This window comes from Peristeroidobacter agariperforans (assembly GCF_004138335.1).
GTDB lineage: Bacteria > Pseudomonadota > Gammaproteobacteria > Steroidobacterales > Steroidobacteraceae > Steroidobacter > Steroidobacter agariperforans.
In genome coordinates, this window is sequence record NZ_RYFW01000004.1 from 225,272 (window position 1) to 282,042 (window position 56,771).

The 56,771-nt window shown below is 62.1% G+C and carries 55 protein-coding genes and 1 tRNA gene (1 of these 56 cut by a window edge); 19 read left to right on the top strand and 37 right to left on the bottom strand.

What is annotated here, in order from left to right; all coding sequences use genetic code 11:
* Together EK373_RS26815 and EK373_RS26820 are read right to left on the bottom strand one after the other, a co-directional pair.
* On the bottom strand, window positions 1–905 hold the 5' portion of the coding sequence (locus EK373_RS26815) for a hypothetical protein (protein ID WP_129647570.1). It extends 91 nt beyond the left edge of the window; 905 of the gene's 996 nt are visible here — the first part of the coding sequence; the start codon lies at window positions 903–905; its stop codon lies beyond the left edge, outside the window.
* A 35-nt stretch (window positions 906–940) separates the two neighbouring features.
* Window positions 941–1,531, bottom strand: coding sequence for a TonB family protein (locus EK373_RS26820; protein WP_129647571.1), 591 nt, complete (start codon window positions 1,529–1,531; stop codon window positions 941–943).
* 171 nt (window positions 1,532–1,702) lie between these two features.
* Between EK373_RS26820 and EK373_RS26825 the strand changes: the two genes are divergently transcribed.
* Together EK373_RS26825 and EK373_RS26830 are read left to right on the top strand one after the other, a co-directional pair.
* Entirely contained in the window at window positions 1,703–2,458 is a 756-nt protein-coding gene (locus tag EK373_RS26825) for a class I SAM-dependent methyltransferase (protein ID WP_198683680.1), read from the top strand.
* A 64-nt stretch (window positions 2,459–2,522) separates the two neighbouring features.
* Window positions 2,523–3,038: a hypothetical protein gene (locus tag EK373_RS26830; RefSeq protein ID WP_129647572.1), complete on the top strand. Its 516-nt coding sequence runs from the start codon at window positions 2,523–2,525 to the stop codon at window positions 3,036–3,038.
* 23 nt (window positions 3,039–3,061) lie between these two features.
* Here the strand turns inward: EK373_RS26830 and EK373_RS26835 are convergent, their stop codons facing one another.
* From EK373_RS26835 to EK373_RS26855, 5 genes are read right to left on the bottom strand one after another with little or no spacing between them, the layout of a single operon-like run.
* On the bottom strand, window positions 3,062–4,327 hold the full coding sequence (locus EK373_RS26835) for an outer membrane beta-barrel protein (RefSeq protein ID WP_129647573.1): 1,266 nt from the start codon (window positions 4,325–4,327) through the stop codon (window positions 3,062–3,064).
* Between the two features lie 11 nt (window positions 4,328–4,338).
* Complete coding sequence (locus EK373_RS26840) at window positions 4,339–5,769, bottom strand: lipopolysaccharide biosynthesis protein (protein WP_129647574.1); 1,431 nt, start codon at window positions 5,767–5,769, stop codon at window positions 4,339–4,341.
* On the bottom strand, window positions 5,769–6,974 hold the full coding sequence (locus tag EK373_RS26845) for an acyltransferase family protein (RefSeq protein ID WP_129647575.1): 1,206 nt from the start codon (window positions 6,972–6,974) through the stop codon (window positions 5,769–5,771). The genes EK373_RS26840 and EK373_RS26845 overlap by 1 nt, the downstream gene beginning before the upstream one ends.
* Window positions 6,971–7,882, bottom strand: a complete 912-nt coding sequence (locus EK373_RS26850; RefSeq protein WP_157994556.1) for a glycosyltransferase family 2 protein — start codon at window positions 7,880–7,882, stop codon at window positions 6,971–6,973. The genes EK373_RS26845 and EK373_RS26850 overlap by 4 nt, the downstream gene beginning before the upstream one ends.
* A gap of 2 nt (window positions 7,883–7,884) precedes the next feature.
* Window positions 7,885–8,748, bottom strand: a complete 864-nt coding sequence (locus tag EK373_RS26855; RefSeq protein ID WP_129647577.1) for a glycosyltransferase family protein — start codon at window positions 8,746–8,748, stop codon at window positions 7,885–7,887.
* A 68-nt stretch (window positions 8,749–8,816) separates the two neighbouring features.
* On the opposite strand from EK373_RS26855, the gene EK373_RS26860 reads away from it, so the two are divergent.
* On the top strand, window positions 8,817–9,728 hold the full coding sequence (locus EK373_RS26860) for a glycoside hydrolase family 16 protein (protein WP_129647578.1): 912 nt from the start codon (window positions 8,817–8,819) through the stop codon (window positions 9,726–9,728).
* Between the two features lie 26 nt (window positions 9,729–9,754).
* Here EK373_RS26860 and EK373_RS26865 read toward each other — a convergent pair whose 3' ends face one another.
* The 15 genes from EK373_RS26865 to EK373_RS26935 form a co-directional block, all read right to left on the bottom strand.
* Window positions 9,755–10,735: a phosphoribosyltransferase family protein gene (locus EK373_RS26865; protein ID WP_129647579.1), complete on the bottom strand. Its 981-nt coding sequence runs from the start codon at window positions 10,733–10,735 to the stop codon at window positions 9,755–9,757.
* 13 nt (window positions 10,736–10,748) lie between these two features.
* Window positions 10,749–11,951, bottom strand: coding sequence for a glycosyltransferase (locus tag EK373_RS26870; protein ID WP_232831265.1), 1,203 nt, complete (start codon window positions 11,949–11,951; stop codon window positions 10,749–10,751).
* A 35-nt stretch (window positions 11,952–11,986) separates the two neighbouring features.
* Entirely contained in the window at window positions 11,987–13,150 is a 1,164-nt protein-coding gene (locus EK373_RS26875; RefSeq protein WP_157994557.1) for a glycosyltransferase, read from the bottom strand.
* Between the two features lie 2 nt (window positions 13,151–13,152).
* Window positions 13,153–14,421, bottom strand: coding sequence for a hypothetical protein (locus EK373_RS26880; protein ID WP_129647582.1), 1,269 nt, complete (start codon window positions 14,419–14,421; stop codon window positions 13,153–13,155).
* Window positions 14,414–15,289 carry a polysaccharide biosynthesis tyrosine autokinase gene (locus EK373_RS26885; protein ID WP_129647583.1) on the bottom strand — a complete coding sequence of 292 codons (876 nt, stop codon included), beginning with the start codon at window positions 15,287–15,289 and terminating at the stop codon, window positions 14,414–14,416. The genes EK373_RS26880 and EK373_RS26885 overlap by 8 nt, the downstream gene beginning before the upstream one ends.
* A gap of 37 nt (window positions 15,290–15,326) precedes the next feature.
* Window positions 15,327–16,757: a chain length determinant protein EpsF gene (gene epsF / locus EK373_RS26890; RefSeq protein WP_129647584.1), complete on the bottom strand. Its 1,431-nt coding sequence runs from the start codon at window positions 16,755–16,757 to the stop codon at window positions 15,327–15,329.
* A 35-nt stretch (window positions 16,758–16,792) separates the two neighbouring features.
* Window positions 16,793–17,605 (bottom strand): polysaccharide export protein EpsE, encoded by an 813-nt coding sequence (gene epsE, locus EK373_RS26895; RefSeq protein WP_198683681.1) that lies wholly within the window; start codon window positions 17,603–17,605, stop codon window positions 16,793–16,795.
* A complete protein-coding gene (locus EK373_RS26900) occupies window positions 17,595–19,028 on the bottom strand; it encodes an undecaprenyl-phosphate glucose phosphotransferase (RefSeq protein ID WP_129647585.1) in 1,434 nt (477 codons plus the stop codon). Before EK373_RS26900 ends, epsE begins: the two co-directional genes overlap by 11 nt.
* Window positions 19,029–19,064: 36 nt before the next feature.
* Window positions 19,065–19,412, bottom strand: coding sequence for a hypothetical protein (locus tag EK373_RS26905; protein WP_129647586.1), 348 nt, complete (start codon window positions 19,410–19,412; stop codon window positions 19,065–19,067).
* 506 nt (window positions 19,413–19,918) lie between these two features.
* The gene (gene gpmA, locus EK373_RS26910; protein ID WP_129647587.1) at window positions 19,919–20,674 is read right to left on the bottom strand and encodes a 2,3-diphosphoglycerate-dependent phosphoglycerate mutase; all 756 of its coding nucleotides are present in this window, start codon (window positions 20,672–20,674) and stop codon (window positions 19,919–19,921) included.
* A 173-nt stretch (window positions 20,675–20,847) separates the two neighbouring features.
* Complete coding sequence (locus EK373_RS26915) at window positions 20,848–25,680, bottom strand: NAD-glutamate dehydrogenase (RefSeq protein WP_129647588.1); 4,833 nt, start codon at window positions 25,678–25,680, stop codon at window positions 20,848–20,850.
* A 185-nt stretch (window positions 25,681–25,865) separates the two neighbouring features.
* The gene (locus EK373_RS26920; protein WP_129647589.1) at window positions 25,866–27,047 is read right to left on the bottom strand and encodes a dihydrolipoamide acetyltransferase family protein; all 1,182 of its coding nucleotides are present in this window, start codon (window positions 27,045–27,047) and stop codon (window positions 25,866–25,868) included.
* A 10-nt stretch (window positions 27,048–27,057) separates the two neighbouring features.
* Complete coding sequence (locus EK373_RS26925; RefSeq protein WP_129647590.1) at window positions 27,058–28,035, bottom strand: alpha-ketoacid dehydrogenase subunit beta; 978 nt, start codon at window positions 28,033–28,035, stop codon at window positions 27,058–27,060.
* 9 nt (window positions 28,036–28,044) lie between these two features.
* Complete coding sequence (pdhA, locus tag EK373_RS26930; protein WP_129647591.1) at window positions 28,045–29,130, bottom strand: pyruvate dehydrogenase (acetyl-transferring) E1 component subunit alpha; 1,086 nt, start codon at window positions 29,128–29,130, stop codon at window positions 28,045–28,047.
* Between the two features lie 310 nt (window positions 29,131–29,440).
* Window positions 29,441–29,929, bottom strand: coding sequence for a MarR family winged helix-turn-helix transcriptional regulator (locus tag EK373_RS26935; RefSeq protein WP_129647592.1), 489 nt, complete (start codon window positions 29,927–29,929; stop codon window positions 29,441–29,443).
* 74 nt (window positions 29,930–30,003) lie between these two features.
* Between EK373_RS26935 and hppD the strand changes: the two genes are divergently transcribed.
* The 3 genes from hppD to EK373_RS26950 are packed head-to-tail and all read left to right on the top strand — an operon-like array spanning window position 30,004 to window position 33,194.
* Window positions 30,004–31,071: a 4-hydroxyphenylpyruvate dioxygenase gene (gene hppD, locus EK373_RS26940; RefSeq protein WP_129647593.1), complete on the top strand. Its 1,068-nt coding sequence runs from the start codon at window positions 30,004–30,006 to the stop codon at window positions 31,069–31,071.
* 15 nt (window positions 31,072–31,086) lie between these two features.
* Window positions 31,087–32,214: a homogentisate 1,2-dioxygenase gene (locus EK373_RS26945; protein ID WP_129647594.1), complete on the top strand. Its 1,128-nt coding sequence runs from the start codon at window positions 31,087–31,089 to the stop codon at window positions 32,212–32,214.
* A complete protein-coding gene (locus tag EK373_RS26950) occupies window positions 32,211–33,194 on the top strand; it encodes a fumarylacetoacetate hydrolase family protein (RefSeq protein WP_129647595.1) in 984 nt (327 codons plus the stop codon). The genes EK373_RS26945 and EK373_RS26950 overlap by 4 nt, the downstream gene beginning before the upstream one ends.
* Here EK373_RS26950 and mtgA read toward each other — a convergent pair.
* From mtgA to prmC, 3 genes are all read right to left on the bottom strand, one after another.
* Window positions 33,191–33,907, bottom strand: coding sequence for a monofunctional biosynthetic peptidoglycan transglycosylase (gene mtgA / locus EK373_RS26955; protein ID WP_129647596.1), 717 nt, complete (start codon window positions 33,905–33,907; stop codon window positions 33,191–33,193). The two genes, EK373_RS26950 and mtgA, sit on opposite strands and share 4 nt — an antisense overlap.
* A 54-nt stretch (window positions 33,908–33,961) precedes the next feature.
* Window positions 33,962–34,462 carry a peptidylprolyl isomerase gene (locus tag EK373_RS26960; protein WP_129647597.1) on the bottom strand — a complete coding sequence of 167 codons (501 nt, stop codon included), beginning with the start codon at window positions 34,460–34,462 and terminating at the stop codon, window positions 33,962–33,964.
* An 88-nt stretch (window positions 34,463–34,550) separates the two neighbouring features.
* Entirely contained in the window at window positions 34,551–35,414 is an 864-nt protein-coding gene (gene prmC / locus EK373_RS26965) for a peptide chain release factor N(5)-glutamine methyltransferase (RefSeq protein WP_129647598.1), read from the bottom strand.
* 44 nt (window positions 35,415–35,458) lie between these two features.
* Here prmC and EK373_RS26970 point away from each other — a divergent pair, with 44 nt between their 5' ends.
* Both EK373_RS26970 and EK373_RS26975 read left to right on the top strand, forming a co-directional pair.
* Window positions 35,459–36,823, top strand: a complete 1,365-nt coding sequence (locus tag EK373_RS26970; RefSeq protein ID WP_129647599.1) for a pyridoxal-phosphate dependent enzyme — start codon at window positions 35,459–35,461, stop codon at window positions 36,821–36,823.
* A gap of 19 nt (window positions 36,824–36,842) precedes the next feature.
* Entirely contained in the window at window positions 36,843–38,006 is a 1,164-nt protein-coding gene (locus EK373_RS26975) for a trans-sulfuration enzyme family protein (protein ID WP_129647600.1), read from the top strand.
* Here EK373_RS26975 and EK373_RS26980 read toward each other — a convergent pair.
* A complete protein-coding gene (locus tag EK373_RS26980) occupies window positions 38,003–38,203 on the bottom strand; it encodes an Arc family DNA-binding protein (RefSeq protein WP_129647601.1) in 201 nt (66 codons plus the stop codon). The two genes, EK373_RS26975 and EK373_RS26980, sit on opposite strands and share 4 nt — an antisense overlap.
* Before the next feature lie 4 nt (window positions 38,204–38,207).
* On the bottom strand, window positions 38,208–39,071 hold the full coding sequence (locus tag EK373_RS26985; RefSeq protein ID WP_129647602.1) for an SPFH domain-containing protein: 864 nt from the start codon (window positions 39,069–39,071) through the stop codon (window positions 38,208–38,210).
* Window positions 39,072–39,287: 216 nt separating this feature from the next.
* Between EK373_RS26985 and EK373_RS26990 the strand changes: the two genes are divergently transcribed.
* Genes EK373_RS26990 through EK373_RS27015 form a run of 6 tightly spaced genes read left to right on the top strand, consistent with a single transcriptional unit; the run spans window position 39,288 to window position 44,583 of the window.
* Window positions 39,288–40,094 carry a hypothetical protein gene (locus EK373_RS26990; protein WP_129647603.1) on the top strand — a complete coding sequence of 269 codons (807 nt, stop codon included), beginning with the start codon at window positions 39,288–39,290 and terminating at the stop codon, window positions 40,092–40,094.
* A 3-nt stretch (window positions 40,095–40,097) separates the two neighbouring features.
* On the top strand, window positions 40,098–41,018 hold the full coding sequence (locus EK373_RS26995) for a hypothetical protein (protein ID WP_129647604.1): 921 nt from the start codon (window positions 40,098–40,100) through the stop codon (window positions 41,016–41,018).
* Window positions 41,015–42,316: a DUF4350 domain-containing protein gene (locus EK373_RS27000; protein ID WP_129647605.1), complete on the top strand. Its 1,302-nt coding sequence runs from the start codon at window positions 41,015–41,017 to the stop codon at window positions 42,314–42,316. Before EK373_RS26995 ends, EK373_RS27000 begins: the two co-directional genes overlap by 4 nt.
* 24 nt (window positions 42,317–42,340) lie before the next feature.
* Window positions 42,341–43,282: an AAA family ATPase gene (locus EK373_RS27005; protein ID WP_129647606.1), complete on the top strand. Its 942-nt coding sequence runs from the start codon at window positions 42,341–42,343 to the stop codon at window positions 43,280–43,282.
* A 3-nt stretch (window positions 43,283–43,285) separates the two neighbouring features.
* A complete protein-coding gene (locus EK373_RS27010; protein WP_129647607.1) occupies window positions 43,286–43,831 on the top strand; it encodes a hypothetical protein in 546 nt (181 codons plus the stop codon).
* A complete protein-coding gene (locus tag EK373_RS27015) occupies window positions 43,816–44,583 on the top strand; it encodes a DUF58 domain-containing protein (RefSeq protein WP_129647608.1) in 768 nt (255 codons plus the stop codon). Before EK373_RS27010 ends, EK373_RS27015 begins: the two co-directional genes overlap by 16 nt.
* On the opposite strand, the gene EK373_RS27020 is transcribed toward EK373_RS27015, so the two are convergent.
* Genes EK373_RS27020 through hemA form a run of 4 tightly spaced genes read right to left on the bottom strand, consistent with a single transcriptional unit; the run spans window position 44,561 to window position 48,707 of the window.
* Window positions 44,561–45,553 (bottom strand): stage II sporulation protein M, encoded by a 993-nt coding sequence (locus EK373_RS27020; RefSeq protein WP_129647609.1) that lies wholly within the window; start codon window positions 45,551–45,553, stop codon window positions 44,561–44,563. The genes EK373_RS27015 and EK373_RS27020 overlap by 23 nt on opposite strands.
* On the bottom strand, window positions 45,550–46,287 hold the full coding sequence (locus tag EK373_RS27025; protein ID WP_129647610.1) for an RDD family protein: 738 nt from the start codon (window positions 46,285–46,287) through the stop codon (window positions 45,550–45,552). The genes EK373_RS27020 and EK373_RS27025 overlap by 4 nt, the downstream gene beginning before the upstream one ends.
* Window positions 46,288–46,305: 18 nt before the next feature.
* On the bottom strand, window positions 46,306–47,388 hold the full coding sequence (gene prfA, locus EK373_RS27030; protein WP_129647611.1) for a peptide chain release factor 1: 1,083 nt from the start codon (window positions 47,386–47,388) through the stop codon (window positions 46,306–46,308).
* On the bottom strand, window positions 47,388–48,707 hold the full coding sequence (gene hemA / locus EK373_RS27035; RefSeq protein WP_129647612.1) for a glutamyl-tRNA reductase: 1,320 nt from the start codon (window positions 48,705–48,707) through the stop codon (window positions 47,388–47,390). The genes prfA and hemA overlap by 1 nt, the downstream gene beginning before the upstream one ends.
* Window positions 48,708–48,823: 116 nt before the next feature.
* Here hemA and EK373_RS27040 point away from each other — a divergent pair, with 116 nt between their 5' ends.
* The 4 genes from EK373_RS27040 (at window position 48,824) to EK373_RS27055 (ending at window position 52,101) form a co-directional block, all read left to right on the top strand.
* The gene (locus tag EK373_RS27040; RefSeq protein WP_129647613.1) at window positions 48,824–50,515 is read left to right on the top strand and encodes a tetratricopeptide repeat protein; all 1,692 of its coding nucleotides are present in this window, start codon (window positions 48,824–48,826) and stop codon (window positions 50,513–50,515) included.
* A 38-nt stretch (window positions 50,516–50,553) separates the two neighbouring features.
* Entirely contained in the window at window positions 50,554–51,117 is a 564-nt protein-coding gene (gene lolB / locus EK373_RS27045; RefSeq protein WP_157994558.1) for a lipoprotein insertase outer membrane protein LolB, read from the top strand.
* Window positions 51,114–51,986 (top strand): 4-(cytidine 5'-diphospho)-2-C-methyl-D-erythritol kinase, encoded by an 873-nt coding sequence (gene ispE, locus EK373_RS27050; protein ID WP_129647615.1) that lies wholly within the window; start codon window positions 51,114–51,116, stop codon window positions 51,984–51,986. Before lolB ends, ispE begins: the two co-directional genes overlap by 4 nt.
* A 40-nt stretch (window positions 51,987–52,026) precedes the next feature.
* Window positions 52,027–52,101, top strand: a tRNA-Gln gene (locus EK373_RS27055).
* Window positions 52,102–52,678: 577 nt separating this feature from the next.
* Here EK373_RS27055 and EK373_RS27060 read toward each other — a convergent pair.
* Window positions 52,679–52,984, bottom strand: a complete 306-nt coding sequence (locus EK373_RS27060; RefSeq protein ID WP_129647616.1) for a cyclic-phosphate processing receiver domain-containing protein — start codon at window positions 52,982–52,984, stop codon at window positions 52,679–52,681.
* 75 nt (window positions 52,985–53,059) lie between these two features.
* Window positions 53,060–53,572: a hypothetical protein gene (locus tag EK373_RS27065; protein WP_129647617.1), complete on the bottom strand. Its 513-nt coding sequence runs from the start codon at window positions 53,570–53,572 to the stop codon at window positions 53,060–53,062.
* Window positions 53,573–53,913: 341 nt separating this feature from the next.
* Between EK373_RS27065 and EK373_RS27070 the strand changes: the two genes are divergently transcribed.
* A complete protein-coding gene (locus EK373_RS27070; RefSeq protein WP_129647618.1) occupies window positions 53,914–54,114 on the top strand; it encodes a SymE family type I addiction module toxin in 201 nt (66 codons plus the stop codon).
* A 79-nt stretch (window positions 54,115–54,193) separates the two neighbouring features.
* Here EK373_RS27070 and EK373_RS27075 read toward each other — a convergent pair whose 3' ends face one another.
* The 4 genes from EK373_RS27075 to EK373_RS27090 form a co-directional block, all read right to left on the bottom strand.
* A complete protein-coding gene (locus EK373_RS27075) occupies window positions 54,194–54,478 on the bottom strand; it encodes a hypothetical protein (protein WP_129647619.1) in 285 nt (94 codons plus the stop codon).
* A gap of 105 nt (window positions 54,479–54,583) precedes the next feature.
* On the bottom strand, window positions 54,584–55,054 hold the full coding sequence (locus tag EK373_RS27080; protein ID WP_129647620.1) for a group II truncated hemoglobin: 471 nt from the start codon (window positions 55,052–55,054) through the stop codon (window positions 54,584–54,586).
* A gap of 571 nt (window positions 55,055–55,625) precedes the next feature.
* The gene (locus tag EK373_RS27085; RefSeq protein ID WP_129647622.1) at window positions 55,626–56,087 is read right to left on the bottom strand and encodes a hypothetical protein; all 462 of its coding nucleotides are present in this window, start codon (window positions 56,085–56,087) and stop codon (window positions 55,626–55,628) included.
* A gap of 18 nt (window positions 56,088–56,105) precedes the next feature.
* A complete protein-coding gene (locus EK373_RS27090; protein ID WP_129647624.1) occupies window positions 56,106–56,621 on the bottom strand; it encodes a hypothetical protein in 516 nt (171 codons plus the stop codon).
* Between the last annotated feature and the right edge of the window lie 150 nt (window positions 56,622–56,771).

The window sequence follows — 56,771 nt, forward strand, 5'->3', positions numbered from 1 at the left end:
TCGTCGCCCTCGTAGCTGGGCGGCCCGAGCATGGAGCTCAATGCTGATCGGAGCATCATCAGATGGCTTGCCCCGAAGACGACCAGCACGTCTTGGTTCGCATTCAAGTGCCGCGCGATGATCTCGAGCAGGAATCCGTCACGTACGCGTCCAATCGCCTCGGCGATTTTGTTGGTGGCGTAGCGCCCGTTGGCTAGCGGTCCACCTTCCTCTAGCGTGAACGATGCGTCGAAGGGTTTGCCGTTGGTTCGTTCATACCATTGCGCCCAACTCGCGTGGCTCGGTAGAACATCGGCCGGCGCTCGAAGTCGCGAGCGGCTGCGCTCCAGTTCGGCTTCGATGAGTTGTTTCGTTCGGCTGTCGTCCGGACCTGTGATCTTTTGCTCGCGCATCCATTGGGGCACGGACCTCATGGTGTAAAAGCCGACGAGATCTTGCAGCGTGAAGCCTCGGGCCAGGATGCGATCGCGGACCTCGGTGTCATCCGGTTCGCCGCCCCAAACGACTGCCCGGTGATCTCGCGCGCCGCGGACCGTGGGAACGATCTCACCACTTTCAACGAATCCGTCGATGTCTCGCTGCCTCTCGACCCAGCTGAACAAGCGCTCGGCATTTGCGCCGTGCGAATAGGGAGGGCCTTCCACGATCACAGTATCGATATCGAATGAGCAGTAGGCCTGCTCGATCAAGCGAAAGGTCGGGCTGTCGGTGCGTGTTGCATGCTTGGCGCCGACGAAGACTAGCCGCCGCCCGTGCCACGAATACACGACGGCGAACGCATCGTCAGGCTGAGCGGCTCTCAGGTGGGTCGTCCAGGGCGTGATCTTTTCGGGCGCAGGCTTGACCAACGACTCGCAGGCCGAGAGGAATAGAGCCAAGGCGAGGATGACGAGACAGTTTTGCATGCAGCCCTCCGTGGTTCCGCTCGTTCAACCTCGACTCACTTCGCTTCGAGGCTCGCGTTCGCTGTCGCTCCGTCGCGCCTGAAGTAGAACCGGACAAACATCACCCGCTGATCTGCCAGCTTGGCGGGCGTGAAGGTCCATTGCTTTGCTGCCCCGATGGAGAGACGTTCGAAGTAGCGGCTCGGGCCCGAATCGTCCGCGGTGGCGGCGACAACTGTGCCCTGTTTGTCGAGGGTCACGCGAACGATCACCCTGATCGTGCCGCGGATCGTATCCAACGCGCTTTGCGGAACGTCCGGAACGACTTCGGTGATGGCTGAAGGCGGTGCATCTGGCTGTTGAGGCGCTTCTGCCTCGATCGGCTTCGCAGGCGTTGGCGCAGGCTCGGCGGCGACTGGCGCTTTGGCGAGGGTGGCGGGCGGAGGAGGCGGATCGGATTCGAGGCTGCCGATGCCAAACCAGCCCACCAACACGGCGACAACGGTCCCAGCAATCGCCAGCTGCGCGCCTCTGCCGAACCGCCGGGCCGGAGGCGGAGCCGGCTCTTGCGAAACCAGCTTGATGCGGATCACCAGCCGGTCGGCTGAGGGCGTGTCTATCTGAGCTTCGGCCGCCGGCTCAGACATTGTCGAGGCCGCCCGTTGCCGAACGGGCAGAAAAGTAACAGTCTGCGAAAATCGTCGCCGGCATCTGGAGTCGATCGATAGCGTCAGAGAAGGCGCTATTTATCGTTGATCTGGCCGGCGCGCGCAATCGGATAGTCACTGACCTTCGCTCGCAAGTGAGATTGGGTACCGATGTTGAATCACGTCGATGAGATGACCGAGCGCATGCTCGATGACGCAGCTATCGGACCGGGCATGCGAGTGCTCGATATCGGCTGCGGCCCGGGGGCGGTCTCTCTGATGATTGCTCGCCGTGTCGGTAGCGCGGGCCATGTCTTCGGAGTCGATCAAAACCCGCAGATGCTCGAGCTGGCCCGACGGGCGGCGCGCGATGCCGGGCTTTCGAACCTTACCTTCATCGAAGGCGGTTTCGATGCTGCATTTTCAGAGCGGGGCACGCTCGACGCCGTCGTGGGCCGGCGCGTCCTCATGTATCAGCCCGATGCGGCGCAAGCCGTGGAGCAACTCGTCGATGCGATCCGCCCGGGTGGGGTGATCGCATTCCATGAGCACGACATGGTTGCAATCAGCGACAGCTCCACTGCGTTGCCGCTGCACGACCGCGTTCGCTCCTGGCTCCGCGAGATGCTTCGCCTGGAAGGCGCCAATCTGCACATGGGCTTCGGACTGCATTCGGCCCTCTCAGTCGAGGGGCTGGCCGTTCAACGGGTGCGCGCCGAGGCGAATGTGTTGACGCCGACGTCCAGCTTCCCGGTGGGTGCGATCATCCGCTCAGTGCTGCCGCGTCTGCAGCACCTCGGCATCGCGACCGAGGCCGACGTCGATGTGGCAACCCTGGACGATCGGCTGGCTGCGGAACGAAGGGAGCGGAATGCAACCTGTCTCTGGGAGATGGTGTTCTGTGCCTGGGCGCGCAAGCCGGACTGACCGTTTTGCCGCCGCCGGACTATGCGCTACGATGAGCCGCGCACCCTCATTGACCGGAGGCAAAATGCTCAAACGTACATTTTGCATTGTTCTCGTAGGCTGCATTGCCGCGCTCGGGGCGGGGGCGGACGAGGTGTCCGGCCTGTCGGGAACATATAAATCGGTATCCGAGCGCAGCAACGACATCGCGCAGGCGATCGACAAGGCCGTCGAGAAGATGAACTTCATCAAGCGGCCGATCGCGCGTGGCCGTCTGAGCCGGACCAACTTTGCCTACAAAGATATTCGTATCGAGCTCGGCGCGAGCGAGGCCGTGATCACCTACGACACGCAGGCGCCGATTCGCATGCCGCTCAGCGGGGAGTCGATCGAATGGAAGCGCGCCGACGGTGAGGTTTTCGACGTTTCCGCGCGGCTCGAGGGCGGCAAGCTGATCCAGACCTACAAGGCTGAGGACGGCGTGCGCGTGAACTCGTTTTCGAAAGACCCGAACGGCACGCTGCTTCTCAACGTTGAAGTGTCGAGCGAGCAGCTGCCGCAGCCGGTGAAGTACACACTCGAATATCGGCCGGCGTCGTAACTACGTTACTGCGCCGCCTCCCATCAGAACACGCTCCAGCGCAACGCGATGCCGGCGACCTGCGCGTCGTAACGACGGTTGACGCGGTTGCTGTCGCGGTCGCTGCCGCGATAGCTCAGCTCGATGGCGAGCTGATCCCGCGGCTTGTAGGTGAACGTGAACAAGCCGGTCAGCACATCGTCATTGCGCTGGCCGCCGACCACGTCGAGGTCGCGCGTGTTCAGATACTCCTGATCTTCGTATGAGGCGGTGAGCGAGAAGTTCAGCTTCTCGGTCGGGCTCCAGCTCGGGGCGAGGCTGTAGCCGTCGGAGATGAAGTAATCCGATTCGACGTCGGTATAAGCCTTCAGCTCGCTCCAGGCGGAGAACAGCATCTGGAATTTCTCCCGCGGCTTCCAATCGATCTCGGTGCGCCAGGTATCGCCCGAGTAGCGGCCTTCGGGATTGCCGGGCCGTTCGCGTTCGACGTAGCCGGCGCTCACACGAAACTGCGTGCGAACGGTGGCGGTATAGGTCAAGCGGGCGAGGGCGGCATTTTCCTCATAGTCGCTGGCCGATGCGTCGAAGCCGGGGGCGACGATGGCGTTCGGAAACTTCGCGTCCATGTAACGGTACTCGACGCCGAAGGAATGAAACGACGGTGTGGCGTAGTCGATGCTGACACGGCCAATGTCGGCTTCCAGATTTTCGCTCTCGCGCACGCTCAGACCGTGCTCGGTCTCGATGCGGCCGCCACTGGCGCTGATCGACCAGCGCGGGCCGAGTGCCCAGCGCACCAGTGCCGAGTAGTTGGTGCTCTCGATGATGTCGCGTTGTGTGCCGAGCGTGTTGGCGAAGTCGGCCAGCGTGCGGTTGTATGAGCCGGACAACCGGCCCGACAGTGCGGTGAGCGCGCGAAAGTCCAGCGCCGCCGACGCGTCTCCACCCGTGTAGTCGAGATAATCGTTGTCCTGATAGCGAGCATCGTAGACCCGACCCTTGAGGCGCAGCGTCTGCTGGCCCATGTGGAAGTCGTTGCCGACGCCGAGCGTGATGCGATTCACGTAGTCCTCACGCGATACCTCGCGCGGAGTCGCGGTCGGATCGGTCGGATCGCCCGGGATTACGTCGGTGTCGTTGGTCTCGGCATCGCGGAACAGATTGTCGTCGTACAGGAACTGTTCGGAGAGATAGAGGTGCTCCTCTTTCTTTTCCCCGTCAGGCTGTGCCGCCACGGCGGCATTGCAGAGCACGGTGCTAACCGCGGCCAGGCACAAAGTGTTGCGACGAAGAGTTCCCTTCGAAGTCATTTGTTCCCCTCCTAAGCTTTCTTCATAAACAAACGGAGCACGTCACGATCCGCGGGCATCAGATGGATGCGCGTGAGTGCCAGGAATATGACGCCGCCGCCGGCGCTCAGCGCCAGCAGGCGAGCCAGCGGCGGAAACTCCACGGCCCGCAGCTCGATGTCGGCGAAATAAAGTAGCGTCGCCATGACCAAGGCCTTCGCCATCGAAGGCAGGATTGCGCCGAGCAGCCGAGGCAGTGTCTGCTGCATCAGATGCAGCAGTACGCCCAGCGAAATCGCCGCATTGATCAAAGTGACGAAGAAATAGGCGGCCGCGAGACCCAGCAGCCCCCACTGCACGCCGGTGATGAAGCCCGTGACGTGCAGGATGCTGCTGACCACGCCGAGACGCAGCAGCAGATCGGTGCGCCCCAGCGCCTGGAATACGACACCGCCGGCGCTCACCAGCGACTGAATGAAACCGATCGGCGCGAGCCACATGATCAGCGCCGCGACCATGCCCCAAGAATCGCCCAGCGCGACGTCGACGAACGGCTCGCGCAGTACGAACAGCCCAGCCATCATCGGCGCGGTGAAGAATGAGATCACCGACAGCAGGCGCAAGTGCATGGCGCCCAGCTCCTGCGGCGAATGCTGGTGCCGGCTCATCATCGGAAACAGTGCTCGCGTCGCGACGAATGTGAGGTTCTGCAACGGAAACAACATCACTCGATACGCGAGCGAATAGGGGCCCAGCGCGGCCGGCCCGAGCATGCGGCCGATGATCATCGTGTCGGCGTTGCGTGAGAAGTAGTTCACCAGGTTGAATCCAAACAAGCTGCCGCTGTAACTCCACAAGACTCTGGCGTGTTCGGAGCTCCAGCCCCATTTCATCTTCGCGTCCGACACGATCCAGAACTGAATCGCCGAAAGCACCGCGACCGTCAGTGTTTGCAGCACCAGGGCGTATGGCCCCGCGCCGAGATACGCGGACACCACGGCGACTGTGAATCCCGTCAAAAGAGCGACGATCTCGATGCGAGCGACGGTCGAGAACTTCGACGCGCGCTCGAGCAATGCCTGGTGCACGGTCGTGGCGCTGAGAAACGGAAACGACAGCGCACTCAGCTGCACCAGCGGCGCGAGCCCTGCTGCCTGGAAAACGCGTTCGGCGAAGAACGAAAAGCCGAACAGGCACACCGCGAGCCCGAGACCGATGAAGGTATTGGTCCAGTGCGCCGTCAGCACGGTCAATTCATCGAGCGTGTCCCGCTGAATGATCGCGGACGCCATGCCCATGTCCCGCAGCAACAGCGCGAAATTCGTGATAGCGAACACGATCGCGACCAGGCCAAAGTCGGCTGGCGTCAGCAGCCGGGACAGAACCAACAGGCCGAGCAGCTGCACGCAAATTCGCGTGACCTGGATCATGCCGACCCAGCGCACATTACGAACGGCGGACATCAGCGCTCCTGCTGGCTGGCGACAGTTGCGCTGCCGGCAACGAGGTCAGCCGCGACTGGAACAGTCGCTTCGCTGGCCCGCCGTGCGAGCACACGCTCGAACTTCGGGCGCAGCCAGCGGCCGACGATTCGATAGTGACGCTCGAACGCCAGGTACAACAGATAGGCGCAGCCATGCGCTGCGACGACGGCGATGACCACGCTCACCCAGGTGCGCTCGCCCTGAGCAATGAAATTGACGTGTTCCAGGACCAGGATTAGGACGGTGTTGTGGATCAAATACAAACTGTAGCTATATGACGCCAGGAATTTCACTGACCCGCGCAGCAGGGATGGCGCGCGCTGCACGCTCATCAGCAGCGCCAGCAATCCGAACATGATCATGGCCATCAAGATCGCTGTCTGCAGATCGAAGGGCTGGAAGCCGACCTTGCCGGCGCGTCCCACCAGCGCGACTAGGCCGAATGCAGTCACTGCCGTGGCGACGCTGCGAATGTTTGCATACCCATTGGCCCGCCACAGGTGAAACAAATAGCCGGTCATGGCGCCCACCAGCCAGATCAAGGTCAGCGATTTGCCGCCGCCTGCTGCTGCGTTCCAGATGAAAACGGGCACTGCGACGGCTGCCAACGCCGCGCCCAGCCAGCGATCGATGCGCTCGCGCTTGAGCAGACAGAAAAAGAACAAGCCCATGGACACGTAGATCCACATCTCGATCGCGACTGTCCAGAACGGCTCGGCGGAGTTATACGAGCGGATGCGCCACGGGAAGTCGATGCCTGCGAATTCCAGCCCCTGAAACGCGGCATGATCCTGCAGCATCAGCAGATTGCCCACGAAGGTGAGCACGCCGGTGTTCGTGCCGCCCTGGCTGTGATTGGTGTGGATGAGCGTCAGGTTGAAGATCGTGATCAGGATCAGTGCCGGCAGATACGGCGTCATGATGCGGGCGACACGATCGGCGAGGAAGCCGGGCAGGCGCGGCTCTGGCTTGTTCAGCCAGTTCAGCATCGACTGCATGATCAGAAAGCCAGACAACAAGAAGAACACTGCAACGCCCAGGTTGCCCAGGCTGTAAGGATCGCGGATGCCGAAGTACAACGCCATGACGTGCGCCGCAATGACCAGATTGGCGCCGGCCGCGCGCAGGGCGTCGAGGTAGGTCGACGCCAATTCGCTCATGGCATGGCCATCAGCGGGCTTCACGACCTGGCTCCCAGGCGTGCACGCAGCGCGCCGTAGTTGCGCATGCCGAGGCTGTGTTTAAGCAGCAGGCTCAGCGCATTCGGCGGTGGCAAAGCGCCGGAGAACACAGACAACGCCAGTCGCCATGACCAGCGCAAGGTGCCGGCCGCGCCCGGTGTCGGGCTCACGCTGCGAATCTCCAACCCCAGCTTTTGCGCACGGGTGAGTCGCGGATGTGCATTTAGAAACATCTGCATGACCGTCGGGTCCGGGTTCGAGCTGACGCGCCTGGGATTGCCGACGTTGCGCCACTCCACCAGCGGCTGCGGACAGAACGCGGCGGGGATGCCGGCTTCGTCCAAGGTGAGCACGAAGTCCAGATCCTGAAAACGTCGCAGCCGTTCGTTGAAGCGGCACTTCGTCAGCAGATGGCGGGGCACCATGAGGGTGCTCGTTTGCATGATGTTGCCGGACTTGAGCATGTAATCCGCCAGGCTCTCGCCGGGGAACGGCTCACGCTTGGGCAGGATGTGCTTCTCGCCGTATTCGTTGACCTGCTCGACGGCGCTGAAACAAAACGAGTCGAGCGTCTGCGTACGTAACAGCACCATTTGATTGGCGAGCTTGTTCGGCGCCCACAAGTCGTCGGCGTCGAGAAATGCGACGACATCGCCGGTCGAATGATCGATGCCGCGATTGCGGGCAGCGCCGCCGCCGCCGTTTTTTGGGCTGCGGACGACCAGCAGATCGGGGCCCGCGACGGCTTCGGCCTTTTGAATCGTGTCGTCCTTGGAGCAGTCGTCGACGACGACGATCTGCGTCGGACGCAGCGTCTGGGCTCGCGCCGTGGCGATGGCTTGTTGAATCGTGTTGCTCGCGTTGTACGCGGGAATCACGACCGACACAGTTTTGAGTGAGTTGTAGTTCATGATCATGTTGCCAGGTGCTGTTGCATCGCTGGGTAAGTCAGCGAGGTCGCGAACGATCCTCCGCTCAGGTGCGCCACTTCGTAGGGCCGGTCTTTACGAGGGCCCGCGAGGTGAATGACGGAAAGCGGCCGATGCGGCGCCGTGGGCTCGCACAGCAGTTTGCGTTCGGCATTCCAGACCGGACAGCTCAAATGCGGCAACCAGTTGAAGCGCGCCGGCAGGAACGCGGTCGGAAGGCTTTCGAGATGGATCGCCGCGAACAGCGCGTGCTGATCCATATTCACCTTGCCAGTGCGCTCCAGTGCTTTGGTGTAGTAGCGCTGCCACTGTTGCCAATGCGGCGCCGTGTCTTTGAGACACAGCACGCCGATGTTGATGCTGGTCGCGAACGAGCAGCGCAGGCCGTCGAGCACGCCGAACGAGGCGACCATGTTCCCGGCCCACCACTTCCAGTCGGTAAAGGTTTTGCGATAGCCCGGACCGTTTTCAGTGACGACGGCAGCACCGCGCGCACGCGCTCCCTCGGCATATGCAGCGACGAACTCCGGGGTTTGCATCCAAGCGTCGGCGTCGAACCACAAGTAGATTTCGTAGCCGGGAAAGTAATCGCGCAATGCTGTGCGAGCCACGAGGCCGATGTTTCGCAACGTGCGTGCCTCGTGCGGCACGGGCAGCGTCCATTGCGGTTCGACGATCTTGCAGCCGAACTCACTCAGTTGTGTACGTTGAGCCTCGGTGAGTCCTTGATCGATGATGCCCATGTCCAGCGCTCGGGTTTCCGCGTGCGCGCGCAGAGAGCTGATCGCAGCAATGATCCAGGGAAAGAAATGAGCGTCCCCGCCCGTGATGATGATTTCCCTGCTCAAGCGCATGCTCCTATTGCCAGTCGGCGGCCAGATCGTGAAGATGGCCGGGAATAATTCGAGAGGTGACGATGAGCATCATTGCTCTTGCAGCGGCGGCGGCCACGGCGTGTACCGCATTGTTGGGACCGCCCATCGATCCGGCGCGGCCCTACAAACAAACAGGCGAGTTCGAGCTGGTCAAGGATTACACCTTCGGCCGCCAGCGCCGGGACGCGACCATCGATACGCGCGCCAAGCTCGATCGGGAATTTTTCTATCGTTACATCTATGAGAACGGCAAGCTCGACGGGCTGAAGACGTACTGGTCGTACCATCGTGACTATCCCGACGGCGACCCGCGCTCGCTGCACGTGTTCGATGACTGCACGCTCACATTGAAAGGTCGCATTCCGCCGGGCGGCGGCTTGAAACCGCGCGGCCTGGAATCGGGCATGTTGCGTGGCAAGCTGCCCGTCACCGACGGCATGTACATCGAGATGCGAGCCAGGCTGCCGACGGGCGTTGGCGCATGGCCAGCGTTCTGGTTGAACCCGGGCGTGCAATATCCGGACGGCAAATTCTCCGAGCTGCCTTGGCCGCCGGAAATCGACATCTTCGAATTCTTCAACTGGCAGGGCCGACCGGAAACGCGCGTGATGACCGGTTACGTCCAGACGCACAAGAATCCCGAACGCTACGGCCCGCCGAAGGATCTGTGGACCAAGTTCAAGAAGAACGAATACGTCCCCGGCTTCGATTTCTCGGCTGACTTCCACGTGTTCTCGCTCGACTGGGTCAAGGACCAGCCGATCTGGCTGCTGGACGGCGAGCCGATCAAGCAGACGTACTACGTCTGGAGCAAGCCGGTGCCCGCGCACATCCTCGTGACGAATCAGCTGGGAATGATCCTGAAGGGCGTCGACGTGTCGACGATGAAAGCCGACGAGTCGCAGTGGAACTATGCGATCGATTACATCCGTGTGTGGCGACGGAAGCAGTGAGGGGTTGAGCGGCGGCACGTTTGCACTCACGACCCGCGAACCGGAGTTCTCGACCAGCGTATTTGCTGTTTGACCCAGCCCTTGGCGCGCCCCAGTGGAGTGCGCAGCCGCCAGAGCGCGACCTTGGCGCTCGCCGTGATGTGAGATGCCCCCGGCATCACCATGGTCATCGCATCGATGCACAGCACGGGCTTGCCGGCGCCGGTGGCGATTTCGTGCGCCTGGCCGATCTCGCTCTCATAGAACATCGTCGCGCCCGTTTCGCGATATACACGAATCTTGTGCGAGCAGTGGGCGCCTTGCCGGATGCGCTCGGCGCGGCTCGGCAGATCCACCAAGTGCAACTGGCCGTAGGAAATATTGTTGGCAGCCAGCCAGTCCTCGGTGAGGCTGCGATATTTCTCGAGCCGGGCCGTGACGATATGGCCGATCTTCAACGTCGGGCGGAACAGCGGGCGTGCGCTCGAGAGGAATTTCTCGTAACGCGGGCCGTCGTCGTTCTCGTAGGCCGTCGGATCAACGCACAGCACGCCGTCCATGTCGAAGCACGCGGTCTCGACGCACGCGTGATGAAACGCGTTCCACTCGAATAGCCGGGGCAGTGGCATCGTGATGAATGAAACATCCACGCTGCTCTTGTGCGACGGCGCGACGACGGCGGCGCAAGTCGAGACGCGGCCCGAGTAGCCCGACTGCTGAATGCGCGCCACCGCCTTCTGCATGGACCCGCCGGTTGCGATGCTGTCGTCGACCAACAGGATGTGCTGTGCCTGACGTAGCGAATTCAGTGCGATGCCAAGCTTGCGCGTGTGGCCGTGGCTGATGCTGCCGTCGGCGATGAAGGTGTCGATGTCGCAGACCAGGCGATTCAGGAACAGCCCGATCTGATACGCAGGCACCATGCCACTGCGCGGGATGCCGACGACCAAATCCACATCCGCGGGGATCGCATACAGTTGCGACCGGATGGCGTTGGACAGCTGGGCAAATGAAACGTAACCGAACATTCAGCGCTCCTGCTCAGGCGCTCGCGGCGGCGGCGGTGGCCGACGAACGTGCGGGGGAGCTCGCACGCGCCTTCTGCAACTCCGCGATGCGCTGCTGTAACTGCAGCCCGCGGTCTTCCCATCGATACAAGGTCTTCGCCTGCTCGAACGCGTCCGTCTGCAAGCGATTCAAATGCTCCAGACGGTCGATGTGCTCGACGATGGCGGACGTAAGACCCGCGAAATCGGTGCTGGTGAGCAAATCCTCGCGCAGCTTGGGGGGCAGCCCCGCAGCGGCGGCGTCGACGGTCGCCACCGGGACGCGGCCGAAGATGTAATCCAGGAATTTCAGCTTGAAACCGCCGCCGATCAGCTCCGGAACGATGGCAATGCGCGCCTGCGCCAGGAACGGCGCGAGGTCTTTGACGAAGCCTTCGAAGCGCGTTGCGCGGGTGGCGGCGAGCAATGTTTGTTTCAGATCATCCGGTACGTCGCCGGCGACGACCAGCTCGATGCCGTGCGCGGCGAACTGGGCGTCGGCGTGCTCGACGAAGCGAGCGAGATTCTCGCGCTTCACGACCCATTGGAACGAGCCGACGATAACCGCGCGACGCGGGACTGAAGCATCGATGACCCGCTCGGGTGCAACGGCGCCGTCATAGCCAGGTGTCAGCGTGAGCGTGTTGTTGTCGCTGCGATGAGCGCGCAATGCCTGCTCATCTTCGATGGTGATAGCCGACACCAGGTCGACCTCGCGCAGCAGTCGACGCTCCAGACGGCGAACCTTGTAATAGTTCTGCCAAAGCGCCAGTCGCTTCGGCAAGCCGGCTTCAGCTTGCTTCGCCATGGAGTGCCACAACACTTCCTCGTGATTGTGAGAAACGTGGACCAGGATGACGTTCGCGCCGAGTTTCGTCGCGCGATAGGCTTTGCAGCGATCCAGCGCCCATCCGCTGCCATAGCTGTCGAAGACGATCGCATCCCACGGCTCACGCAGTTGCTCTTCGAGCAGCGCACGATAGGCGCTCGTCGAATCGACAGCTGCGGTCAGCGGAAAACGATTCAACAAGGCGATGGCAGTGCTCCGGCGATCGCCCGGCACAGAAACCCATTCCATGCGAGCACGGTTCTGCGGCGCGGCTTCAGTGCTGCCAAAGCCGAGCACGCGGACGAACGCACCGGCCTGCGCCAGCGCTTCGGAAAGCTTTGCCGAGTACACCTTCAACCCCTCGTTCATGGGGTAGGGCACGTGCCGGCTGATCCACAAACATCTCATTCGGCGACCTTGCGTAACGAGGCGACCGGCGTCCAGGTCTGGAACCGTTCGCCACGCACCGATTTCCAGACACCCAATCCCGCGCCCGCCATGCTGGTGACGATGTCGACGATCTGCGAGAACGGCTTGATCGCGTAACGGGCGCCGAGAATGAAACCAATGAAGGCAGCAGCGACCAGCACCACTGCAGCCCAGGTGTAGCCTGCAACCGCCAGCGCCGCGACCGTGAAGACGCCGCTGAGCGCGAGGAAGTAGATGCACAGCCAGCGCAGCAGCTTGTGCGACACATATTTATAGACGGTCAGGAAGTTCAGCTTGCGGATGTGCGGCCAGATCAGCCGATGCACATTGAACGCCTGGCAAGCGATGCGCGCCTTGCGGCCGAACTCGTCGGTCGCGTTGCTCGCCGATTCTTCGAAGGCGCGCGCGTCCTTCGACTGCACGATGCGATAGCCCTGGATCAGCACCCAGAACGATACGAACATGTCGTCGATGATGTGATCGGGCGGCGCTTTGTGCAGCGAACGGCGGATTGCAAACAGTGATCCGTCTGCGCCCATCACCGAGCCGGTCTCCTGTTCGAGCCGCTTGATGCCTTCTTCCAGGCGCCAATACAGCGAGCCGGTCGATGCGGTCACCGAAGCGCCGGCGTTGGTGTAGATGAGATTGCCGCAGACGCAGCCGATCTCCGGATCCTCGAAAGAAGCGCGCAGCTTGTCGAGTACTTCCATGTCCAGCATGACGTTCGCGTCCGTAAACAGGATCACGTCGCCGGTGGCGCGGCTCGCCAGCAGGTTCATGCCATACGTCTTGCCATGCCGTGCAGGCGAGACATGGAAGTTGATGTGCGGAGCGTAGGCGCGCAGGCGCTTGGCGGTCTGATCGCTGGCCGCGTCCACATAGATGAGAATCTCCAGGCCGGGCTCGCGTTGCTTGAGCGCGAGCAGGTTCTGCAGTTTCTCGCGGATCACGCCTTCCTCGTTGTAGGCGCACATGCAGATCGTGAAGTCGATCTGCCGTTTGCGGGCCGGCGGCGGCGGGGCGCGATGCGGCCACAGCTTTTTCATCAGCTTCAGCGACAGTGGATAGGTGACGAACGGATGCTGGGCCAAACCCAGGCAGATCAGCGCCAGCACCAGCAGAACGAGTTCGAGTGACATGGTCATATCCGTTTTCTCGCCGGCACGTTAGATGCGACCACCTGCACCTTGCGAGTTGAAGTCAGCACCAGCAGGCCAAGCGCCAGGCCATGCGAGAACGGCACATACATGCCGTTGAGCAGGAAGGTCAGTGCGATCGCCACACTCAGCATGCGCGGCAGGGGCGAAGAGAACAGGCTGCTGAAAATGAACGCGAAGTAGGTGAACGCGCCGACCAGCCCGAATTCGAAGATCATCTTGGTGACCGGCATATCGGCCACCTCGATGGTGAAGAGGTGCGCGTAGTCCATGAATGCGCCCGCGCCGTAGCCGAACAAGGCGCGCGGCAGGTTCGGCCAGAGCATTTCTTCGAACATATAGAAGCCGCCGACGAAGCGGGCGAAGCCGCTCGAGTTCGGATCGCTGAACTCGTTGGCGCGATTGGCGATGAAGTTCAGGCCCAGGACCTCGCCGAACACCACCACTGCCGCGGCCGCAAGCACACCGAGCAGCAGCAGATCCCAACGGCGATGAAAGAGCACGACGAACGGCATGCAGATCAGCAGGATCAGGATGCCGGTGCCGGCGTGCGCCACCAGAATGCCCGCCACATACAGGCCCAGCGGCCACAGGCGTCGCGTCGTGACCGACTCGGCGACGATGGCCACCGCCAGGAACTGGGTGAGAAACGAAGGCTCCAGCATGAACACGCCAGTGGCGCGAACCTGCGTCGAGTAATAGCTGACTGTGCCCTGGGCATTGAAGCCTTGCACGATGAAATCCGGCGGCAGCAGGTTATCGATCGGATAGAGCAAGGCGTTGTCGACGACGCCTTGCAGGAAGTACTGCGCGACCGCCAGACAGGCGAGCAGCCGGGCGATATATAAGAAGAATGTGAGCGCCTTCGGCACGATCTCGTCGCCGCGCACCACGACCAGCACATAAGGAATGTGCAGGACCGCCAGCATCATCAGCGAGTCGAGCGAGAACAAGCCGGCTTGCAACAGCTGCGGCAGAATCAGCACCGACAAAGTGATGCAGTAGAACCCGAGGCGGCGCGGCTCGATGCGCACGCAGTTGTTGAGCATGCCGAATGCGAGCATCAGCATCATCAACGGAATGGCGATGCCGATGCCTAGGCTTGCGTAGCTCGGAATGCCGAACTTCGACAACAGGCTGGCGCACGCGATCGGCGTGCACAGCAGGAGCAGGGGCACGAAATCGGTGTGCTGATGTGCTCGCGGCGCGACGTGGACGCCGCCAATGTTGCCGATTGCCGTCGTTTCAGCCACTGATCACAGTGCCCAACACGTGGGTCAGGTTGGGATCGAGCTGCGCCTTCATGCGGGCGATGTCGATCAGGCGCGTGCTGTCCCTGCGCGTGCCGAGCAAGCAGCCGCGAGCGCGGGCCGCGATGATCTGGCCATCGGCGAACTCGAGCAGCGGCGGCGTGTCGATGATGATCACGTCGTAACGGCCGGACATTTCATCCAGCAGGTGGGCGAACGGCAGGCGGCTCAACAGCTCCTGCGGATTCGGCGGCGGCGTGCCGGCCGTCAACACATTTAATGCTTCGAACTGCGCAATCTTGCGCAGCGCCTTTTCGGTGCGAGTCGCGCCTTTGATCAGGTCGGTGAGGCCATCGCACTCGCCGAGGCCGAACAGATGGTGCTGGACCGGATTGCGCAGGTTCGCATCGATCAGCAGCGTGCGTTCGCCGAGCTGAGCAAATACGACAGCGAGATTCGCGGCCAGCACGCTGCAGCCCTCGCCGCTGCGGGCCGAGCAAACAGCGAGCGTGCAGTCATGCTCGCCCATCCATCGCATCAACAGCTGACTGCGCAGCGTGCGCAAGCCTTCGGCGTACTGACCGAAAGGCTCGTAAGCCGCCGCGAGCAATGGCGACAGCGCCGACTCGCCGATTCGAGCGATCGGATAAGTGAACTGCTGCGCCAGGGCCGAGCGCAGCTCGCCTTCGGTGATCAGCTTCATGGCCACGGCCACTTTGCCGAACGGCTCGCCGCGATCGAGGTGCTCGGCCAGCACCTTTTGTAGATCGGCTTCCGAGAGCGCACCCATGCTCACCAGGATCTCGCCGATGCGAATGCGCGGGCGGGCGACCCGAGGCAGGCGGGCTCTAGGTTCGACAGCGGCGTCCATTACGGTCGTCCTCAATGAATCGATCTCAGTTGGGCGTTCAATTCGCAGGGGCAACGCCGGGCTGCAGTTTCAGCTGCCGGCGCACTTCGCGTTTGCGATGACGGCGCGCGGCCGCCGGCAATGCCGGCAATTCCGCGAGCACCGGCAAATCGGTGAACTCGACCAGGTCCTGGGCCGAGCGCAACCGGCGGTTGCAAACTTCCAGCGTGAAGATCAGGCCGATCGCGAGCGCGATGCCGGCGAACAGGCCGACCGCAAGATTGAGCAGGATGCGTGGCGATGCCGGCAGCAGCGGCGGCGTAGCCGGATTCAGCACGGCCACGTTGGTGCGATCGACACGGCTTTCCAGCTTGGTCTTGTTGGCCTGCTGCAGGGCGGCGTCATAAGCGGTGCGGGCGCTCTCGATATCGCGGGTCAACACCGACAGCTCGTCCTGCGAGCGCTTGAGCGCGATGATGCGGTCCTTTTGTTCTTCCAACGCCTTCTGCACGGCGCCGACCTGACGACGCGCCACTTCGGCGCTTTGCACCAGCGAGCCTTGGGTCACGCCGATTTCGACGTTGAGCTTGGATTTGAGTGCGGACACTTCGGCGTTCGAAGCGATGTACTGTGGATGATTCACGCCGTAACGCTCGCTGACCTCGGCGAGCTTGGACTCGGCGCGCGCCAGCTCCTGCTTCAGGTTCTGAATCGTCGGGTTCTTCATCAAATCCGGCAGTGAGTCGAGCTGATCGCTGTTCGAGATCTGCTGGCTGCGCGCATTCGCGTCGAACATCTGCGCCTGGACGGCGACCAACTGATTGGAGATTTCCTGCAGCCGGGCGTTTTCCACATCCATGCGAGCCGCATCGACGCCGAGCACGCCGTGATCGGCCTGATATTTGGACAGCCGGGTCTGCGCGGCGACCAGCTCATCGCGCAGCTGCGCAACCTGCTGTTCGTACCAGGTGACCTGGCGGCGGGCCGGATCGACCTTCAGCTCCAGGCTGGTCTGAATGTAAGCGTCGGCGAAGGCGTTGGTCATGGCCGCCGACTGCACCGGGTCCGGGCTGCTGTAAGAAATGCGGATGATGTTGCTGCTGCGAGCGGTCTTCGCGTCCACGTTGCGCAGCAGGTTATCGACCAGCCACGAATTCAGGTCGGTCGTGGAGCCGCTGTCGCGAAAGTTCGCCACCACTTCGGGATTCGTGGCCAGGCCCATCTTCTCGATGACCTTGTGCGCGACATTGCGGCTCTTGATGATCTCGGTCTGGGTCGCCAGATGCGTGGGCACCAGCATCGGCGCCAGCGCCTGTTCCTTCATCGGATCGCTGCCTTGCAGGTCGACCACCAGCGCCAGCTCCGCCACATACTTTTTCGGCGACAACAGGCTGATGACGGCCACGCCGGTCACGACCGCCAGGACGATGATCGTGAACAGAAACGCGCGTCCGCGCAGAACTCTCAACATTTGAGCGAGGCCCATCATAGTGCTTCGTTCCTAGTAACTTCGCGAGCGCCCATTCAGAACAAACCTTCCTTGACCATCAACACGTCGTCGGCTTGCAGCAGGTCAGAGCCCTTCGCCGAGTAGTGTTCTTCCTTACCTTCCTTGTCCTTGCGCTTGATCACCACGCGGCGCTCCGAGCCACGCGTCGTCAACCCGCCGCCTTTCGAGATCGCGCGTGACACCGTCATACCGCGCTCGAGCTTGTACATGCCTGGCTTCTGCACCTCGCCATACACATAGAACTGCGGCGCGCGCGGCACATATAAAGTGTCGCCGCCAGCAACCTCCTGGTTCTGGGCCGGGTCGCCGGCGAACAGCTTGGTCAGGTCGATCGGCACCTTGCTGCCGTCCTTGCGCATCAGTGACACGACGTCGGCCGCCTCTTCGCTGACCGGGCCGCCGGCCGCGGCGAGCACGTCCAGTACGCGGCTGCTCGACTGCAACGAATATTGGCCGGGCTTCGTGACGTGACCCATCACTGACACCTTCTGGCTGCGGTACTCCAGCACCAGCACCGACACCTGCGGCTGTTTCAAATAGCCGCCGTCGACGAATGCGCTCACCAGCTGCGCTTCGACCTGCGCCGGCGACTTGCCGGCCACCTGCACCTGGCCGATCAGCGGATAGGTGATGTTGCCGGACTCGCTCACCCGCACCTCGCCGGACAACTCCGGCGAACCGAAGACGTTGACTCGCAACATATCGCCCGGTCCCAGGCGATAGTCCGCATCGGCCGCGAAGCTCGACCTGCTCAGCACCGAGCAGATCATCAGCAGCACCACGCTCAACATTGAGACCGTTCGGCGCGCCATCGGACTAGTAAGCATGTCTGTCGTTCCAAACCACCATTGCTGTTTTGAGGATGATCATCAGGTCGAGCGTGAGCGACCAGTGCTGGAGATATTCCAGGTCGTGTTCGATGCGCGAACGCATCGAGCCGATGTCATCGCCGCCGCGGAAGCCGTTGACCTGCGCCCAACCGGTGATGCCTGGCTTCACTTTGTGCCTGAGCATGTAGCCGGGGATCAGCCGCCGGTACTGTTCGTTGACTGCAACCGCGTGCGGCCGCGGGCCAACGATGCTCATGGTTCCTTCCAGCACATTCAGCAGCTGAGGCAATTCATCCAGCGACGTTGCACGGATGAACGATCCAACCGGCGTGACGCGCGAGTCGTTGCGCGTGACCTGCGTATAACTCTTATTGCCATCTTCCGTGACGGTCATCGAGCGGAACTTGTAGACCACGATCTCCTTGCCGTCCAAGCCATAGCGCTTCTGGCGGAAGATGACGGGACCTGGCGACGTCAGGCGAATCGCTGCAGCGACCGCCAGCATCACTGGCGACAGCAGCGCGATTGCAAAGGCCGAGATCGCGATGTCGCTGACGCGCTTGGCAATGCCGCGCCCGCCGTAAAACGGCGATTCGCACACCGCCACCACCGGCACGCCGTTCACCAGGTCGAAGCGGGGCTGCACCAGATCGCACATGGTCAGGTCTGGTACGAAATACACTGAGGCGGTCGAATCTTTCAAAGATTGCAACAGCTCGGTGATGCGCGGGTGCCGCGTCATCGGCAGCGTGATGTAAACCACGTCGATCGAGTTGCGAGCGATGTAGTCCCGCATCCAGCCGAGCTTGCCCAGCACGCGACGGGCGCACTCCTCGGGCACGCGGCCCGAATCGCGGTCGTCGAAGAAGCCGAGCACTTCCATGTTCAGCCAGGGCGACTCCTCGAGCTTGCCCGCCAGCTTCGCGCCGAGCCGATTGGCGCCGGCGATCACGACCTTGCGAGGTGCGCCGCTGTTGCTGGCTCGAACGAACAAGTGCGGCGCGTACAGCCGGCCGACCCACAACACCAACGGCGTGGAGATGGCCCAGCTGACCAGCACTTCCCAGCGCAGCTGCCTGGCAATGCCCGCGATCTCCAGCAGCGCCCAGATGAATGCGATCACCAGGCACCAGCGGAAGATGATGTCGAGCAGCGACGCGATCGCCATCGAGCGATGGCGCGGCGGCGCCATCGGCAAGGCATCGAGCACATCGGCCGCGCCGAAGAAGGCCAGTACCGCCATCAGGAAGTACGGCCCCTGCAGCAAACTCTCGCGCCACACCAGCATGCACAGGCCCAATGTGAGCACCGGCATCACCGGATAAAGCAGCGATTTCAGGACGAACAACGATGTCGGCTCGGACGCGCTGACACCGGTCGAACGATCGTAAGACCTTAAAGGCTGACGTTGATTGATCATCGCACCTCCCGCACGTGCGGAAGCAGTGTTCGGCGATTAGAGATCGCTGAAGCGCTGCGGACGCAGGAAACGATGCTTACGGCGCAGCTGATGACCGATCAGCAACACCGTGACCAGCGCCATGAGCCAGCCGCGCGAGTCGTCGGTGCCGGCAGGGGATTCGGAAATCGTGCGTGGCTCCTTGCCACTCAAGTTGCTGCCCAGATTGCCAGTGAATCCGGTGCGGTCGAGGCGCACTTGCGCCTGGCTGGCCACCATCTGAGTGGTTGCGGCCGCGGGGCCGGCGATAGAGCCACTCACATTGCTGTTGATTGCCGGGTTCGCACTCACAGCCCAACTAACGCTCAGGGCTACCAGAGCCCCCGCGAGTCTGATCAGACGCATGCATCACTCCTCATCAATGACGCACACGCGGACAGGCACAGTTGCATATCGTTGTGTGCGTTTGCGCCCCCGTCCCCACGGCTCGCAAATAACATCGCAAGACTCATCAGCTGTCTTGCCCCATCTTCACTTGCTTTTACAAAGCAAGTTTTATTCCAGTGTAATTTTTGCCGTCGCTGAACGGCGAAACATCACAACGCGCACCGAAAATGCATCAAACAAAACCTTTGCAGGCTAATTAGACCAATCTCGACTGCTGCGCAAGTACAACATCCAAACACGACGAGCAGATGACATGCGTCACAGCGAAACAGTTCCGATGCAGCTGTGCATCAATATGGAACGTTGATTTCCAGTGTTAAATCGTCACCGTCTTGCGACTGCGCGGACTCCACAACAGCACATACAAACATCTGTTGCTTGGCCAGCACGAGTCAAAAGCTGCCCGCTGCGCTGTTCGCGAATGGCGACAGCGCAGTCTAAAAATCAAATCCGAACTCGAATCGTTAACCGCTTTTCTTTTCTGTCTGTCGCGCGACGGCTTCAGCTGCGGCTTTGATGGCTTCGGGATCGCCCAAGAAGCGACGCGAAGTCGGCTTGAGCGCCTTGTCCAACTGGTAGTGAATAGGCACCCCGGTTGGAATGTTGAACTCGACGATGTCCGAGTCGGACATGGCATCGAGCATCTTTACAAGGGCACGCAAACTATTGCCGTGTGCGACTACTAAGACATTACGTCCGACAATTAACTCCGGAGCGAGGCGGTTGTTCCAGTAGGGCAGCACGCGATCGAGCGTGGTCTTCAAAGATTCGGTGGTCGGCAGCTCCGCGGGCTGCAAAGAGCCATAGCGCAGATCGAAGCGCGGATGGCGTTCATCGTCCAGCGACAGCGCCGGCGGCGGGATGTCGTAGCTACGGCGCCAGATCTTCACCTGGTCGGCGCCGTACTTTTCGACGGTCTCGGATTTGTTCAGGCCTTGCAGGGCGCCGTAGTGGCGCTCGTTCAAGCGCCAGCTGCGCTCCACCGGCAGCCACATGCGGTCCATCTCATCGAGCGCGATCCACATCGTGCGGATGGCTCGCTTCAGCACCGACGTGAACACCTGCTGGAATTCGAAGCCTTCTTCCTTGAGCAGCTTGCCGGCGGCACGCGCTTCGTTGCGGCCTTGCTCGGTCAGGTCCACGTCCACCCAGCCGGTGAACAGGTTTTCCAGATTCCAGGTGCTTTGTCCGTGACGCAGGAGTACGAGTTGGCCGGCCATAACTAAAGTGAGGGTGGAACAGGGGCGACTTTATAGCAGACATCGCCCCCAAGCCGCAGGTGTCGCCGTGTCCATTCATTTTGTCCGGGCGAGCGGCGCGAACTGTCGCCAGGTGCCGTCACTTTCGGCAGAAACGAGCGCTCGGGAGCGCCTGAGGCGCTCCCGAGGGGCCCTTATTCCGTCATTCGGCGCACAGCCTGCAGAGCGACCGACAGCGTTGCGAAATCCATCGCCGGCAGGGCGCGCATGTCGCTCACTGTCTGTCGCAGATAATCGACAGCGGCCCGATGGCGATTGCTCCAGCCTTCGAGCAACTCGGCCGGCGCAGCCTTGCCATCCTTGTTGGCTCGCTTCGACTCCGCGATGACCTGCAGGCACAGCGCCCGCTGCAGGTTGTAAACATTGTCACGCAAGGTCGTGCGTGCCACCGCCTGCCAGTGACCTTCCACGCCGAGCACTTCCACCTGCTCCCGGATCCAGTCCAGCGAGAGCGCCGTGCCGACGCCGAAATAAAGTGCGGCGACTCGATCGAGCGGCAGATCGCTCGCTTCGGAGATCTCGATCAGATCCGGGCCCGAGCGCAGCGCCATCAGGCTGGCCATGCGCCGTGCGAGTTTGTCGGGCACGTTGGCGCCGACATAACGGCTGTGACGAGTGTTGTAGACCGAGAGGTCGTCACCGCTGAGCGCCTTCGGCAGCAGGCTGTCGAGATCCTTCATGCCCTTGCGGAAGCGCGACACCTGACGCTCGATGTCGAGCTGGCCGCTCAAACGGTGAATCAGCCAGTACGTGCAGAAACGGAGCAGGCGAGTGGTCTCGAACATCATCTCGTACTGCACTGCTGCTGCAATTTTCGTATCCAGCGCTTCGATGTCGGCCCACGTGTCGCGCATGGCGACGACTTCGCGAGCGATGGCATAGGCGCGGGCCACCGTGCCGGCGTTGGCGCCGGTGTCTTCCTGAACCCGGCGAGCAAACGTCGGGCCCATACGATTGACGATGCTGTTGGTGGTCGCCGTGGCGATGATCTCCCGGCGCAGGCGGTGCTCCGGTAGATACTTATTGAAACGTTTCTGCATCAGCGCCGGGAAGTAACGTTCCAGCTCGTGGCCCAGGTACGAATCCTCGGGCACATCCGAATCGATGAGCTTCGAATACAGCGCCATCTTGGCGTATGCCAGCAGAATGGCGAGCTCGGGCCGCGTCAGGCCCTTGCCGGCCTGGTGCCGCTCGGTGATTTCTTCACTCGCCGGCAGGAACTCGAGCCCACGATCCAACAACCCCGACACTTCGAGTCGACGGATCGAATGCGCGTGTTCGAGCAGATCTTTGCTCGCGCGGGCCTCGAGCATCGACAGCGCCTGGCTCTGCAGATAGTTGTCACGCAGCACCAGGGCTGCGACCTCATCGGTCATATCGACCAGCAGCTCGTTGCGTTTCTCGAGCGTGAGGCCGGCGCGCTTTGGCAGGTTGTTGAGCAGGATCTTGATGTTGACTTCGTGATCCGAGCAGTCGACGCCGCCGGAGTTGTCGACGAAATCGGTGTTGAGGCGGCCGCCGGCGAGCGCGTACTCGACGCGGCCGCGTTGTGACATGCCGAGGTTGCCGCCTTCGCCGACGACCTTGCAGCGCAGATCGCGACCGTTGACGCGCAAGGCGTCGTTGGCGCGGTCACCCACTTCGATGTGAGATTCGCCTGTAGCTTTTACATACGTGCCGATGCCGCCATTCCACAGCAGATCGACCGGCATGCACAGAATCGCGCGAATCAGCTCGATCGGAGTAAACGTGTCGCGCTTGATGCCGAGCATGGACTGCACTTGCGGCGATACCTTGATCGACTTGACGTTGCGCGCGTAGATGCCGCCGCCCTTGGAAATCAACTTGCGGTTGTAGTCTTCCCAGGTGGAGCGCGGCAGGTTGAACAGGCGCTGTCTCTCTTTATAAGAGGAAGCCGCATCCGGTTCCGGGTCCAGGAAGATGTGCTGATGGTTGAACGCCGCCAGCAGTCGGATGTGCGGCGACTGGAGCATGCCGTTGCCGAACACGTCGCCGGCCATGTCGCCGATGCCGATGGCGGTGAAGTCCTGCGACTGGGTGTCGATGCCCATCTCGCGGAAGTGACGCTTCACGCACTCCCATCCGCCGCGCGCCGTGATGCCCATCTTCTTGTGGTCGTAGCCGGCCGAGCCGCCCGAGGCGAATGCGTCGCCCAACCAGAAGTTGTAATCGGCGGCCAGGCGATTGGCGATATCGGAGAAGGTCGCCGTGCCTTTGTCGGCCGCGACCACCAGATACGGATCGTCGCCATCGCGGCGGACCACCTGCGCCGGCGGCACGATCTTGCCTTCGACGATGTTGTCCGTGATGTCGAGCAATGCCGAGATGAAGGTGCGATAGCACTCGACGCCTTCTCGCTGCACGTCTTCGCGACTCGCGCCGGCCGGCATGCGCTTGGGAACGAAGCCGCCTTTCGCGCCGACCGGGACGATCAGCGTGTTCTTCACGTTCTGCGCCTTCATCAGGCCCAGCACTTCGGTGCGGAAGTCTTCACGACGATCGGACCAACGAATGCCGCCGCGGGCGACCTGACCCATGCGCAGGTGAACGCCTTCGACGCGCGGTGAGTAGACGAAGATCTCGAACGCCGGCCGCGGCTGCGGCACTTCAGGAATGCTGCGCGAGTCGAGCTTGAACGACAGCCACTGCTTGGTCGCGCCGCCCGCGTCCGCCTGGAAATAGTTGGTACGCAAAGTCGCCTGAATGGCGTGCGCAAAGCGACGGAGGATGCGGTCCTCGTCGAGGCTGCGCACGGAATCGAGCAGATCGGACAGCTCTTGTTTCAGGCGATCGACTTCGCCGGTGCGCTTCGCGGGTTTGACGCTCGGATCGAACTGAGCTTCGAAGAGCTGCGACAGCGTGGTTGCGATCCTGGCGTTCGACGTCAGCACTTGCTCCATGTATGCCTGGCTGAAGTTCGCGCCGGTCTGAATTGCGTAACGACAATACGCGCGCAGCACACTGGACTGACGCCAGGTGAGATCGGTGACGACGATGAGTTGATTGAACCCGTCGTTCTCGGCGCGGCCGGTCCACACCGCCGAGAAGGTGTCGGTGAAGCGTTGGCCCAAGCTCGCCGGATTGATCGTGCCGCCGTCGCGACGCTGCATCTCGAAATCCTGCAGCCAGATCGGCCGGCCGCTGGACACGGCGGTGCGATACGGACGCTCGCTGACGATCACGAAGCCCATGTTCTCGAGAATCGGCAGCGCTTGTGACAAAACGATCGGCGCCGCAGCCCGGAACAGCCGCAGGTGAACCGTCTTGCCTTCGCCGCTCGCCAGACGCATGGCGATCTTGTCGGTATCGGCGACGACTTCGTTGAGCTGGCCGATGTCGTCGAGCGCGACTTCCGCAGTCGTATCTTCCTGGTACGCCGCCGGGAACGCGCCGCGATATTTTTCGGCGATCAGACGGCCGTCCAGCTCGCCGTGCTTGTCGATCAGTGCGTCCCTGAGTTTGTCGTTCCAGGTGCGCACGGTTTCGGCGATCAGTTGCTCCAGCTCTTCGGCGTCGATGCGCGGGCCGCCATCGGCCGGCAGGCGAATGATCATGTGCACGCGAGCGAGCGCGGACTGAGACAGCTGGACCTGCGATTCGATCGCAGTGGATTTGAGCTTCTCGGTGATCACCGCTTCCATCTTCTCGCGCACCTGCGTGTTGTAGCGGTCGCGAGGCACGAAGATCAGCGCGGAATAGAAACGACCGAACGCATCCCGCCGCAGGAACACACGCACACGCTGACGCTCGTACAAATTGACGATGCCGCGAACGTTGCGGATCAGATCGTTGATGCTGGCCTGGAAGAGCTCGTCGCGCGGATACGTTTCCAAGACGTGCACGACTGCCTTGCCGTCGTGGCTCGCCGGGTCGAGACCGAAGTGTCCGACCACGCGCTCGATCTTGTGACGGAGCATTGGAATTTCGCGCGGGCTGCGATTGTAAACCGCCGACGTGAACAGACCGAGGAAACGTTTCTCGCCAGTGACTCGGCCTTGCGAGTCGACGGTCTTCACGCCCACATAGTCGAGATAGGTCGCGCGATGGACGGTGGAAACAGAGTTCGCCTTGGTGATCTGCATCAGCTCGGGCTGCCGGGCGTGATCGCGTAGTTCGCCGGTGAGCACGGTGGGCTCGGCGCGATAACCCTTCCGAGCGCGCAGAATGCCAAGGCCGGTTTCCGGCATGGGCACGAGCAGGTCTTCGCTGCGGCCTCGTTTCAATTCGTACTGGCGATAACCGAGGAACGTGAAATGATTCGCGGCCATCCAGTCGAGCAGCGCTTTGGCTTCGCGCGCTTCGCTGGGTTGCACGCCGGGATTGTCACGCTCGATCTCGTTCGCCAACTCGCTGGCGCGCTGGCGCATCTCGCTCCAATCGCCGACGGCAAGACGCACGTCCTCGAGGGTGCGTAACAACTTTTGCTCGATCTCCTGCAGGCGCTCGGGCGCGCCGATGCGATCGATCTCGATGTGCTGCCACGACTCGTGCGTGAACTGCTTGCCATTGCCAACCTCGCCCAACTCCTCGAGCTTGCCGGCGCGATCGCGCCGGATCGGCAGCACGGGATGCACCATCATATGAATAGTGAGGCCCGCCTGAGTCAGCACCATGCCGAGCGAGTCGACCAGGAACGGCATGTCCTCGGTGGTCACTTCAACGATGGTGTGCGTAGTGCTCCAGCCATCGCGCGCTTCTTCCGTATTGAATACACGCACCAGCGGACGGTTCGGCTTGCGCACGCTCGCGCTGCGAAGCTGCGCCAGCGCCAGCGCTGCCAGTGTGTCGGGGCGGTATTCAGCGAGGTCTTCTTCGCCGACGCCGCGGTAGTACTGGCGGACGAACTCCTGAACATCCAGCGGATCGCCGCGTCGCTTCAACGCGCGGGCGGACTGCGCAATGCGCTCGATCAGTTTTTGACGTGCAGCGGGAATGGTCGTTGTCATGATGCCAACGTTGTAGTTTGAAGGGGCAGAGTGAGCCCCTGAAGCTCACCCATGTTCAATCAGTAAGGGGCGCAAGTCTTGGACGGCTGTGAACTATGAACTATTACGGTGCATAGGGTAATAGACCGCCGTGGCGCCGGCTGCACCAAAAAGGAATAACGGCGAGCGTTCGAGCTTCTTGCCAGTTAGTTCGGCAATTGCAGATCGTTTATGACAGCGGCGAGGAAACGCAGCGCTTCGCCGCCGGTGACGCAGCGGTGGTCGAACGTCAATGACAGCGGCAGACGAACGTGTATTTCCGGGGTTTTTGCGCCGGCAACGACATCTCTTTGCAGTTTGCCCGCTCCCAGGATTGCAACCGTGGGTGGCACCACCAACGGCGTTGCATACCGTCCCGCGACCGTACCGAAGTTTGAAAGTGTGAACGTGTAATCACGCATTTCTTCCGGCGCGATGGTACGGGCGCGAGTCCGCTGCTTGATATCGTCCAGTTGAGCACGCAATTGCGCTGCCGACTGTGAAGTGACATCCCGGAGCACCGGCACGATCAAGCCGTCGTTTGTATCCACTGCAATCGCCAGGTGCATCTGTTCCATCAACTTGCGGGACGGGCCGGTGGGATCGAACCATGCGTTAAGTGCCGGTTCCGCCTTGATGCCGGCGACGATTGCTCGGACAAGTCGGATGCTGATGTCGCCGCGATCCTGCCAGCGGTCGATGTCGGCGTCGTCGAAGATTGTGCACATTGCGATCTCATCGCGAGACAGCGACATGCTTTGAGCCATAGCTTTGCGAGCGCCGCGCAGCTTGTCGGCATCGGTGAGGCCGGGCACGGCGGGCGAGCGCTGTTGTGACTTGCCGAAGTTCGCCCGGGCGAGCACGTCATCGACACTGACCAGTCCATGCCGGCCAGTCGCCGAGCATGTCGACAACTCGACGCCCAAGCGCTTGGCGAGCATGCGGACGGCCGGCGCCGCGCGAACGCGATCACGATCTCTGTATGCACGACGGCCGCGACCGACGATGGCGTGATCGACGAGCTCTTCGTTGCGGGTGGCCATGTGGCCGACGACCATGCCCTGATTCGCCTGCGCCGGCGCGCTGGTATCCGTCGCCTTCGTGACTTGCGACGGCAGATCGAAATCTACGAGCGGCCGGCCGGTTTGAACCGTATCGCCGGTCTTTGCATGCAATCGGACGATGTTGCCCGAGTACGGGCTCGGCACATCGACCACGGCTTTGGCCGTTTCAACCGACAACAGCGGTTGATCGACTTCGACGCGCTGGCCCTCTTTGACGTGCCACGAGACGATTTCCGCTTCGGGCAGGCCTTCGCCGAGGTCCGGGAGGTTGAAGGTCACGCTCATAGTCTTCTTCCTAACCGGCAAGCGTTGCTTTCGCGGCATCGACGATGCGCGTCACGCTGGGGATGTAGTCGTTCTCGAGTCGATACAGCGGCACGACGGTGTCGAAGCCGGTGACGCGTTGAACTGGCGCGAGCAAATCGTGAAGCCCGTGCTCGGCGACGATCGCCGCAATCTCGGCGCCGACACCGCAGTTGCGCGCGGCTTCGTGAACGATCACCAGGCGGCCGGTCTTTGCAACCGAGTCGAGGATGGTCTCTGAATCGATAGGGCTCACTGTAGCCAGATCGATCACTTCGGCGCTGATGCCCTGCGCCGCAAGTTGCTCGGCCGCCTGCAGCACGTCAGTCGTGATTGCGCCCCACGTCACGATGGTCACGTCCTCGCCTTCGCGCAGGATGTAACAAACATCGAGCGGCGCGGCGACGCCGTCGTCCGCCACTTCCTGCTTCGCCAGCCGATAGATGCGCGTCGGCTCCAGGAACAACACCGGATCCGGATCGCGTATCGACGCCAGCAACAAGCCGTACGCTCGAGCCGGCGAGGAAGGGCAGACCACGCGAATGCCAGGCACGTGCGCAATCATCGACTCAACCGATTCGGAGTGATGTTCCGGCGCGTGAATGCCGCCACCGTGCGGCGTTCTGATGACGACCGGGCACGACAAACGTCCGCGCGTGCGATGACGCAGCCGGCTCATGTGGTTCACGATCTGATCGATCGCCGGATACAGGAAGCCCATGAACTGAATCTCGGCGACCGGCCGCATGCCTTGCGCGGCCATGCCGACGCACATGCCGGCGATCATGTTCTCCGCCAGCGGCGTGTCTTGCACGCGATCGGCGCCGAATCGTTCGAACAAGCCCGAGGTGGCGCGGAATACGCCGCCGCTCTTGCCGACGTCTTCACCGAGCACGACCACGCTCGGGTCGTGCGCCAACTCCCACGCCTGCGCCATCGCGATGGCTTCGACCATTGTGACTTTGGGCATGCGAGGACTTCAGTGAGAAGGCCGGCCGGTGCCGGCATAACGACGCGCGAGCTCTTTCTGCGCTTCCAGGTACGGAGGAGGATTGGCGTAAAGATGATCGAACATCGCGTCGGTGGATTGGCGCGGCGTGCTCAGGTATTCCTGAACGGCGGCGTCGACCTCACGCGTGAACTCTGCCTTCATCGCCTGCTCGCGGGCTTCATCGAGCACGCCGCGCGACTCGAGCAGCTTGCGCAGCCGGATCATCGGCTCGACCTTCCAGGCTTCGGCAACCTCGGCTTCGTTGCGATAACGGCTCGCGTCGTCGGCCGTGGTGTGATCGCTCAAGCGATAGCTGATGGCCTCCACGACGGTCGGGCCGCCGCCATTGCGCGCCTTTTCGAGCGCGCGCGACATGCAATCGCGCACGGCGATGACGTCGTTGCCGTCGACCTGAACGCCAGGGATGCCGGCGGCGATGCCCTTCTGCGCCAGGGTTTCGGCCGCGGTCTGCTCTTCGATGGGCACGGAGATCGCCCACTTGTTGTTGACGACCACGAACACGATGGGCAGCTGGCGCGCGCCGGCCAGGTTCATCGCTTCGTAGAAAGTGCCTTCCGAAGTGCCGCCGTCGCCGATATACGCAACGGCGCAACGAGGCTCTTTGCGGATCTTGAATGCCATGGCGGCGCCGGCGGCGTGCAATGTCTGGGTCGCGATGGGCACGCACCAGGGGAAATCGTGGCGGGGCACGGCGAAGTTGTTGCCGCGCTCATCGCCACCCCAGTAGAGCAGCACTTCGGTCATGCTCACGCCGCGCCAGAACAGGGTGCCGATCTCGCGATAAACGATGGCCAGGCAGTCTTCGGGGCGCATTGCCGCGCCGACGCCGACATGCGCGGCTTCCTGGCCGAGGCAGGGCGCATAGGTGCCGAGCTTGCCGGTGCGTTGGAGATTGACGGCTTTGGCGTCGAAAGTGCGAGCCCGCAGCATGGCCGCGAACATCTTCAGCAATTCATCGTTGTCGGCTGCGAACGCCGGCAGCTCCTCGAGCGGACGACCCTGCGGGCTCAAGTGCCGCAGGTATTCGATCCGAAACTCCGCCACTGTTCTCACTCGGTGCCGCTCCTTCAACCGCCCATTGTTGACCGATAACCGGGGCGGTCATGCAAGCGGCGCGGATTATAGCGAAGATTTTCCCAACGCTATCGAGTACTGCCCGGGTACATGGATGTACCCCGCCGCCGCAGGCGGCGGCGAGCAGCTAAAAGTCACGCCTTTTTGCTAGCTCGCACGAGGGTCGTGGCAGGGCTCGGCGGTGTCTCCAGCGAAGCACTGCTTCGCTCCGCCGAGCGGGCGTACACGGATGTATGCCCTGGGCTTACGCGGAGCAGGGACTGCGCAGCGTAATGCCCGATCCCTCGTATTAACGTGCTTGCATTGATTTGGCTTGCTCCATGAGCCGGGCCAGCAGCCGATCGAGCGTACGCTGGTCGCTGGGATTGAGTGCGCTGAGCAATTCCGCCTCATAGCGCAAGGCCATCGGCGCCACGCGCGTGTAGACGGCCTGTCCGGCGGCAGACAGGCGGAGGATGGAGCGACGCCGGTCGCCCTTGTCGAACGCGCGCAACACACGTTTGTCATCGAGCAAGCCTTGGATCGCGCGGCTGACGGCGACTTTGTCCATGGCCGTGCGCTCGGCCACTTCGACGGCCGACAGGTCCGGGTAACGGGCCAGGACCGCCATCACGCGCCATTGCGGGATGGACAGGCCGAACTCCCGCTCGTAGGCGCCCGCGATCACCATGCTGACCGTATTGGTCAGCACCGACAGCCGGTAGGGAATGAAACGATCGAGCTGCAGCGAGCCGGCGTCCGGCGCGGCGTCGGCAACTTTTTCTCTAGATCCAGTCATGGCTTGCGCGCACTCCCCTTGACGGGCTCCGCGGATATAGTTTCAATTGTAACCATTAGTTTCGCGTTCAGGGGATGAGTATGTGCAGCGCCGCCACCGAGAGTTCCAACCCGCTCGGCACCGACGGGTTCGAGTTCGTCGAATACACCGCTGAAGATCCCGAATTGTTGCGTACCTTGTTCGAGCGGCTCGGCTTCCCCGCCACCGCCCGACATCGCAGCAAGAATGTCACGTTGCATCGGCAGGGCGATATCAATTTCATCATCAACGCCGAGGCGGACAGCTTCGGCCAGCGTTTCGCGCGCGAGCATGGCCCGTCGGCATGCGCGATGGCCTTCCGTGTGAAGGACGCGGCGTACGCCTTCAAGCGTTGCGTCGAGCTGGGCGCCAAGCCGGTCGAGACGCGCGTTGGCCCGATGGAGCTGAATATTCCGGCGATCGAAGGCATCGGCGGCAGCTTGATCTATCTGGTCGATCGTTACGGCGAGCACACGATCTATGACGTCGATTTCGTGCCGGTGAAAGGTGCGGCGCTGAGTCGCACGGCGGGGCTGACGTATATCGATCATCTGACGCACAACGTGGCTCGCGGCAACATGGATAAATGGGCCGGCTTCTACGAGAAGCTGTTCAACTTCCGCGAGATCCGCTACTTCGACATCGAAGGCAAGAAGACCGGCCTGTTCAGCCGCGCCATGACCAGTCCGTGCGGCAAGATCCGCATCCCCATCAACGAATCCCAGGACGACAAGTCGCAGATCGAAGAATACCTGCGCGAGTACAAAGGCGAAGGCATTCAGCACATCGCACTGGGCACTTCGGACATCCAGCGCACGGTCGACGTGTTGCGCGAGCAGGGCGTGGCGTTTCAAGACACGCCGGACACTTACTACGAAGGCGTCGACGCGCGCGTCACCGGCCATCGCGAAAACCTGGATGAGCTGCGCAAGCGGCGCATCCTGCTCGACGGCAATCCGGCCAAGGGCGAAGGCCTGCTGTTGCAGATCTTCACGCAGAATGTGATCGGCCCGATCTTCTTCGAGATCATCCAGCGCAAGGGCAACGACGGCTTCGGCGAAGGCAACTTCAAAGCCTTGTTCGAATCCATCGAACTGGACCAGATGCGCCGAGGCGTGATTTAACCACCGGGGTGCGCCATGAAACGACCCATCATTCCATCGCGGGTCGAGGGCACGGCATCACGGCAGGCGCATGCCGACCTGCCGCAGGGAACGTTCGAGCGCGAGATCAGTAAGGAAGGCTTCTTCGGCCCGGCCGCGTTCTTTCATCATCGTCATCCCCCGACCGGTTGGGTGGAGTTCGAAGGGCCGCTGCGGCCGCACGCCTTCGATCTCACCAGGATCGATCAGGATCAAACATCGCCGTGGCAGGCGGCGGAGATTCTGCGCAACGCGAACGTTCGTGTCCGCGTGTGGAGTGCCGGCAAGTCGATGGATCACCTGGCGCGCAATGCCGATGGCGACGATCTGCTGTTCGTGCACCGGGGCGCCGGCGAGTTCCATTGTGACTACGGGCATCTGACACTCGCCGCGGGCGACTATGTCGTAATCCCTCGCGGCACGATGTGGCGCATCGAGCTGAAAGAGGCGATGTTCGCGTTGTTGATCGAGGCGACGAACTCCAGTTACGCGCTGCCGGACAAGGGTTTGCTGGGCGCTCATGCCATCTTCGATGCCGCGATGCTGGATGTGCCGCAGATGGATGCAGCGTTTCTGGCTCAGCAGAGCGACGATCGCCACTGGCAGGTGCGCGTCAAGCGGAACAACGCGATCTCGAAGGTCACGTATCCATTCAATCCGCTGGATGCCACGGGCTGGCACGGCGATCTTTCGGTCGTGCGCATCAATGTGAAGGACATCCGGCCGGTCGCGAGCCATCGCTATCACTTACCGCCGTCCGCGCACACCACGTTCGTCGGCAATCGATTCGTCGTCTGCACGTTCGTGCCGCGGCCGTTCGAGACCGATCCGGGTGCGCTGAAGGTGCCGTTCTTCCATAACAACGACGATTACGACGAAGTGCTGTTCTATCACGCGGGCGATTTCTTCTCGCGCGACAACATCAAGCCGGGAATGATGACGTTGCACCCGTGCGGCTTCACGCATGGCCCGCATCCGAAGGCGCTGAAGAACATGCTCGTGCAGACGAAGCCGGCGACGGATGAATACGCGGTGATGATCGATACGCGCGATGCGTTGGAGATCACGGAGTCGGCCGCGGCGGTCGAGTGGGCTGGCTACGTCGATAGTTGGAAAGTGAAATGAAACTGGCGACTCTCAAGAACTCCACTCGCGACGGTCGACTCGTCGTCGTCAGCCGCGATCTGAGCAGGGCTGTCGCGGTTCCGCAGATTGCGGGCACGTTGCAGATCGCGCTCGACAATTGGTCGAACGTTGCACCGAAGCTTGCCGACGTGGCTGCCGCGCTGGAGCGCGGCGAGGTCAAAGATACGTTCGCCTTCGACCCGGCGCGCGCCATGGCGCCGCTGCCGCGCGCCTATCATTGGGTCGACGGCTCCGCTTACGTCAATCACGTCGAGCTGGTGCGCAAAGCGCGCGGCGCGCAGATGCCGGAAAGTTTCTGGACCGACCCGCTCGTGTATCAAGGCGGCTCAGACGATTTCCTCGGCGCACGTGATGATGTGCCGGTGCCGAGCGAGGAGTACGGCATCGACTTGGAAGGCGAGATTGCCGTGATCACCGACGACGTGCCGATGGGTACGACGCGCACCGCTGCGTTCGATCACATCAAACTGGTAATGCTCGTGAACGATTGGTCGCTGCGTAACCTGATTCCGGGTGAGCTGGCCAAGAGTTTTGGCTTCTATCAATCCAAACCGGCGACTGCCTTCTCGCCGGTGGCTGTGACACCGGATGAGCTGGGCGCGTCGTGGCAGGAAGCAACGGTGCATCGCCCGCTGGTCGTGCACGTCAACGGCCAGCCGTTCGGTCAGCCGAACGCCGGTGTCGATATGACTTTCGACTTCGCCCGTTTGATCGAGCACATCACGCTCACCCGCAATGCCAAAGCCGGCACGGTGCTCGGGTCGGGCACGATTTCCAATTACGACCGGTCGCGGGGTTCGGCCTGCATCGCCGAGCGGCGCACGCTGGAACAGATAGAGCAGGGCAAGCCCGCGACGCCGTTCCTGAGGTTCGGCGATACGGTGCGCATCGAGATGTTCGACGACCAGGGCCGCAGCATCTTTGGCGCGATCGATCAGAAGGTCGTGCGACCCGGCTAGGTTTTCTTCTTTGTCGGCTTGGGCGGTGGCGGCTCGATTTGCCGCAACAGGCCGACGCCGCCGAGGCCGCGCATCTGTCCCAGGATCCATTGCTGGCGTGACAGCACATAGCGCGACGGCGATCTGACTTTCATCCGTTTCGGACTCGGCAGCACTGCCGCCAGCAACGCAGCTTCGGGGGCGTTGAGTCGCGCGGCCGGTTTCTTGAAAAAGATCTCCGACGCCGCGCCGACGCCGAACACGCCGCTGCCGAACTCGGCGATGTTGACGTACACCTCGAGAATGCGCCGCTTCGGCCACAGTGTCTCGATCAGCACGGTGAAGTACGCTTCCAGCCCTTTGCGGATCCAGCTCTGCCCGGGCCAAAGAAACAAATTCTTCGCAACCTGCTGAGTCAGTGTGCTGGCGCCGCGGACGCGACGACCGCGTTCGCGATCTTCCAAGGCGTCATTGATGGAATCGAGATCGAAGCCGTGGTGCTCCGGAAATTTCTGGTCTTCGGCAGCGATGACGGCCACTTTGATGTGCGGCGAAATCTGGTTGCCGTCCACCCATCGATGCTGCACTGATTTGGGCTTGCCAGGCTGCCCGGCCGAAAAGCGCTCGCGGAGGATGAACGCGGTGGTGGGCGGATCGACCCATCTGAAAAGAACGACGGGGCCGATGCTGAACAGCAGCAGCAAGGCCAGCAGCCAGGCGATGAAACGAAGCATTCGTGCCGCAAGCAACGCCGGACGGACCTTGCGTCCGGCGCTCCGGTGATGTTGTTAGTCCTGCTTGGGCTCGATGCGGCGGACGGATTCGATCGTGACCGTCTCCACCGGCACATCCTGGTAGCCGCTGCGGCTGCCGGTCTTCACGGCGACGATGGCGTCGACCACTTCCATGCCGGAGTCGACGCGGCCGAACACGGCATAGCCGTAGTTGCTCGCGCCCTTGTGATCCAGGAAGTCGTTGTCGACGACGTTGATGAAGAACTGCGACGTCGCGCTGTTGATGTCGTTGGTGCGTGCCATGGACAGCGTGCCGCGCTTGTTCTTCAAGCCATTGGTGGCTTCGTTCTTGATCGGGTCGTGACCCTTCTTGTTCTTCAGATCCGCGGTCAGGCCGCCGCCCTGGACCATGAAGTTCGGGATCACGCGATGAAAGATCGTGCCGTCGAAAAAGCCTTCGTCGGCATAACGATAAAAGTTCTCCACCGTGATCGGCGCCTGCTTGTCGAACAGCTGGACGGTGAAGGTGCCTTTGGTGGTCTTGAATTCGAGCATGGTGAATTCCTGCGGTTAGCGGTTCGCGGTTAGCGGTTGGCGGTTGGTCAGAGGCGCAACTGTCTTGCTAACCGCGAACCGCCAACCGCTAACCGCCCAAGAACTGGCCTTCGGTGACGCGTTCGTGGCCGGCCAGATCGGCGTGCGAGGTTACGTGAACGAAGCCTTGACGCACAAGCCGCTGACGGACCCCCTCGGCCTGCTTCCAGCCGTGTTCCAGCACCAGCCAGCCGTCGGACTCCAGGTGTGTCGGCGCATCGCGGATGATGGCGTCGATGGCTTCGAAACCCGTGCGGCCCGAGATCAAGGCCATGACCGGCTCGAACTTCCGGACGTCGGGCGCGAGGTCGGGATCGTCCTGCGCGATGTAGGGTGGATTGGACGCAATCGCATGGAATTTCTGCCCGGCCATGGGCGCGAACCAGCTGCCGTGCATTAATGAGACGTTGGTCAGCTGCAGGCGCCCGATATTGCGGCTGGCCAGCTCCAGCGCATCCTTTGAGGCATCGATGGCGGTGACTTGCGCTAGCCGTCGTTCGGAGGCGACGGCGAGCGCGATGGCGCCGCTGCCGGTGCCCAGGTCCGCAACTCGGACCGGGGCTTCTTTATTTATATGAGCCAGCACCCGCTCGACCACCAGTTCGGTCTCCGGGCGCGGAATCAGCACCGCCGGACTCACTTCCAGCAGTAGCGACCAGAACTCCTGCTGCTGGCGGATGTATGCAACCGGTTCGCCTTGCGCGCGACGCTTGACCAGTTGCTGGAACGACCAGCCGGCATTGGCAGGCAGCTCGCGCTCCGGGTTGGCGCGGAAATTCGTCCGTGACAGCCCAGTTACATACTCCAGCAGCAACTCCGCATCGAGGCGCGCGGAGGGCGAGGACCGCGATAGCAACATCGTTGCGGTATGCAGGGCATCGGATACGGTTTGCGAGGATTTGACGGCAGGCATGAATGACGTTGGAGTAGCACACTGAATTGCTGACGGAGCCTTCCATGCACGTTTACCAGAACGCGATCGAGATGATTGGCCGCACCCCCATGTTGCGGCTGCATCGGCTCGATACCGGTCCTTGCGAGCTGTTCCTGAAGCTCGAGTACATGAATCCGGGCGGCTCCATCAAGGATCGCATCGGCCTGTCCATGATCGAAGAAGCCGAGCGCCGCGGCGATCTGAAGCCCGGCAGCGTCATCGTCGAGGCCACCGCCGGCAACACCGGCCTGGGTCTCGCGCTGGTCGCCGCGCAGAAGGGCTACCGGCTCATTTTGGTGTTACCGGACAAAATGAGCCAGGAAAAAATCTTCAACCTGCGCGCGCTCGGCGCCGAAGTGGTGTTGACGCGCTCGGATGTGGGCAAGGGCCACCCGGAGTACTACCAGGACCTGGGCGCCGCCATTGCCAAGCGCAACGGCGCTTACTTCATCAATCAGTTCGCCAATCCCGACAATCCCAAGGCGCACGAGCTCACCACCGCGCCCGAAATCTGGGAGCAGATGGAGCAGAAGGTGGATGCGGTCGTCATCGGTGTTGGTTCGAGCGGCACGATCGCCGGCCTCGCCGCGTTCTTCAAGAAGCACGCGCCGCACGTCGAGCTGGTGCTCGCGGACCCGCAGGGCTCGATTCTCGCCGAGTTCATCGCGACCGGAAAAATGACGCAGAAGAGTGGCTGGCTGGTCGAAGGCATCGGCGAGGATTTCATTCCGGAGATCGCCGACTTCTCAATGACCAAGCGCGCTTACAGTATTTCCGATGGCGAGTCGTTCTCGGTCGCGCGCGAGTTGTTACAGAAAGAAGGTGTTCTGGCGGGCTCGTCCACGGGCACCTTGCTCGCATCGGCTTTGCGCTACTGCCGTGAGCAGAAGACGCCGAAGCGCGTCGTGACTTTGGCGTGCGACACCGGCGCGCGCTATCTGTCGAAGCTGTACAACGATTTCTGGATGGAAGATCAGGGCTTCATTCAGCGCGAGACCTATGGCGATCTGCGCGACTTGATCGGTCGCCCGCACGGTGAGCGAGCCACGATCACGGTCGGGCCGAACGACGTGCTCACGACCGCGCACAATCGCCTGCGCAACGCTGGGTTCTCGCAGTTGCCCGTGATGGATGGAGACCAACTCATCGGCGTCGTCACCGAAGATGACATCCTGCGTTTTGCCTTCGGTCACCCGGAGCGCTTCAACGAGCCGGTACACAAGGCCATGACCAGCACGTTCCTGCGGGTCGACAAGACGCAGACGCTCAACAACCTCGTGGCGATGCTCGAGGTGCGCTCGTCGGCGGCCGTCATGGATGGCGAGAAGTTTCTCGGCCTCGTGACGCGCTCGGACGTGCTCAACTATCTGCGCCGCCAGGTCAAATAACTCTGCTCCCGAGGACATCATGACTGATTCCCGCTCATTGCGTTTCGGCACTCGTTGTATTCACGCCGGTCAGGCGCCCGACCCGAGCACGGGCGCGGTGATGCCGCCGATCTACGCTACCTCGACTTACGCGCAGAGCAGTCCTGGCGTTCACAAAGGCTACGACTACTCGCGCACCTCGAATCCGACGCGCAGCGCGTGGGAGAAGTGCATCGCCGATCTCGAGGGCGGCGTCCGTGGCTTTGCGTTTGCGTCGGGCATGGCCGCTACGAGCACGCTGCTGGAGCTGCTCGATGCCGGAAGTCACATCGTGGCGATGGAAGACCTGTACGGCGGCACGTTCCGTTTGTTCGAGCGAGTGCGCAAGCGTTCGGCGAATCTCGAAATCACGTTCGCGAATCTGGCAGATCAAAAGGCCTTGGAGGCCGCGGTCCGTCCGACGACCAGGATGATCTGGATCGAATCGCCGACCAATCCGACGCTGCGCCTGGTCGATATCGAGCAGGTCGCCGAGTTCGCGCGCAAGCGGAACATTCTCACCGTCGTCGACAATACGTTCGCCAGCCCTTGGGTGCAGCGGCCGATCGAGCTCGGCGCCGACATCACCATGCACTCGGCGACCAAATATCTGAACGGCCATTCCGATATGGTCGGCGGCGTCGCGGTGGCGGCCAACAACGAGCTGGCGGACAAAATCGGCTTCCTGCAGAACGCCGTCGGCGCGGTCAGCGGGCCGTTCGATAGTTTCCTGGCGTTGCGCGGCTTGAAAACATTGGCGCTGCGCATGCGCCAGTCGAGCGAAAGCGCGCTGCAAATCGCAGGCTGGCTGGAGAAACATTCTCGCGTTTCGAAGGTCTTGTACCCGGGGCTTGCCAGCCATCCGCAACATCAGCTGGCCAGGCGTCAGATGCAGAACGGCTTCAGCGGCATCGTCACCTTCTTCGTGAAGGGGGGCTTGAGCGAGGCCAAACATTTCCTCGAGCGCTGCCGGATCTTCACGATCGCCGAGAGCCTGGGCGGCGTGGAGAGTCTGGTCGATCATCCCGGTCTGATGACGCACGCGTCGATTCCCCCGGAAAAGCGGCGCGAGCTCGGCATCGACGATTCGCTGATCCGTCTGTCGGTGGGCATTGAAGACGTCGAAGATTTGCTCGCCGATCTCGAGCAGGCGCTCGCCGACTAAGAGCCTTCGGTGTCCTCGCCGCCCTCGAGCGGCGGCGGGGGCGCCGAGGAATTCATTCTTCCCGCCTTGCGAAGCGCGTCGCGCAGAACGTACTCGATCTGCGCGTTCACGCTGCGCAGCTCGTCCTGCGCCCAGCGTTGAACGGCGTCGAGTACGTCGCTGCTGATTCGCAGCGGATAAGCTTTTTTGTCCGCCAACTGCTCAGCCGCTATACAAAGTGCCGGTGTTGACGACGGGTTGCGTGCCGCGCTCGCCGCACAGTACTACCAGCAGGTTCGACACCATCGCCGCCTTGCGCTCTTCGTCGAGGTGGACCACGTCCTTGCGCGCCAGTTGTTCGAGGGCCATGTGCACCATGGTGACCGCACCCTCGACGATGCGAGTGCGAGCAGCGATGATCGCTGCGGCCTGCTGACGTTGCAGCATGGCCTGTGCGATTTCGGGCGCGTAGGCGAGATGGCTGACGCGTGCTTCGATCACCGTGAGTCCGGCCTGCGCCAATCGATCCTGCACTTCGTTGCGAAGGTGGTCGTTGATCTCATGTGCGTGCGAGCGAAGCGCGATCTTGTGCTCTTCGTGCAGATCGTAGGGATAAGAGGTCGCCATCTGGCGCAGCGCCGCTTCACTCTGGACCTGCACGAAGTTTTCGTAATCGTCGACGTTGAACACGGCCTCGGCGGCATCGTGCACCTGCCAGACCACGACCGCCGCGATCTCGATGGGCGAGCCTTCCAGATCATTGACCTTCAACTTGCTCGACTCGAAGTTGCGTACCCGCAGAGTGACGGTCTTCTTGGTGTAGAACGGATTGGCCCAGCGCAGCCCGCTGTTGCGCTCGGAGCCGACGTACTTGCCGAAGAACTGCATCACCGCGGCCTGGTTCGGCTGCACGATGAAAAAGCCCATGCCGCAAAAACCGACCAGGGCGGCGGCCACGATCGGCGGCAGGGGCGATACGAAGGCTGCCACCGACTGCCACAACCACCAGCCGCACAGAGCCAATAACACCAATAAGATCAACACCATGGGCACGCCGGGCAGGGTCATCACTTGTCGTTCTTTCATGGCCTTCTCCTGAGCTTCTGCTGCACCATAGCATAGGAAGATATCAGAGTGATATCACATTGCAGCGAAGGCCCGCCGAGCACAGCTAACTCCCTGGTTTTGCGAACGGGATATTTGCCATTGGCACGGGGCACCGCGATGATCTGCGCCGCCGTTGTGCCCAAGCGGACGCGGCAGCTCGATCAAACCGAGACAAACACAAGGGAGAGACGTGTCATGGCCATTCAGCCCACTCAGCCGCAGGGCATCGGCGGCGTTCTGGACACTGCGTTTCAGTTGTACAAATCCTCGCTGGCCGTCGTCTGGCCCATTGCGCTGCTGGTAACGGTTCTGAGCCTCGCGCCGCTCTTTTATCTCGTGTTCACTGGCATACCGCTGTTCGATCCGACCGCGGCCGCCGCGCCGGACCCGTCCTTGTTCACCAAGATCATCGTTGCCGTTCTGATCTCGGTGATCCCATCGACGTGGGGCATGAGCGCGGTGTTCCTGAAGCAGGAAGCCATCGGCTCGGGCAGCGACCTGGCCACTGGCTCGGCGTTTCAAGTGGCTTTGCAGCGGCTGCCGGCGATGATCGTCGCGGTCATTCTTTATATGGTGGCGATCATGATCGGATACGTGCTGCTGATCGTGCCTGGCTTGATCCTGACGCTGAGCCTGATGATGTACATGTCGCTGGTGCTGTTCGAGCGCAAAGGTCCGGTCGACGCCCTGGTCGGCAGTCACAAGCTGGTGTGGGGCAACTGGTGGCGCACCGCCGCCATTCTCACCCTGACCGGCATCCTGATGATGGTCATCTATCTCGCGCTGGCCTTCGTTTTCGGACTGCTCTCGCCGTTCATCGCCATGGCGTTCGGCAATGCCCTGCTGGTGGGCATGGGCGTGCAGCTGCTCTCGCAGGCGGCGACGAACGTGCTCGTCATGCCCTTTACCTGCGCGGTGTTCATTTCGATCTATTGGGATCTGAAGCTGCGCAAGCAAGGCGGCGATCTCGCCGCGCGCGTGAATGCACTGAGCCCCGCCTGATTCGTGCGTTCGACGTTTCTGGTTCTGATGTTGCTGGCCGCGCCCGCGGCCCTCGCGCAAAGCGAGGGCCCGGCGCGGCAAGCGGTCGAGGAATGTATCGACGCGCTCGAGCCCGATGTCATCGGGCTGAATGAAATCGAAGAGACTTGTCCCGACATCCGTGTGGACCTGGAACGGCTCGGGATCACCGATCTGGTTTCCGAGGATCTGCTCAGTCTGGTGAGCCGCGACGGGTTGCGTAGCCTGCACCAGATTGCGCTTCGTTATGAGCAGGAGCCGGAGCGTGCAGCGATCGGCAGCGACACGCTCGCGTCGGTGCTCGAGTCGCTGCGCAAGCCGCCGGCGCCCGAGCACGAGCTATCCTGGTACCAGCGATTCGAACGTTGGCTGCGCGAGCTCCTCGACAGGAAGGCATCGCAATCCAGTAACGACTCCTGGCTGAGTCGCTGGCTGCAGGAACATTCGCTGCCGGAAACCGTGCGCTGGGGCCTGATCTATGGCTCGATGGCCTTGGTGATCCTGCTTGGATTGGGAATTGTCATCAACGAGGTGCGGACCGCAGCGCGAGGCCGTCGACGCAAGTCCGCAGCCGCGGCGGCGAATGCAGCGGACGTTCCTGTCGAGCTGAGATCCGCTGGATTGGATCCGGAAGCCGGCGGCGACAGGCCGTCCGCGCTGTTGAGACTGCTGATCGCAACGCTCGTCAAAACCGGACGTTTGAATAGCGCACAGAGTCTGACCAATCGCGAGCTCGCGAAGCGCGCACGGTTCGACGACTCCACCCAGCGCGAATCTTTCCAACAGATTGCGCAGCTCGCCGAGCGTGAAATCTTCAGCGGCCAAGACGTTGCCAGCGACGACCTGGGAGACGTGCTGCGAGTGGGGCGCAACCTCAATGCGCAACTGAAGGGAGCGGCAACGTGAAGGAGCGCTTGCTCACCTTGGCGCTCGCGATCGGCGCATTCGTTGCGTTCTATGCGGTGCTGGGGCCGAAGCCCCAAGGTCCGCAACAGCAGGCGACGCGTCCGACCAGCACCGAAGGCGGTCCGAACGGTTATCTCGGCATGGTGCGTTGGCTGGAATCGGAGCGCGTGCCAGTGCTGTCGTTGCGCGAGCGCTTCCCGAAGCTGAGCGACGTGTCCGGTCTGGAATCGCACACGGGCAATCTGTTGATCTCGGCGGCGCCGCATTTGTATCCGGTGCGCGATTCCGAAATCCTGCCGCTGCACTCCTGGGTGCAGCGGGGCAATACCTTGCTGATCGTCGCGGGGTTGTCCGATACGCCGGACTGGTCCATGGAGCCGGGCGGCGATGCGCAATTCATCGAGCATCTGCAAAAGATCACGCGAATGAGTTTCGAGCAGCGTGCCGATGAAGATGAGGAAGGTGACGACGAGGGCGCCGAAAAGGACGATGTACCGACGGCCGCCGAAATGCTCGCCGCGCAGACCAAGCTGCCAGAGCCGCTGCATTTCGAGATGCGACCGGCCGGCGCGCATCCGCTGCTAGAAGGCGTGAACAAGGTGAGCGCGACGTCGGAGTATCTGACCTCGAAGTGGGATGGCTGGGCGAAGGGCATGGGCGCCTTGGAACTGGCGCACGATCCCGTCTCAGGCGCGCCGGTGCTGTGGGTGTTGTCGGAGGGCAATGGGCAGATCATCCTCAGTGCCTACGGCAGCATTTTCGGCAACAAACTGCTCGGCGAAGACGACAATGCGCGCTTGTTAGCGAACATCGTGCGCTGGTCGTTGCGAGGCAGCGGCAAGGTGATCATCGACGACGCGCATCAGGGGCTCGTCGCTTTCTACGATCCCGACAAGTTCTTTGGCGATTCGCGCCTGCACGCGACTTTGTGGTGGCTGTTGGGGCTGTGGCTGGTGTTCGTCCTCGGTTCGCAGCGGCTGCGTCCGTCGCAGTCCAGCTGGAATCCCGTGGACATCACCGGCTTCGTGCGTGCGACGGGTGGCTTCATGGCGCGCGTGATGCGGCCCGCGACGGTCGGCCAGCAAATGATCGCGAATTTTTTCAACGACGCGCGCAAGCGCCACGGCCTGCCGGCGGACGGATCGCCGATGTGGGATTGGTTGAGCGCTCAGACAGTCGTGTCCGGGCAGGATGTCGAGCGTCTGCAGGCGCTGCACACCAAGGTACAACGAGGCCAGCGCGTCAACTTGTCTCAGCTTCACAACCTGCTGATACGATTGCGCGCCGCTTTGAATTAGTCGATTACTCCGGGAAGGACATCAATGAACGCGCTCGTCGCCTTCGAAGAACGTTTGCAACAGGAGTTGGGCTCGGTGGTGCTCGGCTTGCAGCCTGTGATCCGCGCGCTGGCGATTGCTGTCGTCGCTCGCGGTCACGTACTGCTGCAAGGTGCGCCTGGCTTGGGCAAGACCCTGCTCAGCAAATCGCTGGCGGCCTCGCTGCGGGGTGTGTTCAAACGAGTGCAAGGCACGTCGGATCTGATGCCCGCCGACATCACTGGCGTGCACGCCTACGACGCCGAAAAGCGCCAGTTCATCTTTCGTCCCGGTCCGGTGTTCGCCGATGTGCTGCTGGTGGACGAAATCAATCGTGCCGGGCCCAAGACTCAGTCGGCCTTGCTCGAAGCGATGGAAGAGCGGCAGGTCACGGTCGATCGTCAGAACTACGAGCTGCCGGAAAACTTTCTGGTCGTCGCGACCCAGAATCCACGCGAGTTCGAAGGCACGTTCCCCTTGCCGGAGTCGCAGCTCGATCGTTTCATGCTGCGTGTGGATCTTTCTTATCCCACGCGCGAAGACGAGCTGGGCATCATCGCCCGGTACGGCAACACGGACGCACATGCGCGAGTCGAACGGAAAGAACAGTTGCCGCCGCTCGATCTGGCTGCGGTTCGGCAGGCCGTCGAGCAAGTTCATATCGCGCCCGAGCTGTCGGGTTACGTGATCGATCTGGCGGCGGCTTCGCGTTCGCACGCCCACGTCAGTCTCGGTCTTTCCACTCGTGGCGTGCTGGCCCTCGTGCGTGCTGCGCGAATTGCAGCCGGCATGCGCGGCGGCGACTTCGTTACGCCGGACGATGTGAAACAAGTGGCGCCGCTGGTGATTCCGCATCGCTTGATGCTCGCGCCCGAAGCGCTGCTCGAAGGCGTGACCGAGCAGACGATCACGCAGCAGCTGCTCGATCGCACGCCGGTGCCTCGCTGAGCCATGCATCTTCGCACCAACGGCCTCGTGTTCGCGGTGCTCACCGTGCTCGTGGCCATTCTCGGCGCATGGAGCGGTGAGGCGGACCTGCAGCGTCTGTGGTTGCTGCCGCTCGCATTGTTGCTGCTCGGTCTGGCGTACGAAGGCATGACGGTGACGCGCGCTCGAGCAAACGTAACGATCGACGCGTCTGCTCAGGGAATATTGGGCCGCCCGATGTCGCTGCAGCTTTTGTTCAGGCACGCGCTCGGGCGCGATGTGGAGCTTCAAGTTGCGCCGGCCGCGCCTGAAGCCGTCGAGATCGACAATCAGATCCGGACGCTGAAGGTGCCGGCAGGCGAGGCGGCGGCCATCGAGTTGGGTGCAACGCCTCGCCGGCTGGGGCAACACCAGTGGCCAAGCATGCAGGTGCGCGTGGGCGGGCCGTTGGGATTGGCATGGTGGTCGCGTCGTTTCGACACGAGTTACTCGTTCAAAGTCATGCCGGAATTGCTACGTGACAGTGCGGACGCATCAGTGCCGTGGCTGGCGGCATGCGTGCGCATTTGAATCAAGGCGCCGGTGCGGAAATTCTGCAGCTGCGCGAATATCGTGCGGGCGATCCGCAGAACGCCATCGACTGGAAGGCGACAGCACGGCGTGGCCGGTTGATCAGCCGCGATTACACCGAAGACCAACATCTCGACATCGTCATCGCCATCGATGCGGGACGCACCAGCGCGCTGCGCGCCGGCGACCTGGATCGGCTCGGTCATTACATCAATCTGGCTGCTCGTTTCGCCGAGCATGCAGTGGCGCAGGACGATCGAGTCGGTGTCATGTTGTTCGCCGACCAGCCGCTCGCGACGCTCGCACCCGGCCGCGGCATCGGCAGTGTGTTTCGCATTCGTCAGATGCTGGCGTCGGCGACGCCGAAGCTGGCCGAGTCGAATCCATTGAACGCAGCGCTGCGCATCCGCACGCTGGTGCGACATCGCAGTCTGATCGTGATGTTGACCGATGTAGACGATGCGACGGTGGCTGGGCAGCTCGCATCGGCGGCGCGCCTGTTGTTACCGAAACATTTGCCGCTGATCGCGGGCATCTCCAGCCCGGAAGCGGAGACGATGCGCGATGCGCCGGCGCAATCCTGGCTCGATCCCTACCAGGCGCTGGCAGCCCAGGAATATCTCTCTCGATTGGAGCGCAACGTGCGGGCGTTGCGTGCTTTGGGTGCGCCGGCGTTGGTGACGCGCCCCGAGCACATGGAGCGCGCCGTGTTCGATGCTTACGTGGAGTTCAGAAACCGACGGCGGGTTTGACGCGTTTGCGACCGAACAAATCGCCGGTCAGCGCGGCGATCATCACCATGCCATAACCGAAGCCGACGACGCCCCGGCTGATCATCGGGAAACTCGGATCGGGCGACAGATAGCCCTCGATGAATCCGCAGCCCACCAGCAACAGCGCGCACAGCACTAACAGACGCGAAGCTTTGGTTGCGGCGTGCTGAAACGATTCGCGCCGGGTCGCATGCGTCGGGCGGATCAACGCTTCGCCGAGCATCGTGCCGGCCGCTCCGGCAAGACAAATCACCGACAGCTCGACGACGCCGTGCGCGGTGACGAATTTGAGCAATTCGCCGGCCATTCCGTGCTGATGCGTGAAAGCGAAGATGGCGCCGAGCATCAAGCCGTTGGTGGCGATGATATAGAAGGTGCCGAGCCCGAACAGTACGCCGAGACAGAACGCCATCAGGCTCACGGCAATGTTGTTCGACAGGATGCCGATCGACAGCACCGAAGAGGGCGTCACATTGAGCAGGCCCTCGGTCCACAGTCGGCCGCCCTCCACGCCGTTGATCATTTCTTCGCTGGCCAGCAGCGAGATCAGCTCGGGATGCTGCGAGATCAGCCACCAACCGGCGCCGGCGCTGAGCACGAACAGCAGTGTCACCCAGACGATGGCAGGTCGCAGCTCGCGCACGACCTCGGGGATTTCTTCCCGAAACAACGTGAGCAGGCGCGCCCGCCAGTCGTGCGGCTTGCGATAGATGATGGAATGGAGCTTCGCGTAGCTGTGTTCCAGCGCCTTGGTGACGCGGCTTCCCGGCAGGATGCGTCGCGCGATCGACAGGTCTCGTCCGAGCGCGCGATACAAGTCGATGGCCTGCAACGCTTCGGCGGCGGAGTGGTTGCGGCTCTTCTCGAGCGCTTCCAGCTGCGGCGAGAGTTGACGCCACGTCTCGACGCGAGACGCCAGCCACGCCTGCATGCCTGCTTCGGCGTTCATGGCGTCGGGTTCAGCAAGGTCTGCAGGCGGGTTCGGAGCTCGACCGTGCTCAGCTGCGCCAGCTGTTCGGGCGACATGGATCGGTCGGCTCGGGCGAGCAGCGAACGTCCGATCTCACCTCGCGTCTTCTCATCGAGCGCCGTCCAGCGTTCCAGCAATTCGTGGATCAGATCGGCGGCGCGCGGATCGAGCGAACGATTCGGCGGCGTGAGGCGAGCGAATGAGGTGTCGTGTTCCTTGCTGTCCAGGATGAGCAGCGTGCCCGCAGCGATGTCGCCGAAACGAACGTGCTGCTCGGTGAACAGCGCCGTCGCCAGCCCGACCAGGTAAGCGAACGGCAGCGAATCGATCAGGCGAAACACGTTCCGGATCAGCAGCGCGCCCATGCTCGGAATGTCGCCGGTGCGCGTGACGATGCGAACGCCCGCCATGCGCTTGCCCGGCGTACTGCCGCGCATGAGGACTTCGAGGATGGGGTGATAGAACAAATAAATGCCCGCTGTCGGCAGCAGCACCCAAAGGAAATAACCGGGGCCCGGCGCTTCTTCGCCTGCGAAGAAGGTTGCGATGTCGCCCAGGGAGACCAGGCTGCCGATCGCCCACCACGTGAACGCCAGGACCGCGCGGATGTGCCAGTCGATCACGAACGCAAAGCTGCGGCTGCCGACGCCGGCGATGCGCAGCTCGACATCGACGCCGGTAATGCTCTGCAGGATGACCTGAGGCGCGGCCATGAGAGTTCCTTGAGTCCGTTACTCCACGATGCGGGCCAGCTGCTCCGCCTGATATTCCTGCTGCAAAGGCTGGATCAATCCGTTCAGATCGCCGTTGATCACGTCGGCCAGCTTGTACAGCGTCAGGTTGATGCGATGGTCCGTCACGCGGCCTTGGGGAAAGTTATAAGTCCGGATGCGTTCGGAACGATCGCCCGAACCGACCTGCAGCTTGCGTGAGCTGGCCTCGGCCTGGTCGCGCTTTTCCTGCTCGGCTGCCTTGAGCTTGGCCTTGAGCAAGGACAGGGCACGCGAGCGGTTCTTGTGCTGCGAGCGTTCATCCTGACATTCCACCACGATGCCGCTGGGCAGATGCGTGACGCGAATCGCGGAGTCGGTTTTGTTGACGTGCTGACCGCCGGCGCCCGAAGCGCGGAAGGTGTCGATGCGCAGCTCCGCCGGGTTGAGCTCGATGGGTTCGATATCGTCCAGCTCCGGCAGGATGGCGACCGTGACCGCCGAGGTGTGAATGCGACCCTGCGCTTCGGTGGCGGGCACGCGCTGCACGCGATGCGTGCCGGATTCGAATTTCAGGTGCGAAAACGCGCCGCGGCCGACGACCCGGCTGATGACTTCTTTATAACCGCCGTGCTCGCCGGGGCTTTCCGACAGTACTTCGACATTCCAGCCGTGCTGGCTGGCGTAACGCGAATACATGCGGAACAAGTCGCCGGCGAAGATCGCCGCCTCGTCGCCGCCGGTGCCGGCGCGCACTTCGAGATAGATGTTGCTCTCGTCGCGCTGGTCTTTGGGGATGAGCTCCCTGGCGAGCTCTTCTTCTTCGACTTCGATGCGCGCGCTGAGGCTGGCGAGCTCTTCCTGGCCGAGCTCGCGCATTTCCAGATCGTCACCTTCGGCCATTTCGCGCGCCGAGGCGCGTTCGGCGAGCGTGCCGAGATAGGCTTTGTAGCGCGCGACGACCGGGTCGAGCTTGGAATATTCCACCGACAGGTCGCGAAACTTGTTGGTGTCGCCGATCACGGCGGGATCGGCGAGCAGGCCGCCCACTTCCTCGTGGCGCTCGGCCAGCTTTTCCAGCTTGATGCGTATCGAATCTTTCATCAGGTTTGGTCGGGAGTGTCGGCGGCGAACAAGATGCGCGCGGCCTCCAGTAATTCCACTTCGTCCCGCTCGGCGGCTTCTCGAAGCCGCTGGCTCGGGCCGTGCAACAGCCGGTTGGTGAGCGTCGATGCCAGGAAGTCCACGACTTCCCGCGGATCGCGCCCGGCCGCCAGCATACGCCGCGCCTGATCGACGGTCTGCACACGCACCGCTTCGGCTTCCTCGCGCAGCTGCCGGATGGTCGGCACCGCATCCAGCGTTTTCAGCTGCTGTTCGAACAGCGACACTTCGGTCGCCAGCATCTCACTCGCATCGCGCGCGGCCTCGCGGCGCGAGGCCAGATTCTCGTTCACCACGTTTTGTAAGTCGTCGATGGTGAACAGATACACGTCTTCGATCTTCGACACTTCCGCTTCGATGTCGCGCGGCACGGCGATGTCGACCATGAAGATCGGCTTGCGCTTGCGGGCACGAACCGCGGCCTGGACCGCATCGTAGGTGATCACGGGCGTCGGGCTGGCGGTCGACGTGATCACGATGTCGGCTTCCGGCAAGTGAGCCGCGATGTCGTCGATGCCGATCGCGAAGCCTTTGAACTCGGCGGCGAGCTCCTGCGCCCGGCCGATGCTGCGATTCGCGACGATCATCCTGCCGAGGCCGTTCGCGTGCAGGTGACGCGCGGCCAGTGCAATCGTCTCGCCGGCGCCGACCAGCAACGCCGTGTGGCCGGCAAACTTCTCGAACACGGTGCGCGCCAGCGACACGGCCGCATACGCCACCGACACGGCATTGGCGCCGATGCGAGTTTGCGTGCGGACCCGCTTGGCCACCGAAAAGGCCGTCTGCATCACCCGGTTCAGGTACGGGCCGGTCACTCTCTGCTCATGGGCGGCGCGATACGCGTCCTTGAGCTGGCCCAGGATCTGCGGCTCCCCGATCACCAGGGAATCCAGGCCGCAGGCAACCGCGAACAAGTGCTGGACCGCTGCCGAGCCGTGCAGGCGGTACAAGGTCCGATCGATATCCAGCCGATGCGCGGCCAGGTCGTGCCAGTGGGCGAGCCAATCGGACAGGGGTAGCGATGGATCCAGGAGCGGTCCCGGCCCGTTAACACCACCGTCGGGGGCTTGTCCGCCGGCGTCCGCGAAACAATAGAGCTCGGTGCGGTTACAGGTGGAAACGATCAACGCTTCGCGCACCCCCGGCTGGCCCGCCAATTCCCGCAAGGCCGCGGGCAGCTCCTCACCCGCAAAGACCATCTTTTCGCGGATTTCGACGGGCGCGGTGCGGTGATTGATTCCTATGACGACGAGTGGCATGCCGGCTGCAGTCGCAACGGTGGCGGATTGTCGGGGAAGGGCTCACTAATGACAAGCGAGTCGGCAGGTTCCGCCGACCAAGCGGTCTCGATCCAAGCTGATATAGTTAATTGACAATGAGCCCACTTCCTCCTCCATTCCGCTATTCCCCGCGTATCGCGGCGTTCTTGCTGGCGTCCGTCCTGGCGGCGTGTACTGCCCCGGGCGGCAAGCGCGAGCCGGCCGTCGAGAATTTGCCGGCAGACCCCAATGCCCTGGTATTGGGCGCCGAAATGGCCTTGCAACGGGGGCAATACCTGGAAGCGTCCAAGGCCTATCTGCGCGCTGCCCAGGCGTCCAACGACGAGGAGCTGGCCGAGCAGGCCACCCGGGTCGCCCACGAGCATCGCCAATGGACCGTCGTGCAAGCTGCCGCCGAGCGCTGGCTCGAGCTGAACCACACCAACGAGGAAGCCCGGCGCTTTGCCGCGTTCGCCGCGCTTCATCTCTATAGGATCAATACGGCCACCGAGCACCTGGGCATCCTGCTCGACTCGGCCTTCATCAATCCGCAGGCTGGCTTCCTGGCGCTGCTCCCGCAACTGGCGGACGAGGGCACGCCGAGCGGGGCCACCGCCGTGCTCCGCCAGCTGGTCGTGAAGTATCCCGATGTGACCGAAGCGCACTACGCGCTGGCGCAGGCCGCGTCCCAGTCGGACAACCTGTCGCTGGCGATGGAGCACGCCCGCAAGGCGCGCGAACTGGGGCCGTACTGGTCGCCGGCCGGCCTGCTGCTGGCTCGCATGCAAATGCTGACCGGCGACGCCGAGGGCGCGCTGGTCACCGCCAAGCAGGTCATCGATCAGGACAATCAGGATTCCAACCGGCTCGAATATGCGCTGATGCTGATGCAGGCAGGCAAGGAAGAGCAGGGGCGCAAGGAATTGGCTGCGCTTGCCAACAGCGAATCCACCGGCACCGTCGTGGAGCGCGCGCTCGCCGACATCGACTTCCAGCTCGGCAATCGCGACTCCGCCGCGCAACGCTTCAGCAACCTGGTGTCCAGCGGCCGGTTCGTTTACGAATCGCTGTTCTATCTCGGCGCGATTGCCGAAGGTCGCGAAGCCTGGGACGACGCTTCGCAGATCTACGGCCGCGTCACCGGCGGCGAATTCGCCATGGCCGCGCAGACGCGCCTGGCCCGCATCAAGGCGAAGAACGACGGCCTGGAGGCCGGGCTCAAGCATCTCGAAGAGTTCGGCGCCACTCGTCCTCAGTACCGGGTCGAGACCATCACCGCCCGCGCTTCTTTGATGAGCTCCAACGGCGACACTGCCGGCGCGCTCGCGCTGCTGGATTCGGCGTTGAAAGCGTATCCCGATGCAGTCGAGCTGCGCTTCGCTCGAATTTTCCAGCTCGAATCCGCGGACAAGGTGGATGAAGCGATCGCCGATCTGCGCCGGCTCGTCGCCGATCGCCCGAACGATCCCTCGGCGACCAATGCGCTCGGCTATACGCTGGTCGATCGCACGCGTCATCACAAGGAAGGTCTCGACCTGATCGAGCAGGCGCTGACCGAAACGCCGGACAGCGGCGCGGTGCTCGATAGCATGGGCTGGGCGCTGCACCGAGTCGGCCGTTCTCAGGATGCGCTCGGGTATCTGGAGCACGCCAGGCGTCGGATCAACGATCCGGAAGTGGATCTGCACCTCGGCGAAGTGCTGCTCGCGCTGGATCGCAAGGACGATGCCCGCGATGTATGGAAGCGCGCCAGCGAGCGCTATCCGGAAAACAACGAGATCAAGCAGCGGCTGCAGAAGCTGAACTGACCGTGGGGTGTCGACTTTCCTTGCCGGCGCTCGCTGCGATGTTTCTACTCGCTGCCGGCTGTGCCACTGCGCCCAAAGGCCCCGCTCCAGGCACGGCGATTCCCGCTGATTTAAAGGATCTCGATCGCTGGCAGGCTCGCGGCCGACTCGGCGTTTCCGGGCCCGATAACGGCGGCTCCGGCAGCTTCGAGTGGCGTCAACGCGGCGATGTTTCCAACGTCGACATCCGCGGTCCGGTCGGCATCGGCGGCGTGCGTCTGGAAATGAGCGGCACGGGCGGCAATCCGAATCTCATCTTGGAGACCAGCGACGGCCTCAAGCTCGAGTCCGACGCTGCTTGGGACGAACTGCAGAACCGCCTCGGCACTGCCGTGCCCGCCGGCAACCTGCGTTATTGGATGCTCGGTCTCGCCGCGCCCGGCGAGCATCGGTGGCACGATGAAAACGAAAACGGCGTAACGTCGCTGGAGCAAGGCGGCTGGCGCATCGACTATCAGCGCTACTCCACTGAACCCGGCGCTCGCGTACCCATGCGCATCACCGCCACGAGCGGCGACGCACGCGTACGCATCGTCGTCGATCGCTGGCAGCTCGGACAATGAACGACAACAACGAATTCCTCGGGCTGCCGGAACCCTGGCCGGCGCCCGCCAAGCTCAATCTGTGCCTGCACATCGTCGGCCGCCGCGCCGACGGCTATCACCTGTTACAAAGCGCCATGCAACTCATCGATCTGTGCGATGAGCTGCAGTTCTATCGGCGCCCGGCCGGCGTGATCGAACGCGTCGGCGACAACGCCGACATCCCCGCCGAACAGGATCTGGTCGTGCGCGCCGCGCGCTTGCTCGCGACTCGCTACGAAGTCTTCGACGGCGTCGGTATCGAAATCAAAAAGCGCATTCCCGTCCAAGGCGGCCTGGGCGGCGGCAGCTCGGACGCGGCGACTGTGCTGGTTGCGCTCAACGAGCTTTGGCGACTGGGCTTGAAGATCGAGGAGCTGGCCACGCTCGGTCTGGAGCTCGGCGCCGATGTGCCTGTTTTTGTGCGCGGTCATTCGGCGTGGGCCGAGGGTGTCGGCGAACAACTCACGCCGTGCGACTTCCCGGAGCAGGTATTTCTGGTGCTCAAACCGCAAACCGGAGTGAGCACTGCGGCCGTCTTTCAGGACCCTGAATTGACACGTAATTCACCCGTCACGACAATACGCGCCTTCTTCGCCGGGGGTGGTCACAACGACTGTGTCCCGGTAGTCCGCAAGCGTAGTGGTGAGATTGCCGAAGCGCTTGATTGGCTTGAAGAATTCGGGGAGTCAAGGCTGACCGGCACCGGCGCCTGCGTGTTCGTCGCGCTGCCTGAGGAGGCGACGGCTCGGAGCGTATTGGCGCGCGTTCCTGCGCGCTGGACCGGTTACGTTGTCCGTGGCCTGAACCGTTCGCCGCTGCTGGACCGGCTGGCGCACGAATCGGCCTGAACTCCTCCGACTCGAGATCGAGTCGCGCTTTTGCATCTGTTGGGGCGTCGCCAAGTGGTAAGGCAGCGGGTTTTGATCCCGCCATTCGGAGGTTCGAATCCTTCCGCCCCAGCCAATATCAACTCTAAAAACAATAACTTAGAAACGCTGCTGCATTCGTTGAGGCCCCTGAGATCCCCCAGCGCAGGCACCAAGCTGGCACTAGCGCACGACGATGCATTCCGCGGAGTAGGACGAGTCTGGGGGCCTTCGCAGCTAACCGTTTGTCGCGAGGGGAAGAAGCGACGCTTGGATCGCGTACTGAAGAGTCACGCGCGAGAGCTTGCATTGGGGGAATGGCGGGATTCGGTCCCGCCATTCGCGATCGGTGCCTAGCGCCCAGGCTGAGCCGCGAGCAAAGGCGCAGCGCTTTTGCGAGTCGGGCGCGCTCTGCGCGCGAACTCGAGCCGGTTGTTAGGTGTGCTTCGCATGCTGCAACCACAAGGCCTCCCGGTGAACCGGTGACGCGGCGGCAAACTCCTCTGCAAATACATCTGGTCCTTCATAGATGGAAATCGCCTTCGATGGATATCGCTCAGAGGCCAAATGTCGTTCAGTTCTTCCATGGCAGCTAACGCCGCGCATGAGCCGCGAACAAAGTGCATCGCACTTTGTGAGTCGGGCAAGCAGTGCTTGCGGACTCGATTCGCTTGTTAGCTGCCTGCTGCAAGCAATGCGAGCCTCTGAATGTTCTGAATGCCACGTTCCATCTTTATTCTCGCGGACGAGTTGGCGGAATGCACAGACATCTTCGGCGGCCTAAACCCGCGTGTGGCCACCGCCTCTTCGATCCACAAGACGACATCGTATCCGGTTCCTTTCTCATCATCGCCTAGGTCGTGGTCGAGGCTGACTTCCGTAACGTTGCCTGTCTCGAGCAGCGCCACCGCCTCCGCCGGCCAGTACACACGCACCCAGCCCTCGGGTGTAGCGCGCTCGTCGTCCAGGAAAACTTTCATGCTCTGACAGCTAACGTTTGCGCTCACGCGCGAGCGTCTTCGCGAGTCGCGTGCAGCGCATAGTTGGGTTGCAGCTCACGTTGCGAAACTGACGTAAAACAAGCGCTTTGTTGAGGGCTGAAGTAGCAGTACCTGCGCGCCTGCAGGAACGCGGCCATGGGTGTTCATACCCCAGAACATTATCTTCATCTGCTGGGAGTTGGCCATCTCAAATGAAGGAAAGCAATCCGCTCCCTCGTACTCAGCCCATTGGAGCGATTGTTCCAACGCGGCCGCTAATAGGTCGTTGGTTTCTGGTCCAGTCTGCCATTCGATGAGCATCGGCTCGGTGACAGAAACGTCTTCGAGCTGGATGCAGTAGTAATCAGTGTGGTCACCGGTAATGTCTCGTGCCGACACAGAACCGTCGATCACCGTCCAGTTCTGGGTTGTACTGAAACCGCCCCAATTCAGAACGAACAAGGCATCGTCCTTGTCCGTGCTCTTCTTGGGTCCAGAGAAGGACATGAAGGCGTAGACAGCCACTCCAGCCACTACAATCAGCGCTAATGCGCCGATGCATTGCAGAAGGATGCGGATGAATCTCATAGCCCTTTTGCAACCCAACGCCGCGCGTCATGCGCGCGCGTCTTCGCGCGTCGCATGCACGCGCTTGTTATGCGATGACCCGCGCTACCTAACGAATGTTTCCAATTGACACTCCGATTGACCGGCGTAAAGTTTCCGGCGGAGCGTAGAAACTCCATCAGGCGGGCAAGCTGCAACCCGAACATTGCGGCTTTTTTGTGCCCGAAGTTCGGAATGTAATGGTCGGGTGTCTTGGCGAATACAAGACCTGCTTGCAGGGAATAGCCGAGGCAGTACCTGTTGCTGTTTCTACCCACCCGACCGCCCACTTTTGCAACGTAGAAATTGCAGCAGGTGAACTCATGAAGAATCGAAAGCTCAAGGTCCGAGCGGGACACTACGACCGCCTCAGCGCTGATCGGAACAGTTACAAGCCTAGTCCTCAAGTTCCTTTCGTCCTTCTCAAAGGTCTCTGGCTTGAAGAAGCCAACTTCCTCATCGGCCACAACATCAACGTCGAAGTTCGGGAGAATCAGCTGATTCTAACCGCCGAACGGGCCTGATCTCTACTCCGAGCCCTGGCAGTTATGTCAGGGCTCTTTCTGGCGTGACGCCGGGAGCGCTATTCGTTGGTTTCGCTAGCTATGCTTCCTTCGCATCGCTCGGCTCATAAAACGGCGGCTCATGGATCTGCGGATTGATCTTGTAGGGTCCATTTAGGAACTCCGGCCGCAACTGTGGGTAGTCGCGCCAGAGACGCTCCTGAATGTCCAGCTGGATCGTTGCCATAATCTCGGCGACAACTCGCTGATAGCTCTCGGAGCTCTTGGTCGAATCGAGATCTCGAATGAAGGCAGCGCTCTGGCCCAGCTTCGCTTGGATTTGCAATAGCAGAACGTTGAGGCGCTCTGCGTCGTCTGGGCTCATCCGGTCTTCTTTACGCATAACGCCCGAATTTAGCGGCGCGCGTAGCGCGTCCGCTGGAATGAGATGTTAGGCAGCTGCTCACTTGGTGCACCAATGAGCAGGTCTTCAAATGCCATCGGCCCTTCCTGCACGGACGAGTCCGTGCCAAGACCACTTTGGGATTTGCAAGCCATCCGGTACATCCTCCGCCGAGTGGTGATAACGAGCCATCGTGGTTGTAGTGGCCCATGCAAAGTAATCGTGCAGCACGTCTCGGAGGTGTTCGTCACGCGCGAGTCCGACATCTTCCAACGCCCGATCGAAACACGCGATTGCCCGCCGGTCCATCTCCTCGTGCAGTCCATTGCCGCTGTGCATCCGGACGACGTAGGTTTCATCGCCGTACCGGTCAGAGTACGTCGTCGGTCCGCCTAGCGCCTCCGCCCAGTACGTGGCGAGGCGCTCGGTGTGCTGTGCGTGATACCCGTGGCTGAACGCATGGCTCACCACTTCGTCCTCCAGCACCCTGGTGTGCCACGCACTAGCCAATCTGAGCAGCCCATCTAGGCCACCTACGGCTTCGTAGATCGTTGGCATAGGTGTATCCCCGTTCATGAAAGATCGAAGGTAAACGTACGCATAAAGCCGCCTAACGACAGTGCTGAGGCGCGCGCGTTTCGCGCGTCGCTCTCGAGCACTTTGTTAGAGATTTCATGGAAACGGCACGCGTGAAATGATCTGAGCGCCGAACAACCAAACAAGAAATGCGAAAGGAAGCTGAATAACCTGCAAGGCATGCACAGGTCTTGGCCCTCTGTGTACAAGCAGGCACATCACCACGCTGACTCCATACAAGAGAAACATCCACAAGAACGACCAGTAATATGGCTCCCATGCATCGTTCTCGGTAAGTGGCGAAACCGCTATGGCATAGCCGAGGGCGCCGCAAAGAATGAATCCCGGGACAGCGCAAACGCATCGCCTCCACAACGCATTTCCCCGACCGACCCCGACATAGATAGCCGAGATTGCAAGCGGAACGGCGCCTAGGATCCAGACTTCATGAACCCACCGCGACTGATATTCGGACAACACTTCTAACCTCTAACGGTGCCGCTGTGCCGCGAGCAAAGGCGCTTCGCCTTTGCGAGTCGGAACCAGCGGCTTGTTAGGACTGATCTGACAATGCCAACTCATGGGGCGAAGCATACGAAGGCACCTTCTCTGGTGGACCGCCAAGAAACCAACGGATGTTGGTAACTGCCGGGTGCGCGGACAAGATCTCATGAACGGCAACGGCCAGTGACTGAAGCTCAGCTTCCACCGGAATTGCCTTGTGACCGAACAGACGCGCCAACGCGCCTGGTTGATTTAGCGGAGCGACGGCAAGCAACCAACCCTGCTGAGACTCTTCTCCGTACTCGGCAAAATACACCTCAAAGAGCTTCTCGCGGACCTGTACATGAACTACCCAGCCGCAGTCCCGCCAATTATCAAACTCCTCGACGGAGAATGAGCGGCTACGAAGTTTGCTCTCCAGTTCTCTGGCAAAGCTCGCGCCCGCGGGATGGTCGAATTCCAAATCCTTTGGGAAGGACGCAAGAAAGCTCGAATGAGGTACTGCTGTCATTCTTCTGTAGCCCTAACGCTATTGCTCACGCGCGTGCGTCTCGCACGTCGCGTGCAGCAATTTGTTGGGCGCCGCCACGTCCGCAACCATGACACCGTAGAACGTTCCGATAAATTCGCCTCCCAGCGGACCGCCAGACCAGTAGGAACCACTGACCCCAGTTTCGCTGAGTTCGCCCCGGAGTTCGTTATCGCTGTCACAGAGATTCGCTGTCAGATTCAGAACGAATGCTCGCCCCGTTACCTGATATGCAGCCATGCCCTGAAACTGTGGGTGCTGTGCTGGTTCTTGCGCAAGGACTTCGGCACGGTACCAATCTTCGTTCGTACAGGATTCTCCTTTGTCTTCGGTCAGCCGTAGGGTCATCGACTGAATCAGCCGTTGCTTGCTATCGACGACTGCAATTGTCCAGAATGAATTGGCTTTCCAAGACGAAGGAGTCTGGAGCACCGTCAACCGCTCATGTTCGCTCGGTGTCTGCGAGGCGCATCCGACGGCAGCGACGAGGACCATGAGTGTGAATGCATTCTTCATTCTGACGCCCAACGCCGCCGCTGTGCCGCGAGCAAAAGCGCCTCGCTTTTGCGAGTCGGAACCAGCGGCTTGTTGGGCAGTTGCTCCGTACCCATGGCGATTCCTACTGCTCTGTCTGCGCGCTTTCGCGACGCAAGGCCCGCGAACAGG

Coding starts and splice junctions, on each gene's coding strand:
- EK373_RS27025 (WP_129647610.1), bottom strand. CDS start 46,287: ATGGCCGCGCCTCAGGTCATCCTGCAGAGCATTACCGGCGTCGATGTC.
- EK373_RS26960 (WP_129647597.1), bottom strand. CDS start 34,462: ATGCTCGAATTCAAGACCACCAAAGGCACCTTCACCGTCCAGCTGTTC.
- EK373_RS26835 (WP_129647573.1), bottom strand. CDS start 4,327: ATGACTTCGAAGGGAACTCTTCGTCGCAACACTTTGTGCCTGGCCGCG.
- EK373_RS26920 (WP_129647589.1), bottom strand. CDS start 27,047: ATGAGCGTGACCTTCAACCTCCCGGACCTCGGCGAAGGCCTGCCCGAA.
- EK373_RS27075 (WP_129647619.1), bottom strand. CDS start 54,478: ATGAGCCCAGACGACGCAGAGCGCCTCAACGTTCTGCTATTGCAAATC.
- hemA (WP_129647612.1), bottom strand. CDS start 48,707: ATGCCACTCGTCGTCATAGGAATCAATCACCGCACCGCGCCCGTCGAA.
- EK373_RS26870 (WP_232831265.1), bottom strand. CDS start 11,951: ATGAACGAGGGGTTGAAGGTGTACTCGGCAAAGCTTTCCGAAGCGCTG.
- EK373_RS26900 (WP_129647585.1), bottom strand. CDS start 19,028: ATGATCAATCAACGTCAGCCTTTAAGGTCTTACGATCGTTCGACCGGT.
- EK373_RS27065 (WP_129647617.1), bottom strand. CDS start 53,572: ATGAGATTCATCCGCATCCTTCTGCAATGCATCGGCGCATTAGCGCTG.
- EK373_RS27015 (WP_129647608.1), top strand. CDS start 43,816: ATGCGTGCGCATTTGAATCAAGGCGCCGGTGCGGAAATTCTGCAGCTG.
- EK373_RS26975 (WP_129647600.1), top strand. CDS start 36,843: ATGACTGATTCCCGCTCATTGCGTTTCGGCACTCGTTGTATTCACGCC.
- EK373_RS26840 (WP_129647574.1), bottom strand. CDS start 5,769: ATGTCCGCCGTTCGTAATGTGCGCTGGGTCGGCATGATCCAGGTCACG.
- hppD (WP_129647593.1), top strand. CDS start 30,004: ATGAGTATGTGCAGCGCCGCCACCGAGAGTTCCAACCCGCTCGGCACC.
- EK373_RS27090 (WP_129647624.1), bottom strand. CDS start 56,621: ATGAAGAATGCATTCACACTCATGGTCCTCGTCGCTGCCGTCGGATGC.
- EK373_RS26865 (WP_129647579.1), bottom strand. CDS start 10,735: ATGTTCGGTTACGTTTCATTTGCCCAGCTGTCCAACGCCATCCGGTCG.
- EK373_RS27070 (WP_129647618.1), top strand. CDS start 53,914: ATGAAGAATCGAAAGCTCAAGGTCCGAGCGGGACACTACGACCGCCTC.
- EK373_RS27005 (WP_129647606.1), top strand. CDS start 42,341: ATGAACGCGCTCGTCGCCTTCGAAGAACGTTTGCAACAGGAGTTGGGC.
- prfA (WP_129647611.1), bottom strand. CDS start 47,388: ATGAAAGATTCGATACGCATCAAGCTGGAAAAGCTGGCCGAGCGCCAC.
- EK373_RS26820 (WP_129647571.1), bottom strand. CDS start 1,531: ATGTCTGAGCCGGCGGCCGAAGCTCAGATAGACACGCCCTCAGCCGAC.
- mtgA (WP_129647596.1), bottom strand. CDS start 33,907: ATGCTTCGTTTCATCGCCTGGCTGCTGGCCTTGCTGCTGCTGTTCAGC.
- EK373_RS26950 (WP_129647595.1), top strand. CDS start 32,211: ATGAAACTGGCGACTCTCAAGAACTCCACTCGCGACGGTCGACTCGTC.
- EK373_RS27080 (WP_129647620.1), bottom strand. CDS start 55,054: ATGCCAACGATCTACGAAGCCGTAGGTGGCCTAGATGGGCTGCTCAGA.
- EK373_RS26905 (WP_129647586.1), bottom strand. CDS start 19,412: ATGCGTCTGATCAGACTCGCGGGGGCTCTGGTAGCCCTGAGCGTTAGT.
- lolB (WP_157994558.1), top strand. CDS start 50,554: ATGTTTCTACTCGCTGCCGGCTGTGCCACTGCGCCCAAAGGCCCCGCT.
- EK373_RS27060 (WP_129647616.1), bottom strand. CDS start 52,984: ATGAAAGTTTTCCTGGACGACGAGCGCGCTACACCCGAGGGCTGGGTG.
- ispE (WP_129647615.1), top strand. CDS start 51,114: ATGAACGACAACAACGAATTCCTCGGGCTGCCGGAACCCTGGCCGGCG.
- prmC (WP_129647598.1), bottom strand. CDS start 35,414: ATGCCTGCCGTCAAATCCTCGCAAACCGTATCCGATGCCCTGCATACC.
- EK373_RS26885 (WP_129647583.1), bottom strand. CDS start 15,289: ATGGACGCCGCTGTCGAACCTAGAGCCCGCCTGCCTCGGGTCGCCCGC.
- EK373_RS26935 (WP_129647592.1), bottom strand. CDS start 29,929: ATGACTGGATCTAGAGAAAAAGTTGCCGACGCCGCGCCGGACGCCGGC.
- EK373_RS27040 (WP_129647613.1), top strand. CDS start 48,824: ATGAGCCCACTTCCTCCTCCATTCCGCTATTCCCCGCGTATCGCGGCG.
- EK373_RS26985 (WP_129647602.1), bottom strand. CDS start 39,071: ATGAAAGAACGACAAGTGATGACCCTGCCCGGCGTGCCCATGGTGTTG.
- EK373_RS26850 (WP_157994556.1), bottom strand. CDS start 7,882: ATGAACTACAACTCACTCAAAACTGTGTCGGTCGTGATTCCCGCGTAC.
- EK373_RS26875 (WP_157994557.1), bottom strand. CDS start 13,150: ATGTCACTCGAACTCGTTCTGCTGGTGCTGGCGCTGATCTGCCTGGGT.
- EK373_RS26860 (WP_129647578.1), top strand. CDS start 8,817: ATGAGCATCATTGCTCTTGCAGCGGCGGCGGCCACGGCGTGTACCGCA.
- gpmA (WP_129647587.1), bottom strand. CDS start 20,674: ATGGCCGGCCAACTCGTACTCCTGCGTCACGGACAAAGCACCTGGAAT.
- EK373_RS26990 (WP_129647603.1), top strand. CDS start 39,288: ATGGCCATTCAGCCCACTCAGCCGCAGGGCATCGGCGGCGTTCTGGAC.
- EK373_RS26925 (WP_129647590.1), bottom strand. CDS start 28,035: ATGCCCAAAGTCACAATGGTCGAAGCCATCGCGATGGCGCAGGCGTGG.
- EK373_RS26945 (WP_129647594.1), top strand. CDS start 31,087: ATGAAACGACCCATCATTCCATCGCGGGTCGAGGGCACGGCATCACGG.
- EK373_RS27085 (WP_129647622.1), bottom strand. CDS start 56,087: ATGACAGCAGTACCTCATTCGAGCTTTCTTGCGTCCTTCCCAAAGGAT.
- EK373_RS27020 (WP_129647609.1), bottom strand. CDS start 45,553: ATGAACGCCGAAGCAGGCATGCAGGCGTGGCTGGCGTCTCGCGTCGAG.
- epsE (WP_198683681.1), bottom strand. CDS start 17,605: ATGCTTACTAGTCCGATGGCGCGCCGAACGGTCTCAATGTTGAGCGTG.
- EK373_RS26915 (WP_129647588.1), bottom strand. CDS start 25,680: ATGACAACGACCATTCCCGCTGCACGTCAAAAACTGATCGAGCGCATT.
- epsF (WP_129647584.1), bottom strand. CDS start 16,757: ATGATGGGCCTCGCTCAAATGTTGAGAGTTCTGCGCGGACGCGCGTTT.
- EK373_RS26825 (WP_198683680.1), top strand. CDS start 1,703: ATGTTGAATCACGTCGATGAGATGACCGAGCGCATGCTCGATGACGCA.
- EK373_RS26970 (WP_129647599.1), top strand. CDS start 35,459: ATGCACGTTTACCAGAACGCGATCGAGATGATTGGCCGCACCCCCATG.
- EK373_RS26830 (WP_129647572.1), top strand. CDS start 2,523: ATGCTCAAACGTACATTTTGCATTGTTCTCGTAGGCTGCATTGCCGCG.
- EK373_RS27010 (WP_129647607.1), top strand. CDS start 43,286: ATGCATCTTCGCACCAACGGCCTCGTGTTCGCGGTGCTCACCGTGCTC.